Annotated in this window: 68 protein-coding genes, 1 other RNA gene and 1 pseudogene (1 of these 70 cut by a window edge); 55 read left to right on the forward strand and 15 right to left on the reverse strand. The window is 64.6% G+C overall.

From position 1 onward, the window contains the following. Both DXC67_RS06955 and DXC67_RS06960 read left to right on the forward strand, forming a co-directional pair. Window positions 1-827, forward strand: an 827-nt coding sequence (locus DXC67_RS06955) for a methyltransferase domain-containing protein (protein WP_199410669.1), incomplete at its 5' end; no start/stop codon positions are given. Between the two features lie 158 nt (window positions 828-985). Beyond that, complete coding sequence (locus DXC67_RS06960; RefSeq protein WP_117637846.1) at window positions 986-1,285, forward strand: YhbY family RNA-binding protein; 300 nt, start codon at window positions 986-988, stop codon at window positions 1,283-1,285. A gap of 69 nt (window positions 1,286-1,354) precedes the next feature. Here the strand turns inward: DXC67_RS06960 and DXC67_RS06965 are convergent, their stop codons facing one another. From DXC67_RS06965 to DXC67_RS07005, 9 genes are all read right to left on the reverse strand, one after another. Continuing rightward, a complete protein-coding gene (locus DXC67_RS06965) occupies window positions 1,355-4,354 on the reverse strand; it encodes a BTAD domain-containing putative transcriptional regulator (protein ID WP_117637847.1) in 3,000 nt (999 codons plus the stop codon). A gap of 448 nt (window positions 4,355-4,802) precedes the next feature. After that, the gene (gene nagB, locus DXC67_RS06970; RefSeq protein ID WP_055251013.1) at window positions 4,803-5,531 is read right to left on the reverse strand and encodes a glucosamine-6-phosphate deaminase; all 729 of its coding nucleotides are present in this window, start codon (window positions 5,529-5,531) and stop codon (window positions 4,803-4,805) included. 272 nt (window positions 5,532-5,803) lie between these two features. Further along, window positions 5,804-6,271: a PTS glucose transporter subunit IIA gene (locus DXC67_RS06975; RefSeq protein ID WP_316242586.1), complete on the reverse strand. Its 468-nt coding sequence runs from the start codon at window positions 6,269-6,271 to the stop codon at window positions 5,804-5,806. 100 nt (window positions 6,272-6,371) lie between these two features. Continuing rightward, on the reverse strand, window positions 6,372-7,709 hold the full coding sequence (glmM, locus tag DXC67_RS06980) for a phosphoglucosamine mutase (RefSeq protein WP_117637848.1): 1,338 nt from the start codon (window positions 7,707-7,709) through the stop codon (window positions 6,372-6,374). Window positions 7,710-7,832: 123 nt separating this feature from the next. Then, on the reverse strand, window positions 7,833-8,228 hold the full coding sequence (rpsI, locus tag DXC67_RS06985; protein WP_022094634.1) for a 30S ribosomal protein S9: 396 nt from the start codon (window positions 8,226-8,228) through the stop codon (window positions 7,833-7,835). Window positions 8,229-8,230: 2 nt separating this feature from the next. Next, complete coding sequence (gene rplM, locus DXC67_RS06990) at window positions 8,231-8,674, reverse strand: 50S ribosomal protein L13 (protein WP_022094635.1); 444 nt, start codon at window positions 8,672-8,674, stop codon at window positions 8,231-8,233. Between the two features lie 194 nt (window positions 8,675-8,868). Then, entirely contained in the window at window positions 8,869-9,747 is an 879-nt protein-coding gene (locus DXC67_RS06995) for a patatin family protein (RefSeq protein WP_055251009.1), read from the reverse strand. 637 nt (window positions 9,748-10,384) lie between these two features. Continuing rightward, on the reverse strand, window positions 10,385-11,896 hold the full coding sequence (locus DXC67_RS07000; RefSeq protein ID WP_117637849.1) for a recombinase family protein: 1,512 nt from the start codon (window positions 11,894-11,896) through the stop codon (window positions 10,385-10,387). 2 nt (window positions 11,897-11,898) lie between these two features. Further along, window positions 11,899-12,579 carry a LexA family transcriptional regulator gene (locus DXC67_RS07005; RefSeq protein ID WP_117637850.1) on the reverse strand — a complete coding sequence of 227 codons (681 nt, stop codon included), beginning with the start codon at window positions 12,577-12,579 and terminating at the stop codon, window positions 11,899-11,901. 101 nt (window positions 12,580-12,680) lie between these two features. Here DXC67_RS07005 and DXC67_RS07010 point away from each other — a divergent pair, with 101 nt between their 5' ends. The 52 genes and pseudogenes from DXC67_RS07010 (at window position 12,681) to DXC67_RS07240 (ending at window position 46,188) form a co-directional block, all read left to right on the forward strand. After that, entirely contained in the window at window positions 12,681-12,878 is a 198-nt protein-coding gene (locus DXC67_RS07010; RefSeq protein WP_117637851.1) for a helix-turn-helix transcriptional regulator, read from the forward strand. A gap of 28 nt (window positions 12,879-12,906) precedes the next feature. Further along, a complete protein-coding gene (locus DXC67_RS07015; protein ID WP_117637852.1) occupies window positions 12,907-13,245 on the forward strand; it encodes a hypothetical protein in 339 nt (112 codons plus the stop codon). A gap of 67 nt (window positions 13,246-13,312) precedes the next feature. Then, window positions 13,313-13,495: a hypothetical protein gene (locus DXC67_RS07020; RefSeq protein WP_147327764.1), complete on the forward strand. Its 183-nt coding sequence runs from the start codon at window positions 13,313-13,315 to the stop codon at window positions 13,493-13,495. Between the two features lie 88 nt (window positions 13,496-13,583). Next, a complete protein-coding gene (locus DXC67_RS07025; RefSeq protein WP_117637854.1) occupies window positions 13,584-13,784 on the forward strand; it encodes a hypothetical protein in 201 nt (66 codons plus the stop codon). Next, complete coding sequence (locus DXC67_RS10395) at window positions 13,772-14,170, forward strand: hypothetical protein (RefSeq protein WP_158551308.1); 399 nt, start codon at window positions 13,772-13,774, stop codon at window positions 14,168-14,170. The genes DXC67_RS07025 and DXC67_RS10395 overlap by 13 nt, the downstream gene beginning before the upstream one ends. Further along, a complete protein-coding gene (locus DXC67_RS10400) occupies window positions 14,167-14,532 on the forward strand; it encodes a RusA family crossover junction endodeoxyribonuclease (protein ID WP_158551309.1) in 366 nt (121 codons plus the stop codon). Before DXC67_RS10395 ends, DXC67_RS10400 begins: the two co-directional genes overlap by 4 nt. 143 nt (window positions 14,533-14,675) lie before the next feature. Continuing rightward, window positions 14,676-15,086 carry a hypothetical protein gene (locus DXC67_RS07035; protein WP_147327766.1) on the forward strand — a complete coding sequence of 137 codons (411 nt, stop codon included), beginning with the start codon at window positions 14,676-14,678 and terminating at the stop codon, window positions 15,084-15,086. 42 nt (window positions 15,087-15,128) lie between these two features. Further along, complete coding sequence (locus DXC67_RS07040) at window positions 15,129-15,425, forward strand: hypothetical protein (RefSeq protein ID WP_117637857.1); 297 nt, start codon at window positions 15,129-15,131, stop codon at window positions 15,423-15,425. After that, window positions 15,413-16,696, forward strand: coding sequence for a ParB/Srx family N-terminal domain-containing protein (locus DXC67_RS07045; RefSeq protein WP_117637858.1), 1,284 nt, complete (start codon window positions 15,413-15,415; stop codon window positions 16,694-16,696). Before DXC67_RS07040 ends, DXC67_RS07045 begins: the two co-directional genes overlap by 13 nt. After that, window positions 16,697-17,707 (forward strand): DUF1351 domain-containing protein, encoded by a 1,011-nt coding sequence (locus DXC67_RS07050; RefSeq protein ID WP_117637859.1) that lies wholly within the window; start codon window positions 16,697-16,699, stop codon window positions 17,705-17,707. 1 nt (window position 17,708) lies between these two features. Beyond that, window positions 17,709-18,281, forward strand: coding sequence for an ERF family protein (locus DXC67_RS07055; RefSeq protein WP_199410671.1), 573 nt, complete (start codon window positions 17,709-17,711; stop codon window positions 18,279-18,281). Then, entirely contained in the window at window positions 18,282-18,635 is a 354-nt protein-coding gene (locus DXC67_RS07060) for a hypothetical protein (RefSeq protein ID WP_117637860.1), read from the forward strand. Further along, complete coding sequence (locus DXC67_RS07065) at window positions 18,632-19,222, forward strand: single-stranded DNA-binding protein (RefSeq protein WP_117637861.1); 591 nt, start codon at window positions 18,632-18,634, stop codon at window positions 19,220-19,222. Before DXC67_RS07060 ends, DXC67_RS07065 begins: the two co-directional genes overlap by 4 nt. 19 nt (window positions 19,223-19,241) lie before the next feature. Continuing rightward, entirely contained in the window at window positions 19,242-19,943 is a 702-nt protein-coding gene (locus DXC67_RS07070; protein WP_117637862.1) for a conserved phage C-terminal domain-containing protein, read from the forward strand. Then, window positions 19,927-20,655, forward strand: a complete 729-nt coding sequence (locus DXC67_RS07075) for an ATP-binding protein (protein WP_117637863.1) — start codon at window positions 19,927-19,929, stop codon at window positions 20,653-20,655. The genes DXC67_RS07070 and DXC67_RS07075 overlap by 17 nt, the downstream gene beginning before the upstream one ends. Next, window positions 20,642-21,037 (forward strand): hypothetical protein, encoded by a 396-nt coding sequence (locus DXC67_RS07080; RefSeq protein WP_117637864.1) that lies wholly within the window; start codon window positions 20,642-20,644, stop codon window positions 21,035-21,037. The genes DXC67_RS07075 and DXC67_RS07080 overlap by 14 nt, the downstream gene beginning before the upstream one ends. A gap of 256 nt (window positions 21,038-21,293) precedes the next feature. Next, the gene (locus DXC67_RS07085) at window positions 21,294-21,503 is read left to right on the forward strand and encodes a hypothetical protein (RefSeq protein WP_117637865.1); all 210 of its coding nucleotides are present in this window, start codon (window positions 21,294-21,296) and stop codon (window positions 21,501-21,503) included. Further along, a complete protein-coding gene (locus DXC67_RS07090) occupies window positions 21,500-21,691 on the forward strand; it encodes a hypothetical protein (protein ID WP_117637866.1) in 192 nt (63 codons plus the stop codon). The genes DXC67_RS07085 and DXC67_RS07090 overlap by 4 nt, the downstream gene beginning before the upstream one ends. Further along, window positions 21,649-22,218, forward strand: a complete 570-nt coding sequence (locus DXC67_RS07095; protein WP_147327767.1) for a hypothetical protein — start codon at window positions 21,649-21,651, stop codon at window positions 22,216-22,218. Before DXC67_RS07090 ends, DXC67_RS07095 begins: the two co-directional genes overlap by 43 nt. A gap of 2 nt (window positions 22,219-22,220) precedes the next feature. Then, entirely contained in the window at window positions 22,221-22,406 is a 186-nt protein-coding gene (locus tag DXC67_RS07100; RefSeq protein WP_117637868.1) for a hypothetical protein, read from the forward strand. Beyond that, window positions 22,403-22,624: a hypothetical protein gene (locus DXC67_RS07105; protein ID WP_117637869.1), complete on the forward strand. Its 222-nt coding sequence runs from the start codon at window positions 22,403-22,405 to the stop codon at window positions 22,622-22,624. The genes DXC67_RS07100 and DXC67_RS07105 overlap by 4 nt, the downstream gene beginning before the upstream one ends. Next, window positions 22,621-22,752 (forward strand): hypothetical protein, encoded by a 132-nt coding sequence (locus DXC67_RS10745; protein WP_255413242.1) that lies wholly within the window; start codon window positions 22,621-22,623, stop codon window positions 22,750-22,752. Before DXC67_RS07105 ends, DXC67_RS10745 begins: the two co-directional genes overlap by 4 nt. A gap of 102 nt (window positions 22,753-22,854) precedes the next feature. Continuing rightward, window positions 22,855-23,607: a hypothetical protein gene (locus DXC67_RS07110; protein WP_117637870.1), complete on the forward strand. Its 753-nt coding sequence runs from the start codon at window positions 22,855-22,857 to the stop codon at window positions 23,605-23,607. Between the two features lie 29 nt (window positions 23,608-23,636). After that, window positions 23,637-24,068 carry a hypothetical protein gene (locus DXC67_RS07115; RefSeq protein WP_117637871.1) on the forward strand — a complete coding sequence of 144 codons (432 nt, stop codon included), beginning with the start codon at window positions 23,637-23,639 and terminating at the stop codon, window positions 24,066-24,068. Next, window positions 24,052-25,335: a PBSX family phage terminase large subunit gene (locus DXC67_RS07120; protein WP_117637872.1), complete on the forward strand. Its 1,284-nt coding sequence runs from the start codon at window positions 24,052-24,054 to the stop codon at window positions 25,333-25,335. Before DXC67_RS07115 ends, DXC67_RS07120 begins: the two co-directional genes overlap by 17 nt. Before the next feature lie 224 nt (window positions 25,336-25,559). Next, a complete protein-coding gene (locus DXC67_RS07125; RefSeq protein WP_147327769.1) occupies window positions 25,560-26,849 on the forward strand; it encodes a phage portal protein in 1,290 nt (429 codons plus the stop codon). Further along, window positions 26,849-28,525 carry a phage minor capsid protein gene (locus DXC67_RS07130; protein ID WP_117637874.1) on the forward strand — a complete coding sequence of 559 codons (1,677 nt, stop codon included), beginning with the start codon at window positions 26,849-26,851 and terminating at the stop codon, window positions 28,523-28,525. Before DXC67_RS07125 ends, DXC67_RS07130 begins: the two co-directional genes overlap by 1 nt. Further along, a complete protein-coding gene (locus DXC67_RS07135; protein WP_117637875.1) occupies window positions 28,522-28,722 on the forward strand; it encodes a hypothetical protein in 201 nt (66 codons plus the stop codon). The genes DXC67_RS07130 and DXC67_RS07135 overlap by 4 nt, the downstream gene beginning before the upstream one ends. 197 nt (window positions 28,723-28,919) lie before the next feature. Beyond that, window positions 28,920-29,477 (forward strand): phage scaffolding protein, encoded by a 558-nt coding sequence (locus tag DXC67_RS07140; RefSeq protein WP_117637876.1) that lies wholly within the window; start codon window positions 28,920-28,922, stop codon window positions 29,475-29,477. Window positions 29,478-29,480: 3 nt separating this feature from the next. Then, complete coding sequence (locus tag DXC67_RS07145) at window positions 29,481-30,362, forward strand: hypothetical protein (RefSeq protein WP_117637877.1); 882 nt, start codon at window positions 29,481-29,483, stop codon at window positions 30,360-30,362. A 14-nt stretch (window positions 30,363-30,376) separates the two neighbouring features. Then, complete coding sequence (locus DXC67_RS10405; protein ID WP_158551312.1) at window positions 30,377-30,532, forward strand: hypothetical protein; 156 nt, start codon at window positions 30,377-30,379, stop codon at window positions 30,530-30,532. Further along, the gene (locus DXC67_RS07150) at window positions 30,522-30,881 is read left to right on the forward strand and encodes a hypothetical protein (protein WP_117637878.1); all 360 of its coding nucleotides are present in this window, start codon (window positions 30,522-30,524) and stop codon (window positions 30,879-30,881) included. The genes DXC67_RS10405 and DXC67_RS07150 overlap by 11 nt, the downstream gene beginning before the upstream one ends. Before the next feature lie 32 nt (window positions 30,882-30,913). Beyond that, window positions 30,914-31,207 (forward strand): minor capsid protein, encoded by a 294-nt coding sequence (locus DXC67_RS07155; protein ID WP_147327771.1) that lies wholly within the window; start codon window positions 30,914-30,916, stop codon window positions 31,205-31,207. Between the two features lie 2 nt (window positions 31,208-31,209). Beyond that, on the forward strand, window positions 31,210-31,560 hold the full coding sequence (locus tag DXC67_RS07160; protein WP_117637880.1) for a minor capsid protein: 351 nt from the start codon (window positions 31,210-31,212) through the stop codon (window positions 31,558-31,560). Between the two features lies 1 nt (window position 31,561). Next, window positions 31,562-31,960, forward strand: a complete 399-nt coding sequence (locus tag DXC67_RS07165; protein WP_117637881.1) for a minor capsid protein — start codon at window positions 31,562-31,564, stop codon at window positions 31,958-31,960. 2 nt (window positions 31,961-31,962) lie between these two features. Further along, window positions 31,963-32,679 carry a phage tail tube protein gene (locus DXC67_RS07170; protein ID WP_117637882.1) on the forward strand — a complete coding sequence of 239 codons (717 nt, stop codon included), beginning with the start codon at window positions 31,963-31,965 and terminating at the stop codon, window positions 32,677-32,679. A gap of 108 nt (window positions 32,680-32,787) precedes the next feature. Further along, window positions 32,788-33,291 carry a hypothetical protein gene (locus tag DXC67_RS10410; RefSeq protein ID WP_158551313.1) on the forward strand — a complete coding sequence of 168 codons (504 nt, stop codon included), beginning with the start codon at window positions 32,788-32,790 and terminating at the stop codon, window positions 33,289-33,291. After that, window positions 33,291-33,947 (forward strand): Gp15 family bacteriophage protein, encoded by a 657-nt coding sequence (locus DXC67_RS10415; RefSeq protein ID WP_158551314.1) that lies wholly within the window; start codon window positions 33,291-33,293, stop codon window positions 33,945-33,947. The genes DXC67_RS10410 and DXC67_RS10415 overlap by 1 nt, the downstream gene beginning before the upstream one ends. A 2-nt stretch (window positions 33,948-33,949) precedes the next feature. Continuing rightward, window positions 33,950-36,421: a phage tail tape measure protein gene (locus DXC67_RS07180; protein ID WP_117637884.1), complete on the forward strand. Its 2,472-nt coding sequence runs from the start codon at window positions 33,950-33,952 to the stop codon at window positions 36,419-36,421. Further along, window positions 36,418-37,131 (forward strand): distal tail protein Dit, encoded by a 714-nt coding sequence (locus DXC67_RS07185; RefSeq protein WP_117637885.1) that lies wholly within the window; start codon window positions 36,418-36,420, stop codon window positions 37,129-37,131. The genes DXC67_RS07180 and DXC67_RS07185 overlap by 4 nt, the downstream gene beginning before the upstream one ends. Then, complete coding sequence (locus DXC67_RS07190) at window positions 37,131-39,683, forward strand: phage tail spike protein (protein WP_117637886.1); 2,553 nt, start codon at window positions 37,131-37,133, stop codon at window positions 39,681-39,683. The genes DXC67_RS07185 and DXC67_RS07190 overlap by 1 nt, the downstream gene beginning before the upstream one ends. A gap of 21 nt (window positions 39,684-39,704) precedes the next feature. Next, on the forward strand, window positions 39,705-40,025 hold the full coding sequence (locus DXC67_RS07195) for a hypothetical protein (RefSeq protein ID WP_117637887.1): 321 nt from the start codon (window positions 39,705-39,707) through the stop codon (window positions 40,023-40,025). Window positions 40,026-40,028: 3 nt separating this feature from the next. Further along, window positions 40,029-40,931: a BppU family phage baseplate upper protein gene (locus DXC67_RS07200; protein ID WP_117637888.1), complete on the forward strand. Its 903-nt coding sequence runs from the start codon at window positions 40,029-40,031 to the stop codon at window positions 40,929-40,931. Between the two features lie 12 nt (window positions 40,932-40,943). Next, on the forward strand, window positions 40,944-41,852 hold the full coding sequence (locus DXC67_RS07205; RefSeq protein WP_117637889.1) for a DUF6273 domain-containing protein: 909 nt from the start codon (window positions 40,944-40,946) through the stop codon (window positions 41,850-41,852). A gap of 105 nt (window positions 41,853-41,957) precedes the next feature. Continuing rightward, complete coding sequence (locus tag DXC67_RS07210; protein ID WP_233503197.1) at window positions 41,958-42,428, forward strand: hypothetical protein; 471 nt, start codon at window positions 41,958-41,960, stop codon at window positions 42,426-42,428. Between the two features lie 34 nt (window positions 42,429-42,462). Continuing rightward, a pseudogene (locus DXC67_RS10645) lies at window positions 42,463-42,600 on the forward strand (DUF6273 domain-containing protein); the annotation flags it as partial. Between the two features lie 192 nt (window positions 42,601-42,792). Next, the gene (locus DXC67_RS07215) at window positions 42,793-43,974 is read left to right on the forward strand and encodes an RNA-directed DNA polymerase (protein ID WP_233503198.1); all 1,182 of its coding nucleotides are present in this window, start codon (window positions 42,793-42,795) and stop codon (window positions 43,972-43,974) included. Between the two features lie 18 nt (window positions 43,975-43,992). Continuing rightward, a complete protein-coding gene (locus DXC67_RS07220; protein ID WP_117637890.1) occupies window positions 43,993-44,238 on the forward strand; it encodes a hypothetical protein in 246 nt (81 codons plus the stop codon). Between the two features lie 86 nt (window positions 44,239-44,324). After that, window positions 44,325-44,738 (forward strand): hypothetical protein, encoded by a 414-nt coding sequence (locus DXC67_RS07225; protein WP_117637891.1) that lies wholly within the window; start codon window positions 44,325-44,327, stop codon window positions 44,736-44,738. 13 nt (window positions 44,739-44,751) lie between these two features. Then, window positions 44,752-45,057 carry a hypothetical protein gene (locus DXC67_RS07230; RefSeq protein WP_117637892.1) on the forward strand — a complete coding sequence of 102 codons (306 nt, stop codon included), beginning with the start codon at window positions 44,752-44,754 and terminating at the stop codon, window positions 45,055-45,057. Window positions 45,058-45,060: 3 nt separating this feature from the next. Further along, window positions 45,061-45,873 (forward strand): N-acetylmuramoyl-L-alanine amidase, encoded by an 813-nt coding sequence (locus DXC67_RS07235; RefSeq protein ID WP_117637893.1) that lies wholly within the window; start codon window positions 45,061-45,063, stop codon window positions 45,871-45,873. Window positions 45,874-45,876: 3 nt separating this feature from the next. Next, window positions 45,877-46,188 carry a hypothetical protein gene (locus DXC67_RS07240; RefSeq protein ID WP_117637894.1) on the forward strand — a complete coding sequence of 104 codons (312 nt, stop codon included), beginning with the start codon at window positions 45,877-45,879 and terminating at the stop codon, window positions 46,186-46,188. Between the two features lie 105 nt (window positions 46,189-46,293). On the opposite strand, the gene ssrA is transcribed toward DXC67_RS07240, so the two are convergent. Then, window positions 46,294-46,657: a transfer-messenger RNA gene (gene ssrA / locus DXC67_RS07245) on the reverse strand. A 239-nt stretch (window positions 46,658-46,896) separates the two neighbouring features. Between ssrA and DXC67_RS07250 the strand changes: the two genes are divergently transcribed. After that, window positions 46,897-47,331, forward strand: a complete 435-nt coding sequence (locus DXC67_RS07250; RefSeq protein ID WP_117637895.1) for a hypothetical protein — start codon at window positions 46,897-46,899, stop codon at window positions 47,329-47,331. A gap of 58 nt (window positions 47,332-47,389) precedes the next feature. Here DXC67_RS07250 and DXC67_RS07255 read toward each other — a convergent pair whose 3' ends face one another. From DXC67_RS07255 to DXC67_RS07275, 5 genes are all read right to left on the reverse strand, one after another. Further along, the gene (locus DXC67_RS07255; RefSeq protein ID WP_158551315.1) at window positions 47,390-47,878 is read right to left on the reverse strand and encodes a PIN domain-containing protein; all 489 of its coding nucleotides are present in this window, start codon (window positions 47,876-47,878) and stop codon (window positions 47,390-47,392) included. 74 nt (window positions 47,879-47,952) lie between these two features. Continuing rightward, a complete protein-coding gene (locus tag DXC67_RS07260; RefSeq protein WP_233503199.1) occupies window positions 47,953-49,968 on the reverse strand; it encodes a heavy metal translocating P-type ATPase in 2,016 nt (671 codons plus the stop codon). A 78-nt stretch (window positions 49,969-50,046) separates the two neighbouring features. Then, window positions 50,047-50,292, reverse strand: a complete 246-nt coding sequence (locus DXC67_RS07265; protein ID WP_055250999.1) for a DUF6110 family protein — start codon at window positions 50,290-50,292, stop codon at window positions 50,047-50,049. A 195-nt stretch (window positions 50,293-50,487) separates the two neighbouring features. Beyond that, entirely contained in the window at window positions 50,488-52,245 is a 1,758-nt protein-coding gene (locus DXC67_RS07270) for an ABC transporter ATP-binding protein (RefSeq protein WP_117637898.1), read from the reverse strand. Continuing rightward, window positions 52,246-53,499, reverse strand: partial view of an ABC transporter ATP-binding protein gene (locus DXC67_RS07275; protein ID WP_199410673.1) — the 3' portion only. The gene runs 570 nt beyond the window's last position; the window shows 1,254 of its 1,824 coding nt (coding positions 571-1,824); its start codon lies beyond the right edge, outside the window — the gene reads right to left on this strand; it ends in the stop codon at window positions 52,246-52,248.

A 53,499-nucleotide genomic window follows, 5' to 3' on the forward strand; every position in this document is an offset into this window, starting at 1 on the left:
GCCTGCAGGCTGGTCGGCGGCGGGCTGATGATTCTTTTGAGTGGGATAAAAGGGCTCGGCATTTTCGGCCGCTTGAGACTGCTCCGTATGCCCGGGATTTTATAAAGCTGTTGGCGTTAAAGCCTGGCGAGTCGGTGCTTGATATGGGGTGTGGGGCTGGGTCGATTGCTATTCCGCTTGCTCAGGCTGGTCATCCCGTGATTGCTGCTGATTTTTCCCCTGCTATGTTGGGCACGCTTGATGCTGGCATTGAGTACTATGGGCTCGAGGATCGCATTACACCGCTTGAGCTTGCTTGGGATGATGATTGGGATTTGGTTGGACCGGTCGCGAAAGCGGTAGATGTTGCCTTTGCCAGTCGTTCTGTCACCACGACCAACCTAAAAGGCGCGCTTGCCAAGCTTGATCGAACGGCTCGTCGCCGTTGTGCTGTCACGATGGTCGCCAACTCCAGCCCGCGCTATGATCTGCACCTGATGAACGCCATTGGTGCCTCGGTTACCTGCAGCAATGGCTTTGTGTACGCCTTCAACATCCTCATTCAGATGGGTGCGTTGCCGCAGGTTACATACTTTGAATCGCCTCGTCGCGATACCTTCGATAGCCTTGAGGCAGGCGTGGCGGATTTTTCCCGTATGCTCGAGCATGGCAACGAGGATAAGATCGACCGCCTGCGCGACTATATCGCTCAGCACATGATCGAAAACCCCCATGCCGGCGAGCCGGGCTCCAAGGGCGTGCCGCAGGGGCGCTATATGCTCGACCATATCCGTAAGGTTCGCTGGGCGTTTATTGCATGGGAACCGGTCTCTGAATCCCGCTCGTAGCCCGTTCACAGCCCGCACTGCCCATCACCTCGGCATCCGCATTCTTTTTGAACTGGGCAAACGCACTCCACACCGCGCCGTTCCTGCGCTATCGTGGGACAGCTCACGTAGATTAAGGCCCCGTCGCGGGGCGCCCCATACATAGAAAGCGAGAACCCATGGCACTGACAGGAGCCCAGGTCAAGCAACTTCGCAGCATGGCCCATCATCTCAACCCCGCCATCATCATCGGTAAGTCCGATGTCAACGAGGGCACCGTCGAGCAGACGGTCGCCTACCTGGAGAAGCACGAACTCGTTAAGTGCTCCGTGCTCGATGGCTCCAGTCTTTCCGCCCGCGAGGCCGCCGAAGAGCTCTCCGAGCGTTGCCACGCCGAGGTCGTCCAGGTCATCGGCCGCAAGTTCTCGCTGTATCGCGAGTCCTCGCGCAAGGACATCGAGAAGATCGAGCTCGTCTAAGAGCCAATGATCCGGCGAGCCAGCACATGGCAAGCTTACGGGTGCCCAAATACTTCGGGCGCCCGTTTTTTATCGCTCGACCAGCACGCGATTGAGCCGCCCCTCCACCAAGCGCTCGTATAGACGCCGCGTCTCGGGCTCGGGCACGCCATTGACCTGCTCCCTCAGATGGTGCATATGCCCGCTGTACAGCTCGACGATATCGCGCCGCCGCCCCGCCGCACTGTAGACGCGCATGGCGCAGCGCACCATATCCTCACGCGCCGTTTCCTGTCGAAGCCCCGACTCCGCCAGCCAAATCGCCGACTGCAGGTCGTTTTCTTCTAGGGCGGCATTTGCTCCCTTAATCATGCAATCGATGTACTTTGACTGCATAATGCGTCGCATACGCAAAAAGTAGGTGGGGTTACAGCCATTGGGAACATACAGCGGCCCGGCATAAAGCTGCTCAATCTTAAGGCACAGCTCAACTAAATGGGGCCCGCGCGCACCCGTGCGATTTCCCAAAACCTCGCGGCTTATCTGGTCAAACAGCCGTACATCGGTCTTGACGTAGTCGCCGTTGAGTCCGATGCATTCATTTTGGATGAGCACACACGACTTGCCATCCGGCGTCGGTCCCAAAGCCGACCGCAAGCGCGATATCGTCGAGTACAGGTTGTTGCGGGCGCTATTGAACTCGGCATGGGGCCACAACTCCATGGCCAGCGTCTCACGATCGACGAGCGCATCCATGCCCAGCGCAAGCCGCTCGGCAAGTGTCGCCGCCTTCTTGCGGCGCCACATTTTGTCCGTGATGGGAAACCCGTCGCGCTCGGCGCGAAACGCACCAAACATGCGAATCTCGATATGGTCAATGGTATCAACGGCTTCAACCTCGCCGGCCTGGAACAGGCGCTCGCCCTCCCCTTCCAAATCGTCGCGCAGCGAGTACCGCGACAGCTCGCGCACGGGAAGCTTCTTGCGAATCCTGGTCGCCGGCTCGCCCAGACAATGCATGGCAAGGCGCGCAAAGAGCCGATACGATGGCTCCAGAATCCCCGCACGATTCATGGACATCCAGGCCGCAAGATCGCTGTCTCGGCCCGCACAGGCCAAATGCAGCGCCACCATCCAAGCCTCCGCTCCACCAACCTGCGTCTGGCTTATATCGAGCAACTCCGCTTCCTCACGCACCGAAACCATCGAGGTGTTACGCAGATACGCCGCGCGCTCCAGCAGCAATGCGTTATCGCGCATGTACGCAATCGACTCCTCGGCAAGTTTGAGCACTTGGACCGCACGGAACTTTGCATTAACCGGCCGTCCCTCTGCCAGCGACTGCCAGCCTTCTAGCAACAGGCCAAACAGCTGAATCTGATTATCGCGCATGCGCACGGCAAAACGATCGAGCTCGTTGAACGCCGCGTCGTCGGTTACCGGCAGGCCGGAAAGGAGCCGCCGTGCCGCCAGCACCATGCGCACCCAGATAGCCATCGCCTTAAGCCCACGTACGTCGAGCGCCTCCCGCACCACCGTCATCTCGTCGTCGCGCTCGTCGGTTCCCGTAAACGACCCGTCAAAGAGCTCCACCAGCATGTTATCGGCCCGTATAACAATCCCCGCGATGTCGAGCTCACAGTCGTAGGCCTTGCTCGTTTTGAGCTGCTGTAGAACGCCGCCGTCATCTCCCCGCTCGGTCAGGCAGCGCTTGACCTCGATATGCGCGGACAACATATCGAGTGCGGTATGGGATGTCTCGATTTCTGGCACGGTCAGGTTCGTAGGAAGCCCAAGCCCGTTGTCCCCATAGCAAACAGCCGTCAGTGTCTGGGCCACCCTCCATGAAACAGGGTCTATTTCGCAGGCCGCCCGTTCGCCCCCGCGCTCGATGACCGATGCCATATAGCGAGCGAGCTTTGTATTGGACACGCTGACCGCTGCCAGATATACGCCAAGCGCCTCGGCAGGCGTTGGCTCTGGAGCCGGATCCTCGGCATCGATCGTGCCCAGCGCTGCTCGGCAGATATCGGCCCCGTGCCCCGTCAGAGCCAGATCGACCCCATACTGCCCAGCAAGTTCAAGGACCGCATCACGGTCCAAAAAGGCGTCCGCCAGGCCCATCGCCGCATCGCATCGGCCCGCCTTAAGCAAAATCCGGGCCGCCCTCGGAACAAGTTCGGGGCGAACCTCGGCCACCAACTTACGCAAGCGCAAGCGTCCGTTATCCTCCGTGCCCAGACACGTAAAACTCCGCTCGGCGGGGTCCAAGCCAAAGATCGGGTAGTCGCGTACGAAGTAGGACTGGTCGACCATCGATAGCCTCACCCCGCAAGCCTCGAGTTCTGCGATATTGCCCTCGCCCATCAAAATCATGAGACATGCCACGCAAAACAGTGCATTATTGTCGAGCGAAGCCAGGTCGACAAGTGCCGCGCCATATACGTTGACAATCTCGTTTTCGAGCAGACCGGCTACGTCGCCTTGGCCATACAGACCCGTCTGCAATGCCGAAACGAGCTCGGGCACGCCCTGCGTGAGCTGATAAAAGTCGAGCGATGTGCTGATCGAAAACGCCGATGCCCACGCCGAATACTCATAGGCATGCACCTTGAGCATCTGCGCATTGATCTTAACCGAATCGCCCAGCCCATGAATCAGTTGACGATTTGAAGGACGGCAGGAGATAAAGACCCCCACCCCCATAGCGCGCAGGCCGCGAATCCTGTCGATGAGGTCTTCGGTATCGCGCTGATCGAGGTTTGGCACATTATCAATCGCGATAAGGGAGTGCGGTTTGTCTTTGAGTTCTTCGGTGACCACCTCGAGCTGCATAAACACCTCGCGCCCAGTGGCGCGATCGGCCTCGATAATCCGCACGGGGCCTCGCGTCGGGTCGCATTTAACCTCATGGGTGTACTGCAGCAGCACCGAGGTCTTCCCAAACCCGTCGGGCGCATAAAGAACCACGATGCCGGCCTTTCGGCCCTTGGCGAGAAGCTCATTCATCAAGCGTTCGCGTCGCACCATATAGCCACCGCCCAGCGGCATCAGCTCGAGGTCGTCCATACTGCCCAAATCGTTTACCATGCCCGCTCCTCAACTCGACCGTATGGACACTGTAACCGCAAGACCATACAAGCCGCGCTATGAATAGAGCGACCTTGCGTTTTAGGTTGTCTTTTGGTACGCAAGCGGCAAGTTTTTGTACAGCGAGGGCCGATTGTTATTAATCCCCCGACTAATCGGTCTTTAAGCAGGTAAATGAGCTTGTCAGCTTGTCCCATCTAAGCGGCAGTGTAACGCAAATGAACAAGGTTCAGCTATGTCATTCAACTCGCCTAGCACCCGCTACCGTCTACGACCTTTTAGTGGCATTTTTGCATAGAATCTGGTATGGAATGAATCAAGCTGTTGGGCATCCGGCATTCGTCAAGCTTGCGGCAAGATTTTGGTCAAGCGGGCGGAGAGGGATAACAAAAAGGCCCCCGCAAAGCGGAGGCCTTAGGCAAGGCTATGTCGAGATGCAGGATTCGCGCTACTCGCAGAGCGAAAGGGCGGCCTCGTCGGCAACGACAACGCAGTTGGTGTGCAGCTGCAGGATCGAAGCCGGGCACGCGGGCGTAACCGGACCATAGCACATGTCATGCACGGCCTGAGCCTTGGCCTCGCCGTTGGCGACGACTAGGATCATGCGGGCATACATGATGGTCTGGGTACCCATGGTGTAGGCCTGACGGGGAACATCGTCGATGCTGTCGAACAGGCGGCTGTTGGCCTGAATGGTGCTCTCGGTGAGGTCGACGCAGTGCGTGCCCTTGGAGAAGTGGTCATCGGGCTCGTTGAAACCGATGTGGCCGTTGTTGCCAATGCCGAGCAGCTGCAGATCCGGGTAACCGGCGGCGGCGACGATCTTGTCGTACTCAGAGCAGGCAGCGGCGGCGTCGGGGTTGGAACCGTCGGGCACATGCGTGTTGTTCAGGTCGATGTTGATGTGATCGAAGAAGTTCTCACGCATGAAGTAGTGATAGCTCTGGGGATCGTCGTGCGAAAGGCCGCGATACTCGTCCAGGTTGTAGGTGCTGACCTCGGCAAAGTCGACGTCGCCCTTCTCGTACCAAGCAGCGAGCTGCTTGTAGGCACCGATCGGGGTGGAGCCGGTGGCAAGACCCAGCACGCAATCGGGCTTGAGGATAACCTGAGCCGAGATGATATTGGCGGCCTTGCGGCTCATATCCTCGTAGTCTTTAGCTTTAATGATCTTCATTACGCGTCCTTTCTCGTACAAGAGAGGCAAGGCTCCCCTTACAAGCACTTGCCCGCGGCCCGCGTCGGCCGCAACCAACGTGTGCGGCCACCAGGGCGAGGTCGCGTAATGTATGTGTCTCGTGTCTAGCCGCGTCGAGGCCCCTGCCCGTCCACGGTGACCCAAAGCCGTTTAGCTTCGGACAAATCCCATCTTGCCACGGAGGGCGCCCTCTTTCAAGGGCACCCTCCATAAACGTGTTTGAATTGTAGGCTAATGGCCACGTGCACTTGCTAGCGCTCGCGAGCAACGATGAGCTGGTCCATCTCTTCGACATGCGCACCAACGGAGCCCTTGATACTCGAGAACTCAACGGAGTTGCACACCAAGATGGGAACCGTCACATCGTAGCCCTCGGCAGCAATTGCCTCGCGATCGAACTCGATGAGCACGTCACCCTTATGGACGACATCGCCCACCTGTGCATGCACGCTAAAATGCTTGCCCTCAAGCTGAACAGTGTCCAAACCAACGTGGATGAGCACGTCTAGGCCATCGACCGTGTTGAGCGCAACGGCGTGACCCGTGGGAAAAATGGCCTCGACCTTGGCGTCTGCCGGCGCAATCACACGCGTGCCGGTAGGCTGAATCGCCACGCCCTGGCCCAAAAGGCCGGTGGCAAACGTCTGGTCGTTTACCTCGGAGAGCGGAATGACGTCGCCAGAGATGGGAGCATCCAGCGTAAGGACTCGACCACGCATACCAAAAGACCTTAGGACTTTAGTGAACATGCTCCCCCTCGGACATACCAATCAATCAAATAACCTTAACAGTTTACCACTTGGCACCCGTTTTTGACCATTAGGGAAGTTCGCGCTTGACAACCTCGACGATGTCGTCGACAACGCGCTGGGTCAGCTCGTGCGTCTCGGCCTCGGCCATCACGCGGACCAGCGGCTCGGTACCGCTCGGGCGCACCAGAATGCGGCCGCGGCCGTCAAGCTCCTTCTCGGCGGCAGCGACGGCATCCCAGATGGGCTGGCAATCGTCCAGGCCGGCCTTGTTGTCGGAATGCACGTTGACGAGTACCTGCGGGTACTTCTTCATGATGCCGGCAAGATCAGTGAGGGTACGACCGGTGCGCTTGAGCACGGCCAGCAGCTGCAGAGCCGTCACCAGGCCGTCACCGGTGGTGTTGTGCTCCAGGAAGATGATGTGGCCGGACTGTTCGCCGCCGATGACGGCGCCATCCGCGAGCATGCGCTCCAAAACGTAGCGGTCCCCCACGGCGGTCTGAACCATCTCGAAGCCCTGCTCCTTCATAGCGATGGAGAAGCCAAGGTTGCACATGACGGTCGAGACGATCTCGGAGTTGGCGAGCTTGCCGCGGGCGGCGAGGTCAGAACCGCAGATAGCCAGGATGTAGTCACCGTCGATCTCATTGCCCTCGCCGTCGACGAACAGCACGCGGTCGGCGTCGCCGTCGTGGGCCAGGCCGATATCGGCGTGGGTGCGCAGCACGAGCTCGCGCAGGGGCTCAAGGTGAGTGGAGCCGCACTCAACGTTAATGTCAGTGCCACAGTAATCGGTGTTGATGGCATGGACCGTGGCACCCAGGCGCTGCAGCGCGGCGGGCGTGGTCTGGCAAGAAGCACCATGACCGCAGTCGACGGCAACGACCAGGCCATCGAGCCTCAGGCCATCAAGCGTATCGATGGCGTGGTCGACGTATGCCTTGCGGGCGTCTTTCATCTTGATGATGTGGCCCACGCCGGCACCGGTCGGCAGCGTGTCGGCAGCCATGGCTTCCTCGGACATGACCCAGGCGCTGATCTCTTCCTCGACCGCATCGGGAAGCTTCATGCCCTTGCGGCTAAAGAACTTGATGCCGTTGAACTCCGGCGGATTATGCGAAGCAGAGATGACGATGCCGCCGTCGAGCTCGTTCTGGACGGTGAGCAGCGCCACGGCAGGCGTGGGGATGACGCCGCAGCAGTGCGGACGACCGCCCTCGGCCATGATGCCGGCAGTCAGAGCGCTCTCGAGCATGGTACCCGAAAGACGCGTGTCGCGGCCGACGCAGATATCCGGACCAAGGAACTTGGTCGCCGCGCGGCCCAGGCGAAACGCGAGGTCGCACGAGAGGTCGGCATTGGCGACGCCACGGACGCCGTCGGTACCGAAGATGTTCTGGGGCATAGGATCGCTCCTTCCCTAGCAGGCGATATGCAACCGCCCACCCTAGTCGAAAAAGAAAAGCGGGACCCGCCGAGGAATCGGCAGGCCCCGCTTGTACATTGTATCTCGTAAGGAGATAAAACCTTAGCGCTTGGAGAACTGGGGAGCGCGGCGGGCCTTCTTGAGGCCGTACTTCTTGCGCTCGACCACGCGAGCATCGCGCGTAAGGAAACCGGCCTTCTTGAGGTCAGCACGGTAGTCGCCAGCGTTCAGAAGAGCGCGGGCGATGCCCAGGCGCAGAGCGCCGGACTGACCGGAGATGCCGCCGCCATCGCACAGAGCGATGACATCGAACTGACCGGCGGTGTCGGTCACCTTGAAGGGAGCAAGGGCGTTCTCAACGAGCTGATGACGGCCGAAATACTGCTCGGCGTCACGCTTGTTGATGGTCACCTTGCCGGTGCCGGGGACGAGACGGACGCGGGCGACGGCGTTCTTACGACGGCCGGTACCCTGGTAGACAACGGTGTTCTCAGCCATCTTTAAGCCTCCAGCTCAATCTTCGTGGGGTTCTGGGCAGCGTGCGGATGCTCGGCACCAGCGTAGACCTTAAGCTTGGTCATCTGGGCACGGCCGAGGGTGGTCTTGGGCAGCATACCGCGAACGGCGCGCTCGATGACCTTCTCCGGGTGCTTCTCCATAGCCTGGCGGAAGCTCTCAGCCTTGAGGCCGCCGTTGTAGCCGCTGTGGCGATAATAGGTCTTCGTGTCGGCCTTGTTACCGGTAAGCTGGACCTTATCGGCGTTGATGACGACAACGAAGTCGCCGCAGTCGCTGTTGGGCGTGAACTGGGGCTTGTTCTTACCGCGCAGGATCATTGCGATCTGGGTGGCAAGACGGCCCAGGACAGCACCATCGGCGTCGACGAGAACCCAGTTGCGCTGGACCTCGCCCTGCTTGGCGTAGTGAGTCGATTTCGAAATCACTTAGACTCCTCCATGTACAGTACGTGTTGTTACAGAGATTCACGGGGCTCTGCAAGTAACCCGTCCATATTACCCCGCTCGCCGTACGAGTCAACAGGTATTTTGGCTCCGACCAGAGTTTCTGCACATGTCATCCACGAGCCGTGATTTTTCCAACTCTTTAGCTGTTGTCATTTTTTGAGGGTTCGCCGTCGCTAGCGCTCAACGAACTCTTGGATTTCCGCGAGCAGGCGCTTTGCCTCCTGACGGCCCTGGATATACAGGTCCAAAAGCTTTGCCGGATCGTGCTCGACATGGCCGACCTCGACCGGCTTTTGCGGAGCGATGACCAGCGCGCGGCCCTCGCGCTCATACTTCCACAGGTGCATGCGCTGGAGGTTATAGCGGTCGTGGCGCGTCTCGATAGCCTCGAGCAGGTAGGGGTAGTCGGCATAGCGGGCGCGCGCGGCAGGCATAAACTCGTAGGGCTTTTTCTCGTACGAGCGGTCCTGGGTGACGATGACGACCGCACGGTCGAAGCCCGCCTCCTCGAGCACATGCTCGATAGGAACCGAATCGGCCACGCCGCCGTCGACGTATTTGTGCCCGTCGATCTCGACCGGCGGCGTCACCAGCGGCAGCGAGGTGGAGGCGCGCACAGCATCGAGGTCGAGCACGGCGCTTTTGACCGGCAGGTAGGCAGCGGTTCCAAACAGCATGTCCGTCGCGACGGCGTACATCTCGATGGGGCTCGCGTCGAACGCCTCGTTGTCAAAGGGATCCAGGCGGTCCTGGATATCGTTGAAGATAAAGTCGTAACCCACGATGGAGCCCGTGGATGCGAAGGATGCGGCACCCATGTAGCGGTTGTCATTGCAGAAGGTCAGGTTGATGCGATTGACGCGACCGATCTGGTGTGACTTGTAGTTGACGCCGTTGAGCGCACCGGCCGATACGCCATATACCGCCGGAATTTCGACACCGGCCTCCATGAGAACGTCGAGCACGCCGGCGGTAAACTGCCCACGAAAACTGCCACCCTCCAAGACGAGCGCGACCTTGCCGGCGTTCTTTGCCTTATCTTCTGCAGTCATATTGACCTCCTGCGATTGCGTTTTGACTTTCTTCTACCCAGTTTTGGGACGGCGAGCGCGCAGGTTTTGGAGTTAAGGGGTCGGGGCAGTCGACGGGAAAGCGCGTCCCGGTCTCAGAGCAAATTCCGGGTCGCATTTTCCGCTGAGCCCGTCATCAGAAAGATGAATCCCATTCCGAGCTTAGATTCCGGGACGCGCTTTCCGCTTGAGCTGCCATTGGGAAAGCATGTCCCACTCTACGGCTCGATTCCGGGTCGCAGTTTCCGCTTGAGGCGCCATCCGGAAACTACGTCCCAGTCTGAGCGCGGATTCCGGGATGGACTTTCCGCCTGGGCCGCCATTGGGAAAGCGTGTCCCGGCCTGCGTTGACGCGGCGTTTTCTTTACGCTCGCGTCCTGCACAGAGTTCGATTCTCCGCGGTGCGGGGGGATCCGTTGATGCGGCGCATGGCGGGCTGAGATTCGATAACATCGCATCTATATGGGGTTGAGGCTTTGCGCGGAGAATCCGCGTATTTGCTTCGCAAATCCGCACCGGCTTCGGCCGCCTGCCGGCGTCCTCGCCCGCGGGCTAAAAACGCTTACGCGTTTTCTTAACGCCCGCGCCCTGCACAGAGTTCGATTCTCCGCGGTGCGGACTAGAAATAAAAAGGCAGGTAGAGACACTTCTCTACCTGCCTGTTACTTATGGTGGAGCTGGCGTTCATTCGGTCGAACACCTCGCCACCTGGACCTATAGCGCCAGGCAGCGACGGATTATCGCCCAAGCCAGCAGAATCGTCAAACGTGAACGCCACGCGCAGGCCGTCGTCATCGTCGGGGCCGCCCAGCACCACGCGCGCCACGAACGTGCGCAGGAGCTGCGCGTCGTCCACCTCGGCGGCGGCCATGCCCTCAAGCCAGAACAGCGCGCGGTCGTAGTCAAGGCGGGCGGCCTCAATGGCCTCGGCCGTGCGCAGCTCGTCCTTGAGGAGCGCCTGCCGCTGCTTCAGCGCGTCTATGCGCTCCTTGCCGCCCGGCGGCGCGATGCCCGACTCGATGGCCGTCCATATGTTGGAGAACGCCGTCTCGATCTTGGCCAGCTCGCCCTTTATGGTCTCGCTCAAGGGCTTCTCGTCGGCGCGCTCCTCCTCGGCGTCGGCCAGCATGCGAGCGATGCGCTCGCGGCTGTCGGCGCTGCCCAGGGCCTCGCGCACGGCGTCGGCCACGCGCTTCTCCACGACATCGCGGCGCACGGTGCGCCCGCAGCTGCGGCAGCGGTAGTAGTGATAGGGCCTGCCCGACTTGCCCGTTCCGCTGGTGCCGGTCATCAGCCCGCCGTCTCGCCCATCGTAGAGCTTGCCCGTGAGCGGGAAGTCCCACGCTTCGGTCTTGGCGCGGGGCCTGTGCGAGTCCTCAAGCATCCGTATCACCCTCTCCTCGTCATCCATGGGAACGATGGCGGGCATGCCGCCGGGCACGACCACGCCCGCGTAGCGGTACTCCCCGCCGTTCTCCCGCCGCATCAGTATGCGGCGCACCGTCTGGAAGCGCCACTTGCCGCCGCGCTTGGTGCGGTACGGCTCCCAGGCGCGCACCACGTCGGCCACCGACTTGCCCGACAAGACCATGCGCACGCCCAGGCGGATGGCGGCGGCCTCCTCCTCGTTGACCACGTAGCGCCCGTCCACTATGTCCCAGCCGTAGCGCACGCAGCCGTTGGCCATGCACCGCTCGGCGTTCTTCTGTATGCCGTCGCGTATGCGCTCGCCGTCGAGCGCGCTCTCGTACTCCGCCAGCACCTCCAGCATGCCCAGCTGCAGCACGCCCGCCGAGCCGTCCGAAATGTCCTCGCCCGCGTACAGTATCTCGACGCGGCAGCGGCGCAGCATGATGCGCGCCATGGCCATCTCGTCGCGATTGCGCATGATTCGGGTAACTTTATATATGACCACGAAATCGAACAGCCCTCGCTTGGCGTCGGCCATCATGCGCTGGAACTCGGCGCGGTCGGTGTTGGTGCCCGTCTGCGCGAAGTCGCAGTACGTGGCCACCACGCGCAGGTCGTTCTCGGCGCAGTAGGAGCGGGACTTCTCCACCTGTATCTCTATGGACTCGCCGCGCTGGTTGTGGCTCGAGAAGCGGGCGTATATCGCCGCGCGCCCGCCCACGGCTACTCCATCTCGTCGGCGGCCTGGAACCACACCACCGTGCCGATCACGCGCACGGGGCCGTCGTCCATGCCGAAAATCATGTCCTCGTAGTCCTCGAAGCTGTCCGCCGACAGCATCAGCTTGGTGGTGCCCTTGTACCAGCGGCGCATGACCGCGCGGTAGTCCTCGGTCTCCACCACCGCTATGGAGCCGTTGGCGGGCTGGTGGTCGGGGTCGACCAGCACGTGGCTGCCCTCGGGTATGACGCGGTTCATGCAGTCGCCCTCGACCTCCAGGGCGAACGCGCGCGGGTGCCCGGCACACACCGAGGCGGGAACCTCAACGCGGTGCGCTATCTCCTCCTCGTCGGCGAGCGCGCCGGCGTGCACGCGCCCGAGCGTGAGCAGCGGCACGGTGGCGCTGCTGGCCACCACGGGCATGGCACCGGCGGGCATATAGGGGCTGCCCTTGGGCTTTTTGGTCACGGGGTCAATCTGATCCATTCCGCCGTCTTCTATAAGGTGTGACTTACTAATCTGATAGCAGGCCGCCATGCGCTCAATAGCTCCCATACGGGGTTCGGAGCGGCCATTTTCCCACTGCGAAACGGCGTTACCTGTCACACCTGCAATCTCACCCAGTTCATCCTGGGTAACGTCGAAAATCTGCCGTAACTTCTTTATGTTGTCGGATATCGGCATCTTAACTCCTTCCAGGACTTAAATTTATTTTCAATTTTACCAAAATTAATCTTGACCGTGTTCTGAAGATTAATTACAGTTATGGACAGAAAGGAGGGAGTATGAAGTCACTCAAGCAGGCGCGCATGAGCAAGGGCGTAACCAAGAAGGCAATGGCTGAACATCTGGGCATTTCAGGACCTACATACGATGTTTATGAAGACCACCCCGACCGTATGCGCATCGAGACGGCTAAAAAGGCCGCCGACTTCTTGGGCTACAAACCCGAAGAAATTTTTTTCGCTTCGAACTGTAATTAGATTTACCTATCAGAAAAGGAGACACACCATGACCACCAAGAGCCACCAGCCCGAGTTCGTCGCCGAGATCATCGGCAAAACGCTCGACCACCTCATCGACGACCGCAAGCGCGTGGCCGTCAACTTCGAGCTGGCCGAGAACGGCTGCATGGAGGAGACGCACGTCAGCCTTAAGCGCCGCATCGCGGCCATGTGGGGCTTCCAGACGAGCGTCATCGAGCTTCTGGAGGCGAGCACGACCTGGTTCGAGCTCGGCGGCATGCAGTTCAACGTCTACAGCTCCGTGCAGTTCAGCGTGAACGGCAAGGGCTGGAGCACCGACTTTAAGACCATCGCACGCGACACCGCGTACGACGAGAAGGAGTAGGCCATGCTGAACGAGGTGACCGTACGGGGGGGGGTTCACCGCCCTCAACGTGAAGAGCGGCAAGTGCGTGCTGCAGTTTGAGCTGGACCCGAAGTTCCGTGACTTCATCCCGAAGCTGGTGGAGTTCACGGGCCAGATGCTCAACATCCACGTGTACGACGACCAGGAGGTGATGTTCGTGGATAGGGACACCGGTGAGGTCGCCTACGAGGACGCCCCGCTGCTTCTGCCGGGCGTCGCGGGCGAATGACCCCGATACAGCGCGCCATGTGCGACGAGTGCGCCGCCATGATGCGCGAGTTCTACAAGGACCCAGAGAACGAGAGGAAGTTCCAGGAATGGAAAAGATCAAGGGAAAGAGGGTGCGCGTCGCAGCCGGCAAGCGAAAGACGCGCACCGCAACGGTTCACTTCCGAACCGAGACCAGTGTAACACCCGAGCAGCGCCGCGAGAGGCTGCAGGCCGTTTTCGCCGCCCTGTTCGTCTGCGCGTGCATCGCCGCCACATGGGCGCTGGAGGCAACAGTATGGCCGAGGTAGACGCCAAGGCCCAGGCCCTCGTGGCCAAGGCGTGCGGCTGGGTTGCCTCGAACCCCGATACATGGGCGAAGCTGCGCCGCATCTGCTACCGCCTGATGCTGGAGGGCCACGTCATCCAGCGCGACAACGTGTACACCCTGGCGTGCCAGAACGGCATGACCGTGAGCGAGGCCAGCGAGTTCAAGCGCGACCACAACCTGTGGAGCGTGCTGTCCCGCTACATGGTGCTGCAGCGCCCCTCCATGCTGGCCGCCGTGAGCTTCCGCCGCACGCCGGTGGACTCCGTGGACCTGGTGGGCACGTGGGAGGCCATCGTGGGCCCAGCCGTTTTCGCCGCATCCACGCTAACCGAGGCGCAGGGCATCTACGACAGGGGCGCGCAATGAGGTGCACCGTCACGGTCGAGGGCCGAATGCCGAGCCTGAACGACTACATCAGCGCCGAGCGCGCCAACCGCTACAAGGCGGCGGCCATGAAGAAGCGCGAGACGGCGCGCGTGAGGGCGGCGGCCATGCAGCAGCGCGCGCCGCGCTTCGAGCGCCGGGTGACCGTGCGCACCACGTTCTACGAGCCCGACATGCGCCGCGACGCCGACAACGTGGGCTTCGCGCGCAAGTTCGTGCTCGACGGCCTGGTGGCGGCGGGCGTAATCAAGGACGACTCCCGCAAGTACGTGGAGCAGTGCCCCGACAGGGTGCTCACCGACAGGGCGCGCCCCCGCGTGGTCGTGGAGGTGAGCGACGAGTGACCCGCCGAGACAAGGGCAGGCCGCACAGGGCGTGGCGCAAGGCCGACCTCGACCGCATAGCCGAGCTGGCGGGAAAGGTGCCCGCCCGCGAGATTCGCCGCGAGCTGCGGCTGTCCAAGAACCAGTTGGATAACGCGCGGCGCGTGATCAACGCCAGCGGCGGCCACGTGTCCCTGCGCTGCTACCGCCACCGCCTGGAGCTGTGCCCGTCGTGCGGGTGCCGCAGGGCGACCCTCGGCAAGGACGGCATCTGCGAACCGTGCAGACGCCAGAAGCAGCTTGAGGCCATAGAGGCCCGCATAGCCGAGCTGCTGCCGAGGCTGACCGCAGAGGAGCGCCGCACCTACGAGCGCACCGAGTGCGGCCGAGAGAGCCGCGCCGACCCCATGCCGCAGGCCCCGGACACCTCGGGCATGAGCCGCTACGCCGCCGACAAGGCAGCAGAGGCGCACGACGAGGCCATGGAGCGGTGGCTGTGCCGTTACCTGTACCGCAGGGTCAAGGCGGCGCAGAAGCGCAAGGAGCGCATAGAGAAAAAAGTTCCGAAATCCTGAAAAGTTTTTATCACTTTTAGTTTTCCCAGTTAGGAGACCCAAATGCTCACGGAAATCATCAGCAAGACCGTCGCGGACAAGACGGTGGACAGCATCCTGAAGCGCATCGAGCGCGCCGTCCCCGTGCCCGAGCCGGGCGACGGCGGCTTCGACGCCGCCATGCGCCAGGCGTTCAACATGGGGGCCGCCTGCATGGCCGCGCAAATCAAGAACGGCCCCGTGCCCACCAGGCGCATCGCGCTCATGGGCGAGGTGGCCCGCGTGGCGTGCCGCGCCCGCCTGGTGGGCATGGAGTGCCGCGTGGTCGTAGACGAGGAGGCCCGCGCATGCAATCGCTAGAGGAGGTCGCGATCTGCGACGTGTACCCCTACGAGCGCGCCGACGGCGAGCCGATGAACCCGCGCGACTTCACCACCAGGGAGAGCGCCGAGCACATCGCGGGCCTGGCCGCGCAGTTCAAGGCCAACCGCCTCAACCCCGGCCAGCCCGTCATGAAGCCCATCCTGTACAAGGAGGGCGGCATCTACTGGATCATCGACGGCGAGTGCCGCGTGCGCGCCATGAGGGCCATCGGCACCGAGCGTTTCCTCGCCGAGGTCTACGACGACCTGGACGACGCCGAGCTGGCGCGCGTGGAGGCCGCCAAGGCCATGGTGGAGACCGACGCCAAGCTGGGGCTGACCGCCGAGGAGAAGTCGCGCGGCGTGCAGACCATGCTGGCGCTCGACATTCCCGACGAGGAGGTGGCCGTGGCCGCCCGCACCGACGCGGGCACCGTGGCCAAGGCGCGCCGCGCCGCCCGCAGGGTGCAGGACGCCGCCTACGACATGACGCTCGACCGCCTGGCCGCCATCGCCGAGTTCGAGGGCGACGACGAGGCCGTGGCCGAGCTGCGCGACTGCAAGCAGTCCGAATGGCAGCGCGTGTACGCGGGCCTGAAGGCCAAGGCCGAGCAGAGGCGCAACCGCGCCGAGGTGGTGGCGGTGCTTGCCGACGCGGGCGTCGAGTTCGTCGACGAATGCCCCGAGGGCTTCGCCGCATGCCGCACGTTTTCCGACTACCGCCCCGACCTGGCGGCGCTGGACGCCTACGTGGCCGACAACGCGGGCTCGGGGCTTCTGGCCGAGGAGACGTCGTTCGGCGTGACCCTGCTGGCGCCGGTGGCCGAGGGGGCCGACGAGGCCGCACAGGCCGCAGCCCAGCGCAAGGCCGACTTCCAGGCCGCCTACGAGGACGGCGCGAAGGCCAGGCGCGAGTGGCTGGCCGCCCATGCCGGCGACCTCAAGTCGATGCGCCGCACGGCGCTGGCGCTGACCGCGTTCGTCATGGAGGCCGAGGCCGTGGAATCGTTCGAGGAGCTGCTGGGCCGACCCATCGACCGCACGCCCACCGAGCTGGCCGTGGCCATGGGCTGGCGGGCAGCGTGGAACATGAGCGGCTGGACGGCCTGGAACCTCATGGAAGGCGGCAGCTCCGTGTACTTCGACCGAGCGACGGTCGAGAACGTGACCATCATCTACGAGGCCATGAAGGCCGACGGCTACGAGCCGAACGCGGCCGAGACGGAAACCTACGAGGCGTGCATGGCGCGCCTGGGAAGCGAGGAGTAAATGAGCGAAGCAGTTGAGGCCGAGATCATCGAGCCCGAGGAGGCGTCAGAGCTGACCGTGGCGTACTCCCCCGCCGTGATCGAGGCCAACTTCGACGCCCTGGAGGCGCACGTGCGCAGGCTGGTGGCCGACTACGAGGGCGCGACCTACGACATGGGCAAGGACGAGAACGTGAAGGCCGCCAAGCGCGACCGCGCCTACCTCAACGGCATCGCCAAGGAGATAGACGAGCGCCGCAAGGCCGTGAGCCGCGAGTACACGAAGCCCCTGGCCGCGTTCGAGGACAGGTGCAAGGCCGTGGCGGGCATCGCGAAGCAGGCAGCCGACGGCATCAAGGCGCAGCTGGACGAGGCCGAGGAGGAGCGCCAGCTGCGCGCGTACGCCAAGCTGCGGGAGCACTACGAGGAGTTCGCCGGGCTGCTGGCCCCCGTCGTGCCCTATGAGCGTTTCCACGAGAAGCAGTGGACCAACAAGACCTTCGGCGAGGTGAAGGCATTCAAGGCCCTGGAGGCCAAGGTGGAGCGCCTGGCCCAGGACTGGGAAACCCTCAAGGCGCAGTTCCAGGGCGAGCCGTTCTACGACGAGGCCGAGCGCGAGCTGTTCGCCACCCTGGACCTGGGCGCGGCCATAACGGCGGCGCACAAGGCCGAGGAGGAGCGCCGGCGCATCGCCGAGCTGAAGGCGGCCATGGAGCCGGAACCCGTGGAAGAGCCCGAACCCGAACCCGAAGCGGTGCCCGAGCCCGCGGAATGCCAGCCCGCAGAGTTCCCGCAGCCGCTTGAGCAGATGCCCGAGCCGCAGCCCGCGCCCATGCCCGCCCCGGTGCCGCCAGCGCCGCCCGCACCGGCACCCGTGGCCATGGCGGGCGACCCGTGGACGGTCGTGGTGCCGTGCGCCACGCGCGAGCAGATGCAGGGCGTCGCGGCGGCCCTCAAGGCGCAGGGCGTCGTGGGCACCATCATGCACGGCACGGTGGGCCAGGTTTACGAGCGGATGAACGGAGGCTACTAGCATGACCCAGGAACAGCAGTCCATCGACCTCATGGCGGCCGTTGCCCGCGTGCAGCGCGCCGTGGTGGTGCCCAAGGCCAAGTACAACGCTTTCGGCAAGTTCAGCTACCGCAGCTACGAGGACATAGTGGCCGCGCTGAAGGAGCCGTGCGCCAAGGAGGGCCTGGCGTTCTTCATGACCGACGAGCTGGTGCAGATAGGCGACCGCTACTACGTGAAGTCCACGGCGTGCGTGTTCCCCGCCGAGGGCGGCGAGGGCCTGCTGCAGGTGAGCGCCTACGCCCGCGAGGACGAGCACAAGAAGGGCTCGGACGACGCCCAGGTGACCGGCATGGCGTCGAGCTACGCCCGCAAGTACGCGCTGTGCGGCGCGTTCGCCATCGACGGGCAGAGCGATCCCGACGCCATGGAGGAGCAGCCCGCGCCCGAGGAGAAGCAGCCGCCCGCAGACGGCCCCTTCACAGCCCACTGCCGCAGCTGCGGGGCGCGCTACCAGTTCGCCAGCATGCCGCAGTACATGGAGTTCGTGGCCAACAGCCCGTGCTGCCCGCGCCCCGACTGGCAGGTGGAGTAGATGCAGGCGCTCACCGAGGAGCTGGACGAGCTGACCGACAGGCTGGAGGCCGAGCTGAAGACCTGCAAGGAGTCGGGCTGCCAGTACGCCGAGAACGAGGCCGAGTACCGCAAGGCCCTGCGCATCGCCATCCTGAACGAGCGCCAGAAGGGCACGCCCGTCACCATCATCGGCGACGTGTGCCGGGGCCAGGAGCAGATAGCGGAGGCCAAGCGCCGCCGCGACTGCTCCGAGGCCATCTACAAGGCCTCGCAGGAGGCCATCAACGTAATCAAGCTGCGTATCCGCATGGTAGACGCGCAGATCACCCGCATCTGGAACAGCGGGGACGTAACCCAAGGAGGGTATCTATGAGCATCAACCGCGTGTGCATATCCGGCAACCTGACCCGCGACCCCGTGCTGCGCTCCACGTCTGGCGGCATGTCCGTGCTGTCCATGGGCGTGGCCGTCAACGACCGCCGCAAGAACCAGCAGACCGGGCAGTGGGAGGACTACCCGAACTTCGTGGACTGCACGCTGTTCGGCACCCGCGGCGAGAAGCTGGCGCAGTACCTCGCCAAGGGCAGCAAGGTGGCTGTCGAGGGCAAGCTGCGCTACCGCAGCTGGAACGACCAGCAGACCGGCCAGAAGCGCAGCGCGCTGGAGGTCGTGGTGGACGAGCTGGAGTTCATGAGCGGCCAGCAACAGCAGCAGGGCTACGCGCCGCAGCAGTACGCGCCCCAGGCGGCCCCGCAAGCGCCGCAGGCCCGCACGTACGGCCAGGGACGCCCCGCCCCGGCACCTGCGCCGCAGCAGCCCGCCTACGCGCCGCAGCCGGCCACTCAGCAGGCGTACGCGCCACAGCAGCCCGCGCCGCAGCAGCAGGCCATGCCGCAGCAGCAGGCCATGCCGCAGCAGCAGGCCATGCCCGATCTCTACGACGAGGACATCCCGTTTTAGGGAAGGCGACGGCGACACTATGGGCATGGTTATACACGACGACTTCTGGGCGGCCGCGCAGGCCATGCCCGAGAAGCAGCGCGCGCCGTTCATCTACGCCATCGTCGAGTACCGGTTCACGGGCAAGGAGCCGCAGGGCAGCCCCGCGTGGCTGCCTACCTTCCTGGTGCTCAAGGGCAGGCTCGACATGGGCGACGAGAAGAGCGAGCGCGCAAGGAAGGCGGCCAACGCCCGCTGGGGCAACAGGCCGGGGAAGGAAGACGCGGTGGACGATGCGGCGGCACGGGCGCAAGCCGATGCGCAAGCACATGCGGGAGCATATGCGGATACAGATGCAGTCGCACATGCGCAAGCAGATGCGGATGCACATGCAGGCGCATCGAGTTGCGGCAATGCAGAGGTTGAGGTTGAGGTTGAGTATATAGATAACCCCTTAATCCCCTTTGACGAAATCGTGCATGCGCTCAACGAGGCAGCCGGCACCCGCTACCGCTCAAGCAGCGCCAAGACCCGCAGGCTGATACACGCCCGCTGGGCCGAGGGCTACCGCCTCCCCGACTTCCTGGCCGTCATCGACACGATGGCAGCCGAGTGGGCGGGCGACCCGAAGATGGCCAAGTACCTGCGGCCCTCCACGCTGTTCTCGCCGAAGTTCGAGGACTACGTGAACCGCGGCCCGAGGACCCGGAAGGAGGCCGACGGCTATGCCGAGTACGACTGAGTGCCCCCACTGCGGGGCGCAGCTGGAGGTCCGCTACGTGGTGCTGGCTGGCCGCCGCACCTTCTGCGGCTGGAAGCCGTGCGGCTGCCCGGGTGCCGTGGCGGAGCGCGACGAGCGTTCGCGCCTTGAGGCCAGGGCCAAGGCCGAGGAGGCCGCAGCCAAACGCCGCCGGGCCTACGAGCGGGCCGGAATCAAGCCCCGCTTCATGACGGCCGCCTCCCCCATGGCCGAGGGCATTGCCGCGAAGGTTGAGCAAGGGCGCGGGGCGTACATCTGCGGCCCCGTGGGAACCGGCAAGACCCACCTGGCGAGCGCCGTGGCGCGGCTCCTGGTAGACGGCGGCACCAGCGTGAGGGTGACCGACATGCTGGGCGTGCTGGCCGCCATCAAGGGCACCTACGGCGGCGACGGCACCGAGGACGGCGTGCTGTCCAGGCTCTCCCGCGTGGGGTGCCTGGTGCTGGACGACCTGGGCAAGGAGTCCCCCACCGACTGGACGCTGGGGCAGGTGTTCCGCGTCGTGAACGACAGGTACGAGAACATGAGGCCCGTGGTCGTGACCACGCAGTACGGCAAGGGCGACCTCATACGCCGCCTGGCCAAGAACGGCGACGAAGAGACGGCGGTGGCCATCGTGAGCCGCCTGTCGGAGATGTGCGACAAGTACGAGCTGCAAGGCAAGGACAGGAGGCTATCGAATGGCAAACGTTGACACGCTGCCCGAGATCCTGCGCCCCCTCATGGAGGGGCCGAGCATCGAGACGCCCAGGTGCGCCGTGTGCGGCGCGCCGTGGCCGCTCAACCGCCACCACATCGTGAGGCGCGGGGCGGGCAAGCTGTTCCGCGACGGGCGCGAGGTTCCCAAGCCCACGGTGATGCTGTGCGGCAGCGGCAACGGCAGCGGCTGCCACGGGCTGGCGCACGCCAACCGGCTGCACTTCCGCTGGATCAGGGCCGAGCAGAGGTTCAACCGCCCCGCCCCGCCGGGCTCGGGGCACTGGGAGTACCTGCTGCTGCCGGAACCGACCAAGTACGCGGATGCCCTGGCCATGGACGGCTGGGGTCGGCTGCCGAGGGGCAGGCGGTGCATGTGAGCGGGTACGAGCCTTCAAGCGGGTGGAACCTCCCGCCCGGGTGCTTCGAGTCCGACCCCAGGGCACCGTGGAACCGGCCCGACCCGTGGGAGGGCCGCACGTGCCGGGAGTGCCGCTTCTGCGGCCGCGTGCAGGGAGCCGGCGGCGAGGCCGTGTGCGCCTGCGATGCCATGACGGGCGGCGGCCCCGACGTGGAGGCGGTAGACGAGACAAGCGAGGCATGCGAGTGCTTCGAGTTCGAATAGGAGACGAAACGATGAAGAAGATCTACGCGGTGGCCACGGAGAGCGACGTGGTGCTGGCGTTCGAGAGCAGATCGGACGCAGACGAGTACGCAGGCGAGCACGACGGCATGGCGGTGCTGCCGGTGCCGTGCGTGGGGGCCTACGAGTTCCCCAGCGAGCGGCCGGAGACCGACTGGGACCGAATCGCGGAAACGCTGCCGAAGGGAGGCGAGCAGGCATGAGGCTGTACATGTGCGCATGCGAACGCTGCGGCAAGGAGGTGCCGGCGACCCTGGCGGGTTACGCCAAGATGGTGCTGAGGAACAGCGCGCGAATCGACGGCAAGGCAAGGGCCTTGTGCCCGGAGTGCGCCGAGAGCCTGCGGGCGTGGTTCCTCGCAGGCGCGGTGAAGCCGGAAGGAAGGGAGTAGCCATGGGAATCATCTGCGATACCTGCGGGCGCGATATCGACGCCCTGGGGCAGGACAACATGGGCGTAGACGCGCCGCTGTGCGAGGACTGCTGGAACGAGCAGCAGAGCCACGCGGTAGCAGTCCTTCGCCGAGAGAACGATCGCCTGCGAGGCGACCTCGCCGAGATGGGGCGCAAGCTCGCCGAGGCCAGGCAGAGGCTGCGCAGCGACGGGCCGGCGGACTGCAAGCGGCTGCGCCGCGAGGTCGAGACGGCCTACGAGGTGAGCCGCGAGCGCGCCCTGGCGCTCACGAAGCTGGACGAGTGCGAGATGTGGCTGGGGCGCTGCGAGCCGAGGGAGACGGCGTCACCGACGCTCAAGGGCGCGGCCCAGGACGCCGCCATGCCTTGCCTCAAGGCCGAAGAGGCGCGCGGTTTCGCGATGCCCGACGTGAACGTGGAGGTGAAGGCCGAGGTAACGGCCGAGGAGCTGGCCAAGAGCCTGCGCGAGGCCATGAAGCCGGCCATGCGGATGGCGGTGGAGTAGCCATGGAGCAGCAGACCGAGAAGCCGAAGCGCCGACCCAGCATCGAGGTGCGCTGCCCGAAGTGCGGCATGCGCGAGATCTGGCACCACCTGCCCAAGGGCGGCGACCGCTGCCGCTGGTGCGGTCACCTGTTCGAGGACTTCACCTACCGCAAGGTCGGGCCGAGCGCGAAGGAGGGGGCGCGATGACGAACTGGGAGCACCTTTTCGGCGCGCCCGAGCGGGCCATCCACACGGAGGTGGAGTTCCACTCGTGGCCCTTCTCCATCGACGTGTATGAGACGAGCCGCATGAGCAGCTGCACTACCAGCAAGCGGCTGCTGGCCAGCTTCTGCGAGGAGGCCGACTACCTGGAATGGCTCAAGGCCGAGTACGACGACGGCACCGTCGAGTGGGAGGAGCGATGAACCGCCCGGGATGCAACTGGGGGTGCCTGCTCCTCATAGCGGCAGCCCTCGCCATCGACGTCGCGGCGTTCGTCGCCATGCGCGCGCTGGTGACCGGCCTCATGGCCATGGCCGTGGCGGCGTGCTAGAGACAACCGAATACCGAAACGACTACGGGCCGTCCTGCGGGGCGGCCTTTTCTGCGCCCGGCGACACGCCTGCGACCATATGAGCCGAGAGTTAGGAGACGCATGGCCAGAGGCGAGACATACGAGGAGTTCACGGCGAAGTTCGAGCCGAAGAAGACGACCGACGACTGCTACACCCCGCCGGAGGTGTACGGCTGCGTGCTTGATTGGGCGCACCGCGAGTACGGGTTCGACTTGGCGAAGGTCGCGCGCCCGTTCTACCCGGGCGGCGACTACGAGCGCAAGGAGTACCCGGAGGGGTGCACGGTGGTGGACAACCCGCCGTTCTCGATCCTGAGCAGAATCGTCAAGCACTACCAGGAGCGCGGCGTGGGCTTCTTCCTGTTCGCCCCCACCCTGACGTGCATGGGCATCCGCAACTGCTGCAAGGTCGTGACGGGCGCCGGCGTGACATACGCCAACGGCGCGAGCGTCAACACCTCGTTCGTGACCAACCTCGACCCCGCCCAGGCGAGGAGCGCGCCCGACCTGCGCGCCGAGCTGGACGCCACGATAGAGCGCCTGCGCCGCGAGAAGGCCAAGGCGCTGCCGAAGTACGAGTACCCCGACGAGGTGCTGACCGCGCCCATGCTGGCGCGCTACTCCAAGTACGGCATCGGCTTCCGCGTAGGCCCGCAGGAGTGCAGCTTCACGAGGGCGCTCGACGCGCAGCGCGGCCAGGGCAAGGCGATATACGGCAGCGGCTACCTCATATCAGAGCGTGCAGCCGCAGAGCGTGCAGCCGCAGAGCGTGCAGCCGCAGAGCGTTTCGCGCTTTCGCCGCGCGAGCGCGATGTGGTCGCGTCGCTTGGCTAGCGCGAAACTAATCAGGAAGGAGGCCACAGGTGCCCAAGAAGGACAAGCCGCTCACGGCGAAGCAGGAGGCGTTCGCCCGCGAGATGGCCAAGCCCCGCGCCAAGCAGCAGGACGCGTACCGCGCGGCCTACGACTGCAAGCGCATGAACTACAACTCGATAAGCTGCGCCGCCTCCAAGCTGATGCGCGACCCACGAATCGCGCACAGAATCCAGGAAATCCGCGACGCGGCCGCCAAGGACTGCCGCTGGGAGCTGCAGGACGCGGCCGCCCCGCTGTTCGAGGTGCTGGACGGCGCGCTGCCCATCTTCCGCCGCCAGGCGGTCGAGGGCAGCATCAACGGCGATGCTCGCCTGGCCATAACCGAGAGCGTGAAGCTGCTCAACGACATGTTCGGCGTGGACGGCGCGAAGGCCGCCATGGCGGAGGCGGGGGTGACTATCGTTGACGACCTCGGTTAGGCTCTCGGACGTCGTGGCCTCCGTGTTCGCCGGCGTGTGGCGCTCCATCAAGGCGCACGAGTTCACGCACTACTGGTTCAAGGGCGGGCGCAACTCCACCAAGTCGTCGTTCATATCCATCGCCATCGTGCTGCTGATCATGCTCAACCCGGAGGCCAACGCCGTCGTGCTGCGCAAGGTCGGCAACACGCTGCGCACGTCCGTGTACGAGCAGATAGGCTGGGCGTGCGACGTGCTGGGCGTGGCGCACCTGTTCGACTTCGGCCTGTCCCCCATGGAGGTGACGTACCGCCCCACCGGGCAGGTCATACGCTTCGTGGGATGTGACAAGCCGAAGAAGCTGAAGTCCGCGAAGTTCCGCACCGGCTACTGCGCCGTGGTGTGGTTCGAGGAGGTAGACGAGTTCGACGGCATGGACGAGGTGCGCAGCGTGCTGGCCACGTTCCTGCGCGGCGGCGACATGTTCTGGGTGTTCTACAGCTACAACCCCCCGCGCTCGGCGCGCAACTGGGTGAACAAGGAGGCGCGCGACCTGGAGGCCCATCCGGGCGAGGACGGGCGCTTCATATGCCACACCACGTACCTGGACGTCATAGACGAGCACCCCGAATGGATAAGCGCCACCGCGCTGGCGGAGGCAGAGCGCAGCCGCCGCAAGACGCCCGACTCGTACGCCTGGCAGTGGCTCGGCAAGGTAACGGGCACCGGCTCCGAGGTGTTCTCCGACGAGCTGCTGGAGATCAGGCCCATAACGGACGAGGAGCGCGCGTCCATCTCCCTGCGCTCGTTCGGCGTGGACGCGGGCAGCGTGCACCCGTGGGTGTTCGTGGAGGTCGGCTACGACGAGAACGAGCGCGTGCTGTACCTGCTGGACGAGGAGAGCCGCCAGGGCACCGAGGCCGTCGACCCGAAGACCGCCGAGCTGGTGGCCGCGAAGCTGGACGAGGCCGGCGACCCCGCCGCAGACGTGTGGTGCGACAGCGCGGCGCGCGGCATGATCTTGTACTACCAGGAGCAGGGCATCAGCGCCCAGAAGGCGTTCAAGCAGGGCCTCAACTCGCCCAAGAACCGCGTCAGGTGGATGCAGAACCTGACGCGCGTGGTCATCGACCCCGACCGTTGCCCGCTCGCCGCCAAGGAGTTCCCCGAGTTCGAGTACGTGTCGAACGGTCAGGGCGACATAACCGAGACACTGCCGAAGGTGAACGACGACCCGATAGACGCGGCGGGGTACGCCGCAGGGCTTTGGATAAGGAGCAACCTCTGATGGAGAAACGGGGAAACACGGGCTACGCCGAGGCGTGGCTGCGCCGCATGGGATACCAGCCGGACACCCGCATGCAGGGCATGGTGGGCGTCTGGTTCGGCTGGTTCGCGGCGAACAACGGCTGGTACCACTACAGCGAGCGGCGCGGCTTCCGCGTGTACAAGCGCGAGCGCGCCAGCCTGCACCCGGCGGCGCTCGTGGCCGACGAGTGGGCCAGTCTGCTCATGAACGAGAGCACGATCATCTCCAGCACGAGCGACGAGCGCCGCGCCTGGATGGCGCGCTACTTCGCCAACCCCACGGCGACGGGCGGCGTCGGCGACGAGGGGCACGAGGACGGCCAGGCCGCGCCGCAGCCGGCAGAGGACGGCGACGCGCCCACATCGTTCGCCATGGACAACGCCGACTTCATAGCCCGCGCGTTCGCCATGGGCACGGGCGCGTGGGTCATCGAGCCGCGGGGCGTGACCGACAGCGCCTACACGCCCGACGCCGAGCTGCGCATCGTGCGCTACGACGCAAGCCAGATAATCCCGCTCACGTGGAGCGCCGACGACTGCACGCAGTGCGCGTTCGTGGGCCGCGTGGAGGTCGCCGGGCGCGACTATGACCAGTGCCAGGCCCACGTGCTCAAGGGCGGCACCTACCACATCCTCACGCAGCTGTTCGACACCCACACGCACAAGCAGGTGACGGTCGAGGGCATCAGCGCCGACATGGACACGCGCTGCACCCGCCCGCTTTTCGCGCTGGTGCGCCCCGCCGTGTCGAACCGCTTCTACGACTACTGCGCGATGGGCGCGAGCGTGTACTGCAACGCCGTGGGGGCCATGAAGGTGGTCGACGAGGCCGCCACCTCCCTGCTCGACCACATTCGCGTGGGCCGCCCGCGCACGTTCGTGGACAAGACCCTCATAGAGTCCAAGACCGACAAGGGGCCGGACGGCAGCCTAACGAAGACCTACTACGCCTTCGGCGAGGCCGACGACACCATCTTCAGCATGAACCCCGGCGACGAGGGGTCGGCCAAGATTCAGACCGTTCAGAGCGACCTCAAGGCCGACGAGAACGCCAGCGCCATCAACACGGGCCTGCGCCTGCTGTCGGTGGCGTGCGGCTTCGGCAACGGCTACTTCTCCTGGGAGTCGCACACGGGCCTGAAGACCGCCAAGGAGGTGGCGGCCGACAACTCGCAGCTGATGCGATCCATCCACCGGCACGAGAACGCCCTGCGCAAGTCCATCGTGCGCCTCGTGAACGGCATGGCCGACGCGTGCCGCAGCATCAAGGGCGAGGCCGTGCCCTACGGCGACGTCACCGTGGACTTCGACGACTCCATCATCAGCGACACGCAGAGCGCGCGCGAGATGGCCATGAGCGAGGTCGGCGCGGGCATCATGGCCCCGTGGGAGTACCGCCGCCGCTTCTACGGCGAAACCAGCAACGAGGCCAAGGCCAACGTGCCCGAGCAGCAGGGCGGCGCGTTCGACATGCTGGGCGACGGGCTCGCCTGATGCTGGGGCCGGACTACATAGAGCACTTCACCGACGCGGCGCAGGCGGCCATGGACGAGTACACCCTGCGCCTGGTGTGCATCTACGCCGCCCTCATAGGCTCCATAGACTTCGAGGGAGACAGCGCCTACTCGCAGGCCGCCCGCAAGGCCGCGCTGGCGTCCAAGGACGTGCAGAAGGCCATGAGCGAGGAGGGCCGCAGGGCCGCACGCGAGGCGGCCAAGGCCGCCGCCGAGGCCGTGGCCGAGAGCGCCGAGACCGACCTGGGAACGCTCGGCACGGCCATGGGCGCGCTGTCCAAGGCCATGCAGTGGAGGCTGCACAACTCCGCCCGCGCTACCGCCGCAGGCGTGCAGGACGTCGTGAGCCGCGACAACCTCAAGATGCCCGCCAACGTGCAGCGCGCCTACCTTGAGGTGGTGGCGCAGGCAGTGGCGCGTGTGAACTCCGGCATGGCCGGCTACGAGGAGGCCACCCGCGAGGCCGTGCTGAAGCTGGCCAGGCGCGGCGTGTCCGTCGTGGACTACAAGAGCGGGGCGTGGGCGCAGGCGGACGTGGCCATGCGCCGCCACGTGCGCACCCAGGTCGTCCAGGCAGGCAGCCGCAACACGCTGGAGCTGCTGGAGGAAACCGGGCACGACCTCGTGCAGACCTCCTCGCACGGCGGCGCGCGAGAGAGCCACGCCAAGTGGCAGGGCCGCGTGTTCAGCCTGTCGGGCAAGTCAAAGAAATACCCGCCGTTCTACCGAGAGACGGGCTACGGCTCGGTTGACGGGCTGTGCGGCGCGAACTGCAAGCACGACTTCGGCATATACGTCGAGGGCCAGCCGCTTCGGTACGAGCGCGACCCCGACGGCGGCGACGAGAAGCGCGAGGAACGCTACCAGGCCAGCCAGCAGCAGCGCGCCATCGAGCGCGAGGTGCGCGCCACGAGGCGCGAGGCCATGGCGCTCGAAGCCGCCGGCATAGACAACACCAAGGAGCGCATGAAGCTCGGCAGGCTCCAGCAGAAGCGGCGCGACCTCGTGGCGAAGCACCCGCACCTTGCCGCAGAGTACGGGCGCGAGGACCCCTACGAGACCGGCAGCAAGGTGTACGCCCTCACCCGCCAGAAGGTGAGCCGCACGGCCTATATGGCGCACCCGAACACCAAGGCGCTCATAGCCGAGGCGGGAGTCAGCCAGAAGCGCGTGGGCGAGCTGGTCAAGGCCAGCGGAGACGGATTCGAGCTGAAAACGGGCGCGGAACGCCGCGCGGCGCTTGAGAGCGCCATCAAGCAGGCGAAGGCCGAGCAGGAGCGCGACAAGCGCGTCGCGGACGCAGCAGCCATGACGGTGCACGCCGACAAGCAGGCGAAGCACATGGCCGGAAGCCGCCAACACGAGCAATACGTGGCGAACCTAAAGCGCAGGGGCGGCGCGTACAAAGAGCCGAGCGTCGTCACGGTGACGCTCGACGAGGTGCGCGACCTTGTGGCGAAGCACGCGGGAACCGGAACGGCCCAGACGACGAGGGGCGGCAAATGGAGCGGACGCGAAACATGCGACGCCGGGCGCGTGATTGGCTACGTGATAGGCGATAATGGGGAGCACATACAAACGACGCGCTTCACCATCCACTACGCTGGCGGAGACGTGCACATAGTCCCGGCAAACCCAAAGGAGGAGCAGAGATGAAGCTGGAAGAAACGCTGAAATACTGCGGCAAGCAGGTGTGCGTGACGTGCACCGACGGCGAGGAGTACCGGGGCGTGTACGACTGGTACCAAAGCGACGCCGAATCGCTGGACGAGCCCAACGCCATCGGCATAGAGCGCGGCGGCATAATCACCGAGATACCCGTCGCCGAGGTGGCGAGCATCGCCGCCATTTAGAAGGTGACAACCGAATAGAGAACGGCACCCAGGCCGCCCGCGAAAGGGCGGCCTTTTCTTTTGCCTGGCGACACCTCGGGGAAGATGCGGTCACGCGATGGGGCGGCGACAACGGCCCCGCACGCGACCACGGCGACAACGGTGGGCCATCCAAGCGCGCAGGGAAGCGCGACAACCAAACACGGAAGGAGCAAGCGATGGCTGAAGACAACAAGCCCCAGGGAAACGAGGGCGGCGAAGGCCAGCAGACCGAGCCCCAGAAGGAGGTCGTGTCCTACGCGAAGTACAAGCGCGAGACCGACGAGTACCAGGAGCAGGTGAAGGCCCTCAAGGCCGAGCTGGAGCAGCGCGACAAGCAAATCGAGGAGTTCACCTCCAAGGCGGGCAACGCCGAAGAGCTTCAGGCCGCGCTCGACAAGGCCAAGGCCGACAACGAGGCGTACAAGGCCGACGCGGAGAAGCGCGAGGCCGAGATGCGCCGAGACTTCGCCATCGACACCAAGCTGGCGCAGATGGGGGTGCGCAACGCCAAGGCGGCGCGCGCGATCATCCCGAACATCGCCGACGCGAAGCTGGACGAGCAGGGCAACCTAACGGGCATCGACTTCGAGGCCCTGAAGAAGGACAACGCCTACATGTTCACCGACCAGCCCCGCGAGAGCGCGGGCGGCGACCCCAAGGGCGGCGCAGGCTCCGACGGCCTGGCCGACTTCCGCGCAGCTTTCGGACTCACCGACGAATCTTCAAAGGAGTAAATCATGCCAAACAGCATCGAACTGCCCAAGGGCTACGAGAACGTGCTCATGGAGGCGTACCGCAAGGAATCCCTGACCGCAGTGCTTGAGAGCGCCGCGCCGCAGGGCAACATCGCGCAGATGGAGCAGCTGGGCGAGTTCTACTACCCCGTCTACTCCATGGGCGGCCTGGGCGACGTGCAGGCCAACGGGCGACTGCCGCAGAACAGCGGCGCGTCCCTGACTTGGAAGCCCATCAGCGCCAACTACGACCGCGGCACCATCCTGGAAATCGACCAGAAAGTGGACGCCCAGTCCTTCAACCTGGCGTTCGGCAACGCCGCCGCGCACTTCAACCGCACCAAGGTGGTGCCCGAGGGAGACGCGTTTGTGTTCTCCACGCTGTGCGCAGGCACCGGCATCACCAAGGAGCAGAAGACCTACGCCGACGGCGCGGACATGCTCAAGGGCTTGAACGCCGCCATGTGCGACATGGACGAGAAAGAGGTGCCGGAAGAGGGCCGCGTGCTGTTCATCACCCCTACCCTGCTGGGTATGGTGAAGGACCTGGACACCACCAAGTCCCGCGAGGCGCTGGACGGCTTCTCCTCCATCGTGAAGGTGCCGCAGTCCCGCTTCTACAGCGCCATCGACCTCCTGGACGGCACCACCAAGGACGAGGAGATCGGCCACTACAAGAAGGGCACCGGCGCGGTGGACATGAACTTCCTCATCGTCCACAAGGACGCCGTGGTGCTGCGCTGGAACTTCGCGCACGGCAAGGTCATCGACGCCGAAGACAACCAGCAGGGCTTCGGCCACCTGTTCAAGTACCGCAAGTACGGCGTGTGCGGCGTGCGCGAGAACCTGGCGCACTACATCACCGCAGGCATGAAGGCCGCGTAGGAAGGAGGCGCGACATGCGCACCGTTGGACTGGCCTTCGAGAAGAAGGCCCCGAAGAAGGCCAAGCCCGCCAAGGGCAAGGCGGAAAAGCCCGAGGCGAAGGCCGCAGACGAGCAGCCCGCCAAGGGCAAGACGGAAAAGCCCGAGGCGGCCGAGGACGATGGAAACTAGAGCCCCGACCCACGAGGACTACCTGGCAGCCGGGCGCGGGGAGCTGTCCGCCGAGGAGTTCAAGGCGGCGCTCCCCCACGCCACGGCAGCCGTGCGCGACCTGATCTTCCCCAACGAGCCGGACGGCTCCGAGGAGTGGGCGCGCGCGGTCATGGCGGCCTGCGAGGTCGACGCCGCGTACGGATGCTCGGGCGGCATCATGGAGGGCGGCGGCTTCACCGTCGGCTCGTTCTCGTGGAACCCCGGTACCGAAGGGGCCAGCACCTACCGCAGCGACATGGAGGCCGCCGTCCGCCGCGAGCTGCTTGGAACGCCGCTGCTCTACGCGGGCATCGGGGGTACCAGATGATGCGGGTGCCGCGCTCGGCGCGGCCCTCCACCATGTCCGTCAAGGTGCCCAGGGAGGGCGGCTACGGCGGCGAGTTCGAGCAGCCCGTCGAGGTGCGCCGCGTGCGCTTCGAGCCCGCCTCGGCGTGGCTCGTGCGCGAGTACGCCCTGGGCGACGGCGCGCAGGGCCTCGTGATAGCGGACGGCGCGGACAGCCCCGGCATGTTCGACGTGCCAGTGGGCAGCCGCGTGAGCATCGACGGGGGCGAGTGGATGAACGTGGCGAGGTGCACGCCCCGCCGCGCGTTCGGCACCCGTCCCCACCACTGGGAACTGGAGGTGAGGTAGCCATGCCCGCAGCAGTTACGGTCGACCTGACCAAGCTCATAAAGCGTTTCAGCGCGAAGGAGCTGGAGGCCAAGCAGGTGAAGTTCGCCATGAGCGTGGCCGAGGACATGAACGCGTTCACGCCAGAGGACACCAAGCGCATGCACAACTCCATGCAGGCCGCCTCCGACTTCAGGCAGGGCTTCGTCATATGGGACGCCGACTACGCCGCCTACGTGCGCGACCTGCCCGACAGCTCCATCAAGCACGGCAAGAACCCGAGGGCCAAGGCCGACTGGCCGAAGGCCGCGAAGGAAGCGCACGGCGAGGACTGGGAGCGCCTGGCCGTCGACCTCCTGACCGAGGGGGCGTGACATGGCCCCGGACGTGATGGAGGCGGCGAAGGCCGCCATAGAGGCCCTGGGCTACGGCCCGGTGCTCCTCACCCGCCTGGCCGCCTCGCGCGGCCACGACGACGCGGTGGTGCTGCGGCCCATGCCCACCACCGACGTGGTGCGCCACATGGACGGCACCCGCCGCGTGGGATACGTGCTGCAGGTCATCGTGAAGGACACCTCCGAGGCCAAGGCCATGGGCGACGCCTACGACCTGGCCGACGCGCTGGACGGGGCCGACCTGTCCTCGCCCACAGGCTCCTACGGCTTCACGAGCGCGTCGCTGTACACCGAGCCGCAGGAGATAACGCCGCCCGAGGGCGGGCCGTACCTGTGGGAGTTCCGAATCAAAGCGACCATAACCATAGAGAAGGGATAACGATGGCAAAGAACCAAGACCTGGGCTTCGCGCCCAACTACATGAGCGCGCTGGAGATCGACACCACGCCAGACGCGGCCAGCCCCACGTGGGCCATCTTCTCGCGCGGCATCACCGAGGTGAAGCCGACCACCAACGAGACCACCGAGACCAAGGACTACTACGACGGCTACGGCACTCCCACCGACAAGGTGAAGAGCGTGCAGCCGCAGTACGAGGTCACAGGCGACCGCTGCTACGGCGACCCCGCGCAGGACTTCGTTGCCAGCCTGGCGCTTGAGACCGGCGAGGGCCGCACGGGCCACTTCCGCCACACCGACCCCAACGGCGACGTGGTGGAGGGCGACTGCACCTACCTGGGCCTGACCGTCGGCTCGCAGCAGGGCGCGGCGTCCGACCCCGGCGCGTTCTCCTGCACAATCTCGGGCGCTGGCGCTATGCGCTACATCCCCGCCAACAAGCTCAAACAGCCCACGGGCGTCACCTGCACCGCGCCGACCGGCCCGGCCGTGGGCAAGTCCATGAAGCTCGCGCCGACCGTCACGCCCGCCGAGGCGAACGCCAAGTGCTTCTTCGCATCGGGCAACACCGACGTGGCCACCGTCGACAGCGACGGCAACGTGACGGGCGTGGCCGCAGGCGAGGCGGTCATCACCGTGCGCTGCGCGTCCAAGCCGAGCATCTGCACGCAGGTGAAGGTCACCGTGGCGGCGAAGTAGCCGCAGGCGACACCAGACATAACCTCCTGGACATGGGGGCGCGGGCTAGTGAGCGGCCCGCGCCCCTTTTCTATGCCCGACGCTCACCGCTCACGAAAGGGGCAACAAATGGAACTTCTGAAAAACATCCGCGCGTACGAGGACGTGTTCTTCGAGGACCCCGAGGAGAACCCCGACACGCCGCGCTTCCGCGTGTGGTTCGACGACAGGCACATCGAGGAGTACCTGGCCAAGGTCGGCAACGCCATCGACCGCGCGCAGGCCAACGAGCAGATGGCCCGCGAGGCCGACACCCCCGAGAAGGCGGCCGAGGCCAACGCCGCGCAGGCCCGCCTCATGAAGCGCACCATCTCGGCGTTCATCGGCACCGAGGGCTGGGAGCAGCTGCTCGCGTGGATGGGCGGCGACGAGGGCCCCATCGCGCCCGAGGAGAACATCCGCATCCTGGGCGAGGTCTTCGCCACGTTCCTCAACATGTTGGCGCGCCACGCGACCAGCGAGCAGCTGATGGCGTGCGGCCTTGCATACAGCGAGCGCGCCGATCAGGTCCAGGCGCTCAACCGCGCCCAGCGCCGCGCCAAGGCCAAGCGCAAGAAGAAGGGCGGCAAGTAATGCTGCCAGCCGCGCTCACGGCCGAGCGGGTGCGGCTGCCCGATGGCACGAGCGCCACGCGCTACCCGTGGAACGGCGAGGAGGTGCTGGTGCGCGACGACGCGCTCACGATCATCCGCGTCATCGAGGTGCTGACCGACGAGGGCAAGTCCGACGACCAGCGCCGGGACGAGTTCCTGGCGCTGTTCTTCGTGGACTGGGCGGACGCGTGGTGCGCATGCGACTACGACGCCGCCGAGTTCGTGCGGATGCGCGACGCGGCGGTATGGGACATGTGCGGACTCGACCTGAGCGGCGACCGCCCGCACGAGACCCCGCTGTGGGACTTGGAGGAGGACGCGGCGCGCATACGCACCAGCTTCCGCCAGGCCTACGGCATCGAGTGGGACGAGGTGCGCGGTCGCATCAGCTTCGCCGAGTTCGTGGCACTCGTGGGCGGCTGCCCGCAGGACACGCCGCTCGGCGCGGCCATCCACTACCGCAACCCGGCGACCAAGCCGAAGCCAACCAAATACAACAGGCAGGAGGTCGAGGCCTGGAACGCCGCCCACAAGGCGTTCGAACTCGGCAAAGGCCGCAGCTCACACGGCTCTGAGGAAGGAAGCGACGCGGCGATGCGCGATGTGTTCGCCGCGCTCAAGAGAGCGACGAGGTGAGCATGGACGGCAACGTCATCATCAAAGCGGTGCTCGACACCGTTGACATATCCAAGAACATCAAGGCCCTGGAGCGCGACCTCCAGGGCATCTCCTGGAAGAACATAACCGAGGGCGACGAGAAGGCCGCGAAGCTGTCGTCCTCGTTCAAGAAGGCCGGCACGGCCGCCACGGTGACGCTGACCGCGCCCGTGGTGGCCGCCGGCAAGGCCGTATTCGGCGTGGCCAGCGACTACGAGCAGGCCAACGCCCGCATAGCCGCCGCGTTCGGCGTGTCCGGCGAGGAGGCCGAGCGTTTCAGCGGCATAGGCAAGCGCATATACGAGGGTGGCTGGGGCCAGTCCCTGGACGAGGTCAACGATGCGCTGATCCAGTGCAAGTCCACCCTTCGCGACGTGTCCGACGAGGACCTGCAGACCGTCACCACCAACGCACTCATGCTGTCGGACACCTTCGGCGCAGACGTGAACGAGTCCATACGCGGCACCAACGCCCTCATGGAGGGCTTCGGGCTGTCCGCCACCGAGGCCAGCGACCTGCTGACGGCGGGCATGCAGCGCGGCCTGAACTACACCGACGAGCTGGGCGACAACCTGAGCGAATACTCCGTGCGATGGGGCGAGGCGGGAATGAGCGCCAGCGAGTACTTCTCGCTGCTAGAAGCGGGCACGTCCAACGGCGCGTACAACCTGGACAAGGTGGGCGACTACCTCAACGAGTTCCTGACGGCGCTGTCCGACGGCCGCATGGAGGAATCCATCGGCTCGTTCAGCGAGGGCACGCAGGAGGTCTTCGAGAACTTCAAGAACGGCAGCGCCACCGCCGAGGACATGCTGCAGGCGGTGCTGGGCGACCTCACGCAGATGCCAAACGAGTACGACAAGGCCGCGCTGGCCTCCACCCTGTGGTCCTCGCTGGGCGAGGACAATGCCATGGGCATGATCGAGTCCCTGGCGGGCGTGCAGGACAGCTTCGGCGACGTGGCGGGCGCTGCGCAGCAGGCCCAGGAGGCCGCCTCCGACAGCTTCGCCGTGAAATCGCAGGAGGCCATGCGCGAGCTGCAGGGCTCCATCGAGCCGCTTGGCGAGCCGCTGCTAAACATCGCCACCAACGTGGCGGGCGTCGTCAAGTCGTTCTCCGAGTGGTTCGCCGGCATCGGCGAGGGCGGCCAGACCGCCGTGCTGGCCATAGCGGCCATAGTGGCGGCCATCGGGCCGGTGCTGTCCACCGTCGGCACCATCATCAGCGTGGTGCCGCAAATCGGTGCTGCCTTCTCCGCCGTAGGCAAGGCGGGCACTGCCGCGCTGGGGCTTATAGCCGCGCACCCCGTGATAGCGGCAATAGCGGCCATCATCGCCGCCGTGGTGCTGCTGTGGAACAACTGCGAGGAGTTCCGCGACGCCGTGACTGCCGTGTGGGATGCCGTGTGCGCCGCGTTCCAGGTGGCCGTCGGCGTTGCCGGCGGGGTCGCCGAGTCGATAGGCGCGTTCTTCTCCGGGCTGGGCGCGACGCTCGCGGGCGTGTGGGACGGCATCTGCAACGTTGTGCAGGTGGCCGTGATGCTGCTCGCGGAAATACTCAACCTAGCCATCGAGACGCTGCTCATACCCTGGAACTTCGTCTGGGAGAACTTCGGCGGCGTGATCACGGCGGCGTGGGGCCTCATATGCGGTGCGGTCGGCACGTACATCCAATACGTGAGCGACGTGATAAGCGCGGCCCTTGAGGTGATTCAGGGCGTGTGGGATACGGTGTGGGGTGCCGTCAGCTCAACCGCTTCCAGCGTGTGGGATGCCATCACCTCGGCTATAGGCGCGGCCATCGACGCCATCAGCTCCACCATATCGGCGGTGCTGTCGGCGATACAGGCCGTGTGGGACTCCGTTTGGGGTGCCGTGAGCACCACGGCGTCGAACGTGTGGAACGGCATCAGCTCGACCATATCCGGCATCGTGAACGGCATCCGCGACACGATCTCCAGCGTGTTCAACGCCGCCAAGGACACCGTGAGCAGCGTGTGGAACTCCATCAAGAGCGCCATCGAGACGCCGATACAGAACGCCCGCGACACCGTGCGCAACGTCATCGACTCCATCAAGGGGTTCTTCAACTTCTCGTGGTCGCTGCCCCACCTGAAGCTGCCGCACCTGTCCATCTCCGGCAGCTTCAGCATCTACCCGCCGAGCGTGCCGCATTTTGGCATCGACTGGTACGCCAAGGGCGGCGTGTTCAACGGCCCCAGCGTCATCGGCGTCGGCGAGGCGGGCCCCGAGGGCGTGGTGCCGTTCAACGAGCGCGGCGCGCGCCCGCTGGCCGAGGGCATCGCCAAGCTGCTCGATGGCAAGGGCGGCGCGGCCCATGGCGACACGAACGTGACAATCAACCTGTACGCGACCGTGCGGGAGGAGGCCGACATCGAGAAAATCTCCCGCCAGATAGCCAAGGAAATCAAACGGCAGGAGTGCTTCGCATGATATACAACGGCTTCGACTTCGCGCCGTGGTTCGACACCCGGCTCGTGACCCGCTCGCTGCTGCCCGAGTACGAAATCGCCACGCGCGACGTGCCCGGGCAGCCCGGCTCGCGCTTCATGCGCGCAGAGCTGAAACCCCTGACGATAGACGTGGCGGCGGCCTGGAGGGCACGCCCCGCCGACGATATGGCGGCCCTTCGCCGCCTCATGGCCTCGCGCCTGCTGTGCCTCAAGGAGGCCGAGCTGTGGCTGGACGACGAGAGGCACCTGGGCCTGCGCTACATGGCCGTGCTGACCTCGCCGGGCGCGCTCGACACGTTGTGGCACACCGGCGAGGCCACGCTGACGTTCACGGCATACGACCCCGTGGCCTACGGGGCCGAGGGGCGCGCAACCGTGTCGGGCACCTCGGGCGTGCAGGTGGGCGGGACGTTCCGCACCTACCCCACCGTGACCGTCAGGCCCGGCGGCAGCACGTCGGCGCTGCGGCTGACGAACATGGGCACGGGCGAGTTCGTGCAGATCGACAAGGCGGTGACGGCATCGAGCGCGGTGGTCATCGACATGGCCGCCCCGCAGGCCACGGTGGACGGCAGCCCCGCGCCCGTGACCTTCGAGAGTGACTTCTTCCCGCTGGAGCCGGGGGCCAACAGCCTCAAGCTGTCCAGCGGCACCGCGACGGTACAGTGGACGGAAAGGTACGTGGGCTGATGATTCTGTGGGCATGCGACCGCTGGGAGGCGTACAAGGGACCCATCAAGACGCTGTTCGAGTGCGAGGACACGCGCGAGGTCAACGGCGAGAACGCCCTGAGCATCACAACGCTGGCGCGCCTGGACAAGGGCGACCGCCTGGTGTGGCGCGACCTCAAGGGCCGCTGGCACGAGAACATCGTGGACGGCGTGGAGGAGGAGCGCGCAAGCGCGGGCATCCTCTACACGTACTACTGCCCGACCTCGGCGCAAATCGAGCTCCTGGGCGACTACCTGGAGGACAAGCGCCCCTACGACGTGAGCGCCTACGCCGCGCTGGCCTCGGCGCTGTCCTCCTCGCGCTGGCAGGTCGGAACCGTGGCCGACCTCGGGCAGGCCGGCACGAACTTCTACCACACCAACGCATGGGCGGCCATCCACGACGTGGCAGACACTTGGGGCGGCGAGCTGTCGTTCGAAATCCAGGTGAGCGGCACCAAGGTGACCGCACGCCGCGTGTGCATGGCCAAGCAGGTCGGCGAGGACAACGGCAAGCGTTTCACCTACGCCAAGGACCTCGTGAGCGTCAAGCGCAGCGTGGACGAGGGCAACGTGTGTACCGCCCTGTACGGCTACGGCAAGTCCCTGCAGACCGCCGACGAGGACGGCAACCTGACGGGCGGCTACGATCGCAAGCTGACCTTCGGCGGCGTGAACGGCGGGCAGAACTGGGTGGGGTCGGCCGACGCGCTGGCGCGCTGGGGACGGCCCGACGGCAAGGGCGGCAAGGCGCACGTGTTCGGCGACGTGGAGTTCTCCGACTGCGAGGACGCCGCCGAGCTGAAGAAGCTCACCGAGGCGCAGCTGGCGAAGTCGTGCGTGCCCACCGTGTCCTACACTGTGGACGCCGTGGCGCTTGCGCGCGCCGGCGAGGGCTTCGAGGGCGCGGACGAGGGCGACCTGGTGACCGTGGTGGACAAGGTGTACGACCCGCCGCTGCGCGTGCGCACGCGCATCACCAAGGTGGTGGAGGACCAGCTGCGCCCCGGCGAGGTCACCTACACGTTCGGCAACTACCAGACGGTCGCCGAGCTGATGGCCGCGCAGAAGTCGGCCGCCAAGTCCACCGCCTCGACCATCCGGGCGACCGTGACCGAGGCCGTGAACGCCTCGAACAAGGCATCGACCGGCAAATGGGGCGAGAGCCTGGCGGCCGCCGAGGAGCGCCAGAAGGCGTACGCCAAGGAGGTCGGCGGCGCCGCCCAGGACTACACCGACCAGATAAGGGACGAGCTGGACAAGGCCCTCAAGGAGTACGCCGACAACGGGGACACCACGCTGGAGGAGGCGCTGAAGAAGTACTCCGACGACGGCAACCTGGCCCTGGACGAGGTGCTGCGCCTGTACACCGACACGTCGATAGAGCAAAGCGAGAGCGTGCTCAAGCAGATAGACGAGGCCAACAAGGAGTACCTGGAAGGCGTCACGGGCAAGTTGGACGAACGGCTGACGAGCGCCGAGGGCGAGGTGGATGGGCTGCAGAAACAGCTCGACCAGCTGCCGACGGATATCCGCAAGAAGATCGTTGACATGCTCAACAGCGAGGTGAACACCACGGGTGGCTGGGTGTACGAGGAGCCCGGCCAAGGCATCCTGGTGTACGACAAAAAGCCCGAGAGCGCCACCAAGTGCGTCAAGATAGGCGGCGGAATCATCGGCGTGGCCAACTCCAAGTACTCCAGCGGCGCGTGGAAGTGGCGCACGGCCATAACCGGCGACGGCGTGACCGCCGACGAGCTGACCACGGGCCGCATCAAAGGCGGGAACTCGTACTGGGACCTCGACAGCGGGGCCTTCTACCTGCGCGACGGCTCCATCTTCATGACCGACAGCAACGGCAACAGGGTCTACATCAACGCCACCAACGGCTTCCAGATATACGACAAGAACGGCTCCATCATCGCGGGCACCGTGCTGGCGGGCAGCACCTCCATGTTCCGCTGCAACATGGTCGGCACGTCGTCAACCAACTACATCACCACCGGCGCGACGACGAACAACAACCCGGGAGCGTCGTTCGTGAACGGCTCGACCGAGTACTGCACCATCGAGGCCGTCCACGCGAAGGACAGCCCCACGGCGAGCTCGACCGACGGCGTGGGCATATCCGCCTGCGGCTACGGCTTCCTGGCAGTCAACCGCTACTACCGCCAGACGTGGCTGACGACCCCCTACTACGCGGGCTACATGAGCCATCCCGACGAGCAGCTGTACATGAGGAGCGGCAACAGCAACGCGGGCGGCTCGGCGTACGTGAAGCTGCAGGAGAACTCCAACAACTACGTGTACCTGGATAGCAGCCGCGCAGACATTGGGTCGTCGGGCACCGCCAGGATACTCGCCCCGAAGTTCGCCATAGGAACCAGTCCGAGCAGCGGCGGCACCTACGGGTACACGGGCTCCACGCAGTTCATCGGGTGCATCACCAACAACGGCAACAACTGGACGTGGGGCACCATCAACGTGGTGAACGGAATCATCACCGGCATGAGCAGCATCACGGGAAACTAGACCAGCGAGAGAGGAAACGGAATGTTCTACCACCTTGTGCAGCAGCCCGAAGCGCCGCAGGCGCTCGACGGTGCGCCGAAGCCGCCCGAGGCGCTTCCGGTGTTCGAGTGCATCAGCGACCCGGCCACGGCGCGGGCCATCGTGGAATCGGAAGACGTGTTCGAGTTCGACGGCAAGGGCGGCTTCACGCTCGTGTCCAGCCCCGTGGCCGTCATGGACGCGGAAGGCGGCGAGGCCAACGCCGTGGACTTCTCGGCGCTCACCGACGAGGAGATATGCGGGGTCCACAGAGCGCAGCCCGGCGACATATCGCGGACACTTGCGGCCGAAGGAAAGGAATGAGGCATGGCAACGCACGAGCTTACGCTCAACCTCAAGAAGACCAACATAGCGCCGCCCGTCATCACCGTGCACCAGGGCGACAGCGCCGAGGTCCTGAAGGCCGCCATCTACGACGGCGACAAGAAGGCGGCCCTGACGGGCTGCAAGGTGCACCTCATGGCTGCGAAGCCCGACCACACCTACGTTGAGCAGCAGTTCACTGGCATCAGCGACAACGTGGCCACCGTGACGGTCGACCCCGCCGTCTTCGGCGTGGCCGGGCTGCTCAAGGTGTGCTACGTGCGCGTGCGGAACGCGGCAGGGCTGGACGCCACCACCGAGAACGTCCTGGTGAACGTGCTGCCCTCGGCGAGCGCGTCGGGCGAGATATCCGGCCCGTACGTCGATGCGGTGGAGGCGATCATCGCGAACCTCGAAGGGCAGCTAGCCGACGTGAGCGCGCTGAACGCGCAGATGCAGAAGGCCGAGGCCTCCCGCGCGAGCGCGGAAAACCAGCGCGCCACGAACGAGAAGGCACGCCAGACCGACGAAACCAAGCGCGCAGAGGCCGAGAAGAAGCGAGCCACGGCGGAAAGCGACCGCGTGACCGAGGCGTCGCAGCTGAAGACGGCCTCGCAAGCCGCCACGGCTGCGGCAAACGGCGCGGCCTCGAACGCCGACGCGGCGGCAAACATCGCCCTGCAGATAGCCAACAGCGTGGCGCAGGGCAGCGCGGGCAGCTCGGACATGGCCAAGCAGAAGCAGCAGATAGCCGACCTGTACGGCAAGCTGGCCGACGCCACGGACGCGTTCATCTACGACGACGGCACCGTGTACTGCCCCGCCTCCAAGGCCAGTGCATCTGGCAGCACCATCACGTTCGGGAGCACCTGCACGGCGTCCGGCACAACCCTCAACCTCAAGTAGAAAGGCAACGAAATGGCACAAGCGAAAACCCTGTCGGTGGGCGGCATCGGCTACGAGGTCATCGACGATACCGCGCGCAGCAACGCGCAGACGGCGCTCAACAACGCCGAGTACAACCGCCAGGGCCAAATCGGCAAGTACGGCGGGCAGAACATCGCCACCATCCTGGCGGGAGAGATCGGCAGCGGCAGCGTGTACGACGCGCTGCACAAGCGAGCCGCCAGCGGCAACTTCGCGGGCCTGCGCGTGGGAGACTACATCGACGTGCCGCTGGTAAGCGCGTCGGGCGTGGCGGCCCAGCAGTCCGTGCGCTTCCTCCTGGCGCACTTCGACCCGTACTACTGCTGCGGCGACAGCTCCAAAGGCCACCACATCGCCTTCGTGGCCTCCGCGCCCATCGCCGTGGCCAAGACCGTGACCGGCGTTGCCAACGACAGCTTCCTGATGTGGAACACGACCAACACGAACCAGGGCACCGCCGACCAGAAATGCCCCTACCCCAACAGCAACCTCAAGGCGTGGGAGACGGCCTTCGAGGCGTGCCTGCCCGAGGGGCTGACCAAGTACCTGCTTACCCAGCGCGTCCTGCTTGAGAAGCGTTACAGCGCCAGCGGCGCGCTCAACGACTCCAACTCGTGGAGCTGGCAGGATATTGGCAAGGTGTTCTCGCTGTCCGAGATGGAGGTGTACGGATGCCCGGTGTGGGGCACCAAGGGCTACAGCGTCGGCTTTGACTGCCAGTGGGACCTGTTCAGGGACACCGCGCACCGAATCAACGGAACTCGGTACGGTTGGTGGTTGCGTTCCGTCGTGGGTGGCTCCTCGTCCGACGTGTGCTACGTCAACAACGGCGGCATTGCCGGCTGCGGTTCGGCGACGAGCGTCTGGGTTCGCCCCCGCCCCGGCTTCCTCGTCGGCTAGCCAGCCGAGTGCTCTATACTCTGCTTTTAGGCGACCGCCTTGCGCGGTCGCCTCTCGCCCGCGAAGCGGGCCGTTTTTTTCCGCCAGTTTCCCCAGGAGGTGCATGTGAGCGGCGTCTACCAGCGCAACCGTGAGGTTTCCGAGTACAAGTTTTTCACTCAAGCAATCGCCATCCGCGTGGAGGTCAACAAGCTGATGGCGTCGTCGTCCGTGGTGCCGAAGGCCTACCGGCTGCTCAACGCCGTGCCAACGGTGGAGACGGCGCGCAGCATCGTGTACAACGTCAACCGCGCCGACAGCTTCTACCCCAACAGCTCGTTCAACGCATTGGAGCGCAAGCGGTACCTGACGCTGGCCATAGCGGACTGCGAGCAGCTGATGCTGGACATGCAGTGCCTCATGGATATCGGCCTGCCGGTGAACGCCAACCGCTTCGAGGAGCTGGCGGCCATGGTCGAGGAGGAGATCAGGCTGCTGAAGGGCGCACGCAAGAACGTGCGCGTGACGGGCAAGAAGTCCACCGAGGAGCGCATAGCCGAGGCCGAGGCCGAGCTAGAGCGCCTGCGTTCGCTATAATGGGCGGCGGTCGCGCCTTGTTTATCGGTACAATTGGTGGTTGCGTTCCGTCATGGGTGGCTCCTCGTCCAACGTGTGCTACGTCAACAACAACGGCAATGCCAACTACAATTCGGCGACGAACGTCTGGGTTCGCCCCCGCCCCGGATTCCCTTACTGCCAGACCGAGTAGGCCCCAGGGCCGAAAGCAGAGCGCGGAGAGGAAGGAAGGCGCGACCATCGGGCATGCGCCCGTAAATACGCACCCCGCGAGGGTGGCCGGACGCTGCTTGCATGGCGCGGCGCTCCGTGGCTTCGCCGCGTTTCATGGCCATACCTCAAGCGGCTGTCAGAGCCACATTGCAAGCCGTGCGGGGTGCTCTCTATGAACTCAGAGCAAAGAAGGGCCGCACGCCGCAAGCGCCGCGAGGAGAAGCGGGCCAAGGCAAAGGCCGAGCGCGTCAAGGCGTGCACGCTTGAGACTGTGGCCGACCTCAACAGCCTGTGCAAGGCTTCAAAGCAGGCCGCGCGGGGCGTCATGTGGAAGTCGTCCACGCAGAGGTACATGAGAAGCTACCTGCGCAACGCCGTCCTGTCCCGCCGCGACCTTTTGGAGGGCCGCGACATATGCCGGGGCTTCATACGGTTCGACCTATGGGAGCGCGGCAAGCTGAGGCATATCAGCGCCGCGCACTTCCCCGAGCGCGTGGTGCAGAAGTCGCTGTCGCAGAACGCGCTCGTGCCCGCGATCGTGCCCACCCTCATAGCCGCGAACTCCGCGAACATCAAGGGGCGCGGCACCGACTACGCCCTGAAGCTGCTCAAGCGCCACCTGGCCGACCACTGGAGGCGGCACGGCCGCGAGGGCTACATCCTCCTGGGCGACTTCTCCGACTACTTCGCGCGCATAGCGCACCAACCCGTCAAAGACCAGGTGGCCTCCGCGCTGCTAGATCCGCGCGTGGTCGCCTTGGAGCACCGCCTGATAGACGCGCAGGGCGATGTGGGCCTGGGGCTGGGCAGCGAGCCGAACCAGATATGCGCCGTGGCCCACCCCAGCTGCATCGACCACTATGTGACCGAGATGCTGCGCCCCGAGTCTTACGGGCGCTACATGGACGACTTCTACCTGATACACGAGTCCAAGGACTACTTGCAGGTGTGCCTGCTGCTGATAGAGGGCAAATGCGCCGAGCTGGGCATCGAGCTGAACCCGCGCAAGACGCGCGTGGTGAAGCTCACGCGCGGGTTCACGTGGCTGAAGAAGCGCATCTTCTACACGGAGACGGGTCGCATAGTCGTGAAGCCGTGTCGAGACTCCATAACGCGGGAGCGCCGCAAGCTCAAGAAGATGGCCCGCATGGTCGCCGATGGCATCATGACCCCCGAGCAGGTGGAGCAGAGCTACCAGAGCTGGCGCGGAGGCATGAAGCGGCTGGACGCGCACCGCAGCGTGCGGGCCATGGACGCGCTGTACCGCAGCCTGTTCGGAAATCCCGCGGGGGAGGGTTGCTCAATGCAATCCAAACCTGGAGGCGACACGGATGGGAACATGCCCCTACCCTAGCAACGGAAGGAGCGACCCATGACGGAACAGGAAATCGCCGGGGAGATCAACGGCTACAAACAGCAGCTTGAGCAGAGCGACTACAAGGTCATGAAGGCGGTGGAGCGCATCTTCTCCGCATCGTCCATCACCGACCTGCTCTCGGCCATCGCCGCAGCTGCCAAGGAGGTGGCCGAGATCATCTCGCAGCGCCAGACGTGGCGCGACCGCATCAACGAGCTGGAAGCCATGGAGCCCGACCAGCCGGAAGCGCCGCAGGAGTAGCGAGCGCCCCTTCGGGGGCGCTTTTCTTTTGCCCGGCGACACCTCGCGGACAATCGCGGCAGCGATTCGAGGAGGTGAGAAAACGAATGACCGACGTGCTGGAAATCTTCGCGCCGTACGGCCCCGGGTCGCTTTTCGGCGCACTGCTCGTCCTAGTGGTCCTGTACTTCGGCAAGCAGTTCCTCGAAGAGTTCAAGGCCCAGAACGAGCGCAAGGCGAACATCGACCTCAGGCGCGAAGAGCGAAAGCAGGACGAGGTGAACGAGCGGGCGCAGCGCGACCGCGAGCGCAGCCAGATGGAGGGCCGCATCGCCGCGCAGATGGAGCGCAGCAACGCGCTGATGGAGGCTATGAAGGCGCTCATGGAGTCCGTCGTGACCTCCAATGAGGTGCTGCACGCCGACCTGGCGAACAGCCAGGCGCGCAGCCAGGGCATGGCGGCGAAGGTCGACCACATCGCCGACCGCGTTGACCTGCTCTACAAGGAATCGGCTCGATAGAAAGGAATCCGAAATGACAGAAATGCAAGCAATCGCAGCCATCGTGCTGTCTTTCGCCGTGCCGTTCGCGGTGCAGCTGATCAAGACCGAGGCCATGACCGGCAAGGCCGCGCGCATCCTGGCGCTGGGCTGCTCGCTCCTGGCGGGCGTCGTGACCGGCTTCGTGGGCGGCGTGCCCGCAGACCCGGGCGCATGGGTCACGTGCGCCTTCGCCGTGGTAGGCGGCGTGCAGGCGGCCTACACGCTGTTCAAGTCGGTAGGCATCACATCCAAGTGGCTCGACGCCCTGCTGGGCGTGACCGTAGGCGGGAAGGAGTAGGCAATGGCTAAACTGTTCATCATCTGCGGCCACGGCGCTGGCGACCCCGGCTGCTGCGCAGGAGGCTGCACCGAGGCCGAGCGCGTTCGCGCCCTGGGCCAGCGAATCAAGGAACTGGGCGGTTCCGAGGTCGAGCTGGGCGATACGTCCCGCAACTGGTACGCCGACGGCGGGCTTAACCGCCTGAGCACCGACGCGCCGGTGGTGGAGCTGCACATGGACGCCAGCGGCATCGCCACGGCCCACGGCGCGCACGTCATCATCAAGGAGGGCTTTGAGCCTGACGAGTACGACAATGCGCTGGCCGACAAGCTGGCGGCGTTCATGCCCGGGCGCTCCGAGAAGCTGGTGCGCCGTTCCGACATCGAGAACCCGAACCGAGCCGCCGCGCGCGGCATCAACTACCGCCTGTGCGAGAACGGCTTCATCGACAACGACGGCGACCGCGAGAAGTTCAACGGCAACCTGGACGAGCTGGCGCGCATCTACCTGGAATGCTTCGGCATCACTGCTGGAAGCGCCCCCGCAGCCGTCCCGCAGCCGCAGCCTGCGCAGCAGGAAACGACCGAGAACTTCGGCGGCACCTACCGCTGCACTGTGGACTACCTGCGCGTGCGCGACGCCCCCGGCCTGGGCGGCACCGAGGTGGCGCACTATTCCGGCGGCGAGACCGTGACGCTGGATAACTGGTACAAGATCGCCGACGGCTACGTGTGGGGCCGATACACGGGCTACAGCGGCGCAACGCGCTACATCGCCGTGGGCAAGGCCACGGGCAAGCCAGAGGCCGACGACTATCTGGTGAAGGTGGGATAGGCCATGCCGTACCCGAGCCCCGCAGACGAGGAGCGCAACGGCGGGTGCGGCCCCATCCTCGCGGCGGTCGTCCTGCTGTTCATCGTCCTGGCCGCCGCAAGCTGCGCGTCGCAGGCCATGGGAGCGCAAGACGTGACCGTGAGGCAAGCCCGCACGGACGGCCCCATATACGACCTGCCCGAGGGCATCGGCCAGGAAATCGTGTGCGACGAGCACAACCGCGAGTATCTGCTGCTGACCACCGAGCAGGGCGGCGTGTTCCTCATGCCGTACATGGACGAGGACGGCGAGCAGGAAATCATGCCGCAGGCCTAGAACGCAAAGAAGCCGCCCCGTATGGAGCGGCTTCTTTCTATCTGACGAGCAATACGAACGCCCGCCTAACGACGAACACGCGTATGTGTTCGCCTACTGAACAGTTGGTGGAGGCGCGGAGAATCGAACTCCGGTCCACGAAAGCCCCCTGATTGGCATCTCCAAGCTCAGTCGCTGGTTTAGTCTCGGACGCTTTGCGCGCAGCGACACGCTCGCGGCGTCCTAACCGGTTCAGTCTTAGCCTGCGCCATACCGATTACGTGCGCAGGAGCATTCCCCTAACATGACGTCGCGCCGGTGTCGGGGAAATCACCGGGTTGACGCGCCGCTATAAATTAAGCAGCGAGAGCCATAGGCTCAAAAGAAGAGTTGTTGTCAATTCAATTTGACGGTACCCCTGTTTAACGAGGCGAGGAGACCTCGGCTTGCTTCCTCTCTCAGAGCTATCGTGTCGAAACCAGTCGCCCCCGAATGTCGGGAAAGTCTGGATGGTATCGGGCCTGCAAACACCCGATAACCGTCGACTTTTCAAGGAACATACGGGGCGAGCCCCGCTTGTGGAGTGTTATCTTACCACGTTCTGAAAGCGGACAGCTGTTCTATGCACGAGCTGTGAAGACCCCAATGTGCGCCGCACTTCGCACTTTTGTTACCGATCGCGTCACGTATATTTTCGCCAAGCAAAATTGACCCGTCGAAAGGACCGTTATGGATACCAAGCAGCAACTCGTCGATGCCCTCGCAGGCCTGGGCTCAACCATTACCGAAGCTATGGATGTCATCGAGGGCTTTGTCCCCTGCGGACATCCCGCCCTCACGGTATCGAACGCACTCGTCGCGCTGGACGTTGACGATGATGCAGCTCTCGCCCAGCAGCTTGAGACCGTCGAGGGCTTTATCGACCACGTGAGTGAGAACCGCGGCGTGGCCGCCTACCACGGTATCGAGCTCGAGCTCGCGGGTCCCAAAGCCGATCTGCTCGCAGCAATCCGCGAGGTAGGCGCCCTCATGCAGACCGCAGGCGTCAAGAACACCCAGGTCAACGAGTGGGTCTACCGCAGTCTGGCAGCACTCGACAGCTCCGACGAAAAGGCAGCCGAGCAGCTCGCAGAAAGTCCCGCCATTAAGGCCGAGCTTTTGTAAATAGCAGACGCGGGCCCCTTGGCGCATCGTCGTCCAAGAGGCCCGCAAACAGTTCGCGTCAACCGATTGCCGCGCCGCCGCGTTCGGCCAAGGCAAGAATCGGCATCATTTGACAAGGTGTCTTTGCTGCAAGATCGGCATGTTCGAGCAGCTTGCGATCGTTGGTCACCAAGTAATCGACCTGCGCGCGCTTGCACGCGGCGAGCACCAAGTTGTCCTCGTAATCGCGATGGAGTGCTAAGAATTTGTCGGCCAGCCAAAGGTCCGACGCATCCGCACCCACGGCCGTGGCGTTTTCGGTCATGTTCCGAACAAACGCCAACGCCGCATCGCCAATTGCACGGGCAGATGCCTCGTCGAGCGCTCCCCCGCTGGCAAGAACGCTACGCTTCAGTTCGTGCTGGACAACGTACAGCACGTCCTTGGCGATATGCACCGGAAAGAACAGCAACGCCCCCATCTCCGTCGCCTGCCCAATAAACGCACGCGCGGCAAGCGACTCGGCATGGTCGGCGCAAAACGAATCAACCCATACGTTGGCATCCAAATGCAAAAGACCTGCGCCCGGACGACACCGATGCCGTCTGGGCGCAGGCCAGATAACGTGGGCGAACACGTCTGCTAACGCAGGTAAGCCTTCGCGTTGCTCAGGCTGTAGGCAATCGTCGAGCCGTTGTGCAGCAGTGACGACGTCTGCGGGGTAATCGCGCCGGTAATACCCAATGCCAACAGCGCCGAGTTGGTGAGCATCACCTTAGAGTAGGAGCTCGTCAGACGATCAATGAGGCCCTGGCTCATGCGGCGCAAACGCACGATCGCGGCCAGATCCGTGTCGGTCAGGATGATATCGGCGACCTCCTTGGCGATGTCGCTTCCGCCACCCATTGCCAGCCCCACGTCGGCCAAACCGAGTGCCGGCGAATCGTTGACGCCGTCGCCCACCATGGCAACGTGGCGCCCCTCACCCTTAATGCGCTCCACATAGGCGTACTTGTCCTCGGGCAGCAGCTCGGCCTTAAACTCGTCGACACCCGCCTCGCGCGCAATGCGCTCGGCCGTGCGCTCCGAATCGCCCGTGAGCATAACGACATGCTTGACGCCCAGCGCATGTAGGTCGGCGATGGCCTCACGGACCCCGGCCTTGAGCGGATCCTCGATGCCGAGCACGCCGACGACCTTGCCGTCGACCGCCAGATACAGCGGCGACAGGCCTTGCATCTGGAGCTCGATTTGCTCCTTGATGTCGGACTCGAGCTGCGCACCCTCGTCCTCAAATACAAAGTGCGCCGAACCGATAATGGCGCGACGCCCCTCGATGGACGAAGCGATGCCGTGCGCCACGATGTACTCGACCGCGGCATGGCGCTCGCGGTGCTCGAGCCCGCGCTCGAGGGCGGCGTTGACCACGGCACGCGCCACCGGATGCGGGAAATGCTCCTCCAAGCAAGCGGAAAGGCGCAGGACCTCGTCCTTGCTCCAGCCATCTGTCGTCAGCACGCAAGCCAGGCGCGGCTGCGCCTCAGTAAGCGTGCCGGTCTTATCAAACACGATGGTGTCAGCCTTGGCAAACGACTCAAAGTACTTCGCGCCCTTGACCATGACGCCCATCTTGGCGGCATCGCTCATGGCGGTCATGACGGCGACGGAACCCGTGAGCTTGAGTGCGCACGAGTAGTCGACCATCAGCGCCGCCGAGGTCTTGATAAGGCTGCGCGTGGTGAGCGCAACCAGGCCCGCGAGCAGGAAGTTCCACGGGACGATCTTGTTGGCGAGGTCCTCCATATGCGACTGGCCCTCGGACTTGAGCGAGTCGGCCGTCTGCACGAGCGAGACGATCGAGCGCAGTTTGGTCTGCGCCGTGTTGGCGCGCACGCGCACCAAGATGCTGCCGTCTTCCACGACGGTACCGGCGAACACGTCGTCGCCCACGCTGCGCTCAACGGCCAGCGGCTCGCCGGTCAGGGTCGCCTGGTTGACCATAGCGCTCCCCTGCTCGACGACACCGTCGATGCAAATGGACATGCCAGTGCGCACGGCCACCAAGTCGCCGGGCTCAAGCTCGGTGGCGGCAACACTTACCTCGGTATCGCCGACGACCTTTTGCGCCTTGTCGGGTACATCGAGCAGCGAGTTGATGAGCTCGTTTTCGCTCATGGCGCGGGTGTAGTCCTCGAGCAGCTCGCCCACGTTGAGCAGGAACATTGTCTGGCCCGCGGTGTCGACATCACGCTTGACGAACGAAATGCCGATGGCCGAAGCGTCGAGCACGGGAACGGTCAGGCGCGGCTGCGCCAGCTCATGAAGGGCAGCGCGCAAAAATGCCATGTAACCGGCCACGACAAACACCGCACGCAGAGGCGTCGGCAAGAACCAGCGGCGCGCGTAGTGGGCGCCGACGAGTGTCGCCAGGTCCATAACGAGTTTGTGCTTGCGCGGCTCAAGCTGCATCACATAGCCCGACTTGGCATCGGCGATAGCTTGAGCATCGAGTGCGCCCAAGGCGTCGAGCACGCTCGCGCGACGTGGCTCGTCGTATTCGAGCGCCATCTGGCCAATACGGCCATATACGCGCACCTTGTGCACGCCGTCGATATCGCCGCTGAGCTTAAGAAGTGCATCGAGATCGCTCTCTGGCACAGGACCCGCCAATTGAAGACGGGTCCTGCCGGGGATCTCGCTGATAATCGAGAATCTCATAGTTTGTGCCTGGGAGCGTTACTCGGCTGCCTCGTCAGCAGCGGCCTCGCTCTGGGTGATGTAGGCCGCCTCGGCAACCATGTCGTCGACATTAGCCTTGGCCTGCTCGACCATGTCCTGGTAGCCGTTCTTGATGCGCATGCCGCACGCGATACCCTGCACGCAGGCGTTCTTTACCGGAGCGCTGGTGAGCAGCTTGATGCCAGCCGTACCAAGCAGAAAACCGCCACCAACAAGCAGGGTGTTGAACGTGGACTTCTTCATGATGTCTCTCCCTTTTGCCGCATTGGACGCGGCATGGTGCCTCAGCACCCGAGTAAACAAGTTTGCTCGAGCACGCTTTTGAAATATCTCAATTTTATCTAACTATCTAGGTCAGCCATGGCTAACCTTTTGAAAATTAACGATGCGGAGTAACCGATTGTCAATGTGACAAAGAGACTGTCCCTTTGCCCCTTCTTACAACTGCCAGGTAGCTGCTTCCTTTTGCAGCGCCACCATGCGGGCGAATTCTCCACCTGCCGCCTTGAGCTGCGCCGGAGTGCCCTGCTCGGCAACCACACCATCCTTGAGTACAACGATTTTGTCGGCATTTTCCACCGTACGCATACGGTGGGCAATAACGATAACCGTCTTACCTGCAAGCAGACGGGAGAGCGCCTGCTGAACCACGGTCTCGTTCTCCACATCCAAGCTCGCCGTCGCCTCGTCCAACAGCACGATAGGCGCGTCTTTGAGCAGCGCACGGGCGATAGAGATGCGCTGGCGCTCACCGCCGGACAGCTTGGAGCCGTTCTCGCCGATCATGGTGTCATAGCCCTGCGGCATGCGGCTCACAAACTCGTCGCAGTTGGCGGCACGCGCGGCAGCAAGCACTTCCTCATCGGTGGCATCGCGACGACCAAGACGGATGTTTCCCATCACCGTGTCGTCAAAGAGCAGCACGTCTTGGAACACAATGGCGTAGTCGCGCAGCAACACCTCGGGATCCACGCTCGCAACATCCACGCCGCCCACGGTGACCGTGCCTTCGGTGGCGTCCCAAAAGCGCGCGGCCAGGCGGCTCACCGTGGACTTACCGGAGCCCGAAGGACCGACCAGTGCCGTGACCTCGCCTTCCTTGGCGGTAAAGCTCACATCGGTAAGAACTTTCTCGCCGGCGCGGCCGTCCTCGCCCGCACCATAGCCAAATGCCACATGATCGAACACCACATCGTGGCCTACGGGCTCAAACTGCTCGCTGCCCCGCGCCACGGGCTCTTCCATGATGGAACGCATGCGCTTGGCCGACGACTCGGCGGCAAACAGCTCGGACATCAGCATCAGCGCCTGATCAAAGGGCGCATAGATGCGGCTCACCATAAGCAGGAAGGCAAACATCATCAAAAAGTCGACCTGGCCGGAGGCGACCATCGCAGCGCCCGTGACCAACGTGGTGGCAATCCCCAGGCGCAGGATGGCAAAGGCGGAGTTGACCAAAAGCCCATTGGCGAGCTCGCCTCTGGTGGTCTCGCGCTCCTCGGCATCGATCACGGCGTTGAGCCCCTCAAGATAATGAGCCTCCTGGTTGGTGGCGCGGATCTCGCGCACGCAGTCAAGCGTCTCCTGGATCGCCTCGGTAACCTTGACCTTCTCGGCGCGCACATGGTCGAACACCGGGGTCATGGGGCCGCGTGTCAGATACAGCACGGCAAAGGCCACGGGCACGCTCCAAAACGCCGCGATCGCCAGCTGCCAGCAAAAGAACAGCGACGCCACGAACACAATGGCGCTTGCGATGATGGCACCCCAAAGCTCTCCCAGCACGTGGCTGTAGGCGTGCTCCATGGCCTGGACGTCGCCCATGATGGTCTCGGTTAAATCGGCCAGATCACGACGGCCAAAAAACGACAGCGGCAGCTTGCGCAAGCGCTCGGCAATCTCCATACGCTGCTTGCCGCACTCCTCGTAAAAGATGCAGTAGGTGTAGTAATACTGCTGCCAGTTAGAGGCAAAGAGCAACACGAAAAAGACCAGGAGGCCGCCCACAATCGGCAGGGCATCCGGCAGGTCGGCACCGGTGGCGAGATGTTCGACAAAACCGGCCATGACCAGGAACAATAAGCCCATGCCGGCCATGGTAATGAGATTGGTGAGCGCGGTCCAGAAAATGCCGCGTTTTACGCCGGCGACGCCTTTATCGGATAGGAAATACTTCTTTTGGAATGAGGCGAACATTTAGGCCTCGCCCCCCTTCGTGACGGCGGCATCCGCGGCAGCAGTGATCTTCCAGCTCGCGGCCTGTTCGTATTCGGCCCACATCTTGGCATACAGACCCTCTTGGGACAGCGACTCGGCATGGGTGCCAGTCTCCTGCACGCTACCTTGGTTGAGCACCACGATCTTGTCGGCCCCCACCACGGTCGAAAGCCGGTGCGCGATCATAATGACTGTGCGACCCGCCGCCAGTTTGCTAAAGGCACGCTGGATGAGCGCCTCGTTCTCGGGGTCGGCAAACGCTGTGGCCTCATCGAGCACCACGATGGGCGCGTCCTTAAGGATTGCGCGGGCGAGTGCCACGCGCTGGACCTCGCCGCCCGAAAGGTACGCCCCGCCGGCGCCGAGCATGGTGTCGATGCCCTGCGGGAGCTTGGCCACGATATCGTCGCACTGGGCCGCGGAGAGGGCCGCGCGCACTTCGTCGTCAGTAGCTGTAGGCTTGGAGGCACGCACGTTATCGGCAAGTGTTTGCCGGAACAGCTGGTTGGTCTGAAACACAAAGGCGACCTGGTCCATAAGCTCGTGCGGATCCATGTCGCGAACGTCTACACCGCCTACGAGCACACGACCTGCGGAAACATCCCAAAAACGCGGGATCAGACTGGCACAGGTTGACTTACCGCCGCCAGAGGGACCCACCAACGCGAGGGTGCTACCTGCAGAAACGCTAAAGCTCACATGGTTGACGGCAGGTGCCTCGGCACCCTCGTAGGTAAAGCTCACGTCCTCAAATCGCACGTCGCCGCCGGCGGGGTGCTTGGGCTGGGCAGGCACGGAGAGCTGCTTGGAATCCATGACGCTTCGAATGCGAGCCAGCGAATCGGCACTCATCTGAGAGGCCTCGCCCACAAACATGAGCTTGGTCATGGCCGTTGGTACCACGGCCGAAAATATCGCGTAAAACGTGAAGTTGGCCATAAAATGCGCGAAGTCCGTCTCGCCCGGCGCCAACAGCAACGCCACGGGCAACAGGAATGTCACAAGACCATTGAGCGCGGTAAGGTTGAGCACCTGCGGGCCTCGGCAGAACGTGCCCGCATAGTTTTGCGCCATGTCGGCGTATTCGGCGATCGCGTCGTGGAACGCCTTAAAGGAGTAGACCGTCTGCTGGAACACCTTGACCACGGGGATGCCGCGCACGTATTCGGTGCCGGTCTTGTTCATCTTGACCAGCGCGCCCATGTAGGCCTTCATAAACTCGGCGCCCTTGCC

It is taken from the genome of Collinsella sp. TF07-1 (genome assembly GCF_003437235.1).
Classification (GTDB): Bacteria; Actinomycetota; Coriobacteriia; order Coriobacteriales; family Coriobacteriaceae; genus Collinsella.

What these genes read in the sequence shown, in the direction of transcription:
- DXC67_RS06960 (WP_117637846.1), top strand. Translation starts at nt 986, where the DNA reads ATGGCACTGACAGGAGCCCAGGTCAAGCAACTTCGCAGCATGGCCCAT.
- DXC67_RS06965 (WP_117637847.1), bottom strand. Translation starts at nt 4,354, where the DNA reads ATGGTAAACGATTTGGGCAGTATGGACGACCTCGAGCTGATGCCGCTG.
- nagB (WP_055251013.1), bottom strand. Translation starts at nt 5,531, where the DNA reads ATGAAGATCATTAAAGCTAAAGACTACGAGGATATGAGCCGCAAGGCC.
- DXC67_RS06975 (WP_316242586.1), bottom strand. Translation starts at nt 6,271, where the DNA reads ATGCGTGGTCGAGTCCTTACGCTGGATGCTCCCATCTCTGGCGACGTC.
- glmM (WP_117637848.1), bottom strand. Translation starts at nt 7,709, where the DNA reads ATGCCCCAGAACATCTTCGGTACCGACGGCGTCCGTGGCGTCGCCAAT.
- rpsI (WP_022094634.1), bottom strand. Translation starts at nt 8,228, where the DNA reads ATGGCTGAGAACACCGTTGTCTACCAGGGTACCGGCCGTCGTAAGAAC.
- DXC67_RS06995 (WP_055251009.1), bottom strand. Translation starts at nt 9,747, where the DNA reads ATGACTGCAGAAGATAAGGCAAAGAACGCCGGCAAGGTCGCGCTCGTC.
- DXC67_RS07005 (WP_117637850.1), bottom strand. Translation starts at nt 12,579, where the DNA reads ATGCCGATATCCGACAACATAAAGAAGTTACGGCAGATTTTCGACGTT.
- DXC67_RS07010 (WP_117637851.1), top strand. Translation starts at nt 12,681, where the DNA reads ATGAAGTCACTCAAGCAGGCGCGCATGAGCAAGGGCGTAACCAAGAAG.
- DXC67_RS07015 (WP_117637852.1), top strand. Translation starts at nt 12,907, where the DNA reads ATGACCACCAAGAGCCACCAGCCCGAGTTCGTCGCCGAGATCATCGGC.
- DXC67_RS07025 (WP_117637854.1), top strand. Translation starts at nt 13,584, where the DNA reads ATGGAAAAGATCAAGGGAAAGAGGGTGCGCGTCGCAGCCGGCAAGCGA.
- DXC67_RS10395 (WP_158551308.1), top strand. Translation starts at nt 13,772, where the DNA reads ATGGCCGAGGTAGACGCCAAGGCCCAGGCCCTCGTGGCCAAGGCGTGC.
- DXC67_RS10400 (WP_158551309.1), top strand. Translation starts at nt 14,167, where the DNA reads ATGAGGTGCACCGTCACGGTCGAGGGCCGAATGCCGAGCCTGAACGAC.
- DXC67_RS07040 (WP_117637857.1), top strand. Translation starts at nt 15,129, where the DNA reads ATGCTCACGGAAATCATCAGCAAGACCGTCGCGGACAAGACGGTGGAC.
- DXC67_RS07045 (WP_117637858.1), top strand. Translation starts at nt 15,413, where the DNA reads ATGCAATCGCTAGAGGAGGTCGCGATCTGCGACGTGTACCCCTACGAG.
- DXC67_RS07050 (WP_117637859.1), top strand. Translation starts at nt 16,697, where the DNA reads ATGAGCGAAGCAGTTGAGGCCGAGATCATCGAGCCCGAGGAGGCGTCA.
- DXC67_RS07055 (WP_199410671.1), top strand. Translation starts at nt 17,709, where the DNA reads ATGACCCAGGAACAGCAGTCCATCGACCTCATGGCGGCCGTTGCCCGC.
- DXC67_RS07060 (WP_117637860.1), top strand. Translation starts at nt 18,282, where the DNA reads ATGCAGGCGCTCACCGAGGAGCTGGACGAGCTGACCGACAGGCTGGAG.
- DXC67_RS07065 (WP_117637861.1), top strand. Translation starts at nt 18,632, where the DNA reads ATGAGCATCAACCGCGTGTGCATATCCGGCAACCTGACCCGCGACCCC.
- DXC67_RS07070 (WP_117637862.1), top strand. Translation starts at nt 19,242, where the DNA reads ATGGGCATGGTTATACACGACGACTTCTGGGCGGCCGCGCAGGCCATG.
- DXC67_RS07075 (WP_117637863.1), top strand. Translation starts at nt 19,927, where the DNA reads ATGCCGAGTACGACTGAGTGCCCCCACTGCGGGGCGCAGCTGGAGGTC.
- DXC67_RS07080 (WP_117637864.1), top strand. Translation starts at nt 20,642, where the DNA reads ATGGCAAACGTTGACACGCTGCCCGAGATCCTGCGCCCCCTCATGGAG.
- DXC67_RS07085 (WP_117637865.1), top strand. Translation starts at nt 21,294, where the DNA reads ATGAAGAAGATCTACGCGGTGGCCACGGAGAGCGACGTGGTGCTGGCG.
- DXC67_RS07090 (WP_117637866.1), top strand. Translation starts at nt 21,500, where the DNA reads ATGAGGCTGTACATGTGCGCATGCGAACGCTGCGGCAAGGAGGTGCCG.
- DXC67_RS07100 (WP_117637868.1), top strand. Translation starts at nt 22,221, where the DNA reads ATGGAGCAGCAGACCGAGAAGCCGAAGCGCCGACCCAGCATCGAGGTG.
- DXC67_RS07105 (WP_117637869.1), top strand. Translation starts at nt 22,403, where the DNA reads ATGACGAACTGGGAGCACCTTTTCGGCGCGCCCGAGCGGGCCATCCAC.
- DXC67_RS10745 (WP_255413242.1), top strand. Translation starts at nt 22,621, where the DNA reads ATGAACCGCCCGGGATGCAACTGGGGGTGCCTGCTCCTCATAGCGGCA.
- DXC67_RS07110 (WP_117637870.1), top strand. Translation starts at nt 22,855, where the DNA reads ATGGCCAGAGGCGAGACATACGAGGAGTTCACGGCGAAGTTCGAGCCG.
- DXC67_RS07125 (WP_147327769.1), top strand. Translation starts at nt 25,560, where the DNA reads ATGAACGAGAGCACGATCATCTCCAGCACGAGCGACGAGCGCCGCGCC.
- DXC67_RS07130 (WP_117637874.1), top strand. Translation starts at nt 26,849, where the DNA reads ATGCTGGGGCCGGACTACATAGAGCACTTCACCGACGCGGCGCAGGCG.
- DXC67_RS07135 (WP_117637875.1), top strand. Translation starts at nt 28,522, where the DNA reads ATGAAGCTGGAAGAAACGCTGAAATACTGCGGCAAGCAGGTGTGCGTG.
- DXC67_RS07140 (WP_117637876.1), top strand. Translation starts at nt 28,920, where the DNA reads ATGGCTGAAGACAACAAGCCCCAGGGAAACGAGGGCGGCGAAGGCCAG.
- DXC67_RS07145 (WP_117637877.1), top strand. Translation starts at nt 29,481, where the DNA reads ATGCCAAACAGCATCGAACTGCCCAAGGGCTACGAGAACGTGCTCATG.
- DXC67_RS10405 (WP_158551312.1), top strand. Translation starts at nt 30,377, where the DNA reads ATGCGCACCGTTGGACTGGCCTTCGAGAAGAAGGCCCCGAAGAAGGCC.
- DXC67_RS07150 (WP_117637878.1), top strand. Translation starts at nt 30,522, where the DNA reads ATGGAAACTAGAGCCCCGACCCACGAGGACTACCTGGCAGCCGGGCGC.
- DXC67_RS07155 (WP_147327771.1), top strand. Translation starts at nt 30,914, where the DNA reads ATGTCCGTCAAGGTGCCCAGGGAGGGCGGCTACGGCGGCGAGTTCGAG.
- DXC67_RS07160 (WP_117637880.1), top strand. Translation starts at nt 31,210, where the DNA reads ATGCCCGCAGCAGTTACGGTCGACCTGACCAAGCTCATAAAGCGTTTC.
- DXC67_RS07165 (WP_117637881.1), top strand. Translation starts at nt 31,562, where the DNA reads ATGGCCCCGGACGTGATGGAGGCGGCGAAGGCCGCCATAGAGGCCCTG.
- DXC67_RS07170 (WP_117637882.1), top strand. Translation starts at nt 31,963, where the DNA reads ATGGCAAAGAACCAAGACCTGGGCTTCGCGCCCAACTACATGAGCGCG.
- DXC67_RS10410 (WP_158551313.1), top strand. Translation starts at nt 32,788, where the DNA reads ATGGAACTTCTGAAAAACATCCGCGCGTACGAGGACGTGTTCTTCGAG.
- DXC67_RS10415 (WP_158551314.1), top strand. Translation starts at nt 33,291, where the DNA reads ATGCTGCCAGCCGCGCTCACGGCCGAGCGGGTGCGGCTGCCCGATGGC.
- DXC67_RS07180 (WP_117637884.1), top strand. Translation starts at nt 33,950, where the DNA reads ATGGACGGCAACGTCATCATCAAAGCGGTGCTCGACACCGTTGACATA.
- DXC67_RS07185 (WP_117637885.1), top strand. Translation starts at nt 36,418, where the DNA reads ATGATATACAACGGCTTCGACTTCGCGCCGTGGTTCGACACCCGGCTC.
- DXC67_RS07190 (WP_117637886.1), top strand. Translation starts at nt 37,131, where the DNA reads ATGATTCTGTGGGCATGCGACCGCTGGGAGGCGTACAAGGGACCCATC.
- DXC67_RS07195 (WP_117637887.1), top strand. Translation starts at nt 39,705, where the DNA reads ATGTTCTACCACCTTGTGCAGCAGCCCGAAGCGCCGCAGGCGCTCGAC.
- DXC67_RS07200 (WP_117637888.1), top strand. Translation starts at nt 40,029, where the DNA reads ATGGCAACGCACGAGCTTACGCTCAACCTCAAGAAGACCAACATAGCG.
- DXC67_RS07205 (WP_117637889.1), top strand. Translation starts at nt 40,944, where the DNA reads ATGGCACAAGCGAAAACCCTGTCGGTGGGCGGCATCGGCTACGAGGTC.
- DXC67_RS07215 (WP_233503198.1), top strand. Translation starts at nt 42,793, where the DNA reads ATGAACTCAGAGCAAAGAAGGGCCGCACGCCGCAAGCGCCGCGAGGAG.
- DXC67_RS07220 (WP_117637890.1), top strand. Translation starts at nt 43,993, where the DNA reads ATGACGGAACAGGAAATCGCCGGGGAGATCAACGGCTACAAACAGCAG.
- DXC67_RS07225 (WP_117637891.1), top strand. Translation starts at nt 44,325, where the DNA reads ATGACCGACGTGCTGGAAATCTTCGCGCCGTACGGCCCCGGGTCGCTT.
- DXC67_RS07230 (WP_117637892.1), top strand. Translation starts at nt 44,752, where the DNA reads ATGACAGAAATGCAAGCAATCGCAGCCATCGTGCTGTCTTTCGCCGTG.
- DXC67_RS07235 (WP_117637893.1), top strand. Translation starts at nt 45,061, where the DNA reads ATGGCTAAACTGTTCATCATCTGCGGCCACGGCGCTGGCGACCCCGGC.
- DXC67_RS07240 (WP_117637894.1), top strand. Translation starts at nt 45,877, where the DNA reads ATGCCGTACCCGAGCCCCGCAGACGAGGAGCGCAACGGCGGGTGCGGC.
- DXC67_RS07250 (WP_117637895.1), top strand. Translation starts at nt 46,897, where the DNA reads ATGGATACCAAGCAGCAACTCGTCGATGCCCTCGCAGGCCTGGGCTCA.
- DXC67_RS07265 (WP_055250999.1), bottom strand. Translation starts at nt 50,292, where the DNA reads ATGAAGAAGTCCACGTTCAACACCCTGCTTGTTGGTGGCGGTTTTCTG.
- DXC67_RS07270 (WP_117637898.1), bottom strand. Translation starts at nt 52,245, where the DNA reads ATGTTCGCCTCATTCCAAAAGAAGTATTTCCTATCCGATAAAGGCGTC.